This window comes from Nonomuraea sp. NPDC049480, assembly GCF_044465905.1.
Lineage (GTDB): Bacteria > Actinomycetota > Actinomycetes > Streptosporangiales > Streptosporangiaceae > Nonomuraea.
Genome location: NZ_JBITMD010000015.1, coordinates 1 through 55,228 on the forward strand (window position 1 = coordinate 1; position 55,228 = coordinate 55,228).

Below are 55,228 nucleotides of genomic sequence, written 5' to 3' on the forward strand. Positions count from 1 at the left end.
CCTCTTTCGCCCACGTCCACGCGGTCTGATAGTGCACGCCATTGCGCGCCGCCCACTCGGAAAGCTTCACCCGATCAAGATAGACCATGAGAGAACCTGAGATTCACTGATCATGTGACAGGCTGTCGACCCCCTGCCCCGCGACAGAACATGGGTCATGGACCCACGTACCCGGACGGCCATCGACTGGCTGCTGACCAGCGACGAGCCGGGCGTCCGCGGGCAGACGCGCCGCGATCTGCTCGGGGAGCCCGCGGGCGAGGACGTCATGAAAGGCCCCAAGGTCAACGCCCTGCTCTCGGGCGGGCTCGGCGGCGACCCGTACCAGAAGTGGACCGGCGCCCACTGGCGGCTCGTCTCGCTGGCCGAGCTGGGCGTCCCGCCGGGCGAGCCGCGCGCGCTCGCCGTCGCCGATCACGTCCTGTCCTGGGTGACCGCCCAGCGCCAGGTACGCACGGTCAACGGGCTGCCGCTCCGGCACGCCTCCATCGACGGCAACGCCCTGGCCGCCTCCTGCCGTCTCGGCCTGGCCACCGACCCCCGCGCCCGCCGGCTCGCCGAGTGGCTGATCTCCTGGCAGTGGCCCGACGGCGGCTGGAACTGCGACGAGCGGGCCAGCGGCCGCCGCTCCTCCTTCCATGAGACGCTGCCGCCGATGTGGGCGCTGCACGAGTACGCCCAGGCCACCGGCGACGAGTCGGCGGCGCTGGCCGCGGCGCGGGCGGCAGAGCTGCTCCTGGAGCACCGGCTCTTCCGCCGGATGGGCACCGGCGAGGTGATCAACCGCGCCTGGCTGGTCCTGCACTACCCGCCGTACTGGCACTACGACATCCTTCAGGCGCTGCTGGTGCTGTCGCGGATGGGCCTGGCCTCCGACCCCCGGGCCGCGGACGCACTGGACGTGGTGGAGCGCCGCCGCCTGCAGGACGGCCGCTGGCGTACGGGCGGCCGGTGGTGGAACCCGCCCGACCGGCCGTACGCCCACGACCCCGTCGACTGGGGCGGCTCCGGACCGAACGAGATGGCCACACTCAACGCGCTCCGCGTCCTGCGGGCCGCCGGCCGCCTATGACGGTTCTGCCGGTGGGCTGGTTCTGCCGGCGGGCTGGTTCTGTCGGCGGGCTTTGCTTGACTCGGGGGCATGGCTCAGCATGCTCAGCAAGAGATTCTCGTTCTCGGCGCGACCGGCTCCACCGGCCGGCGCGTGGCCGCGCTGCTGCGTGCCACCGGGCACGCCGTGCGTGCGGCCTCCAGAACCAGCGAGACCAGGTTCGACTGGTCCGTGCCCGGCACGTGGGAGCCGGCGGTGGCTGGCGTGTCCGGCATCTACGTCATGGCGCCCGACGGCACGCCGATCGACCCGGCGTTCGTGTCGCTGGCGGTGGAGCGGGGAGTCCGGCGCCTCGTGCTGCTGTCCAGCGGGGGCATCGAGACCATGGGCGACGAGCGGCTCATGGCCGCCGAGCGCACGGTGCGCGACTCGGGCGCGGAGTGGACGATCCTGCGGCCGAGCTGGTTCGACCAGAACTTCGACGAGGGATTCTTCCAGCCCGCGATCATGGCGGGCGAGGTGGTGGTGCCGCTGGGTGAGGCGCGGCAGGCGTTCGTGGACGCCGGCGACATCGCGGCCGTCGCCGCCGCGGCCCTCACCCGGGACGGCCACGCGGGGCAGGTCTACGAGGTCACGGGACCGCGCTCGCTGACGTTCGGCGAGGCCGTGGACATCATCGGACGGGCGGCCGGCCACGAGGTCCGCTATCGCGGGAACGACGAGGACTACCTCACGGCGATGGGTTTCTCGGAGCAGGCGATGGCCGAGGCCAAGGCGTTCGCCGCGCTCCGTGACCTCGGCGATGAGCAGGTCTCGGACGTCGTCCACCGGGTGACGGGCCGCCCCCCGAAGCCTTTCGAGACCTACGCCGAGGAGGCCGCCGCCCGAGGCGCCTGGCGGGCGTAGATCCCCGCGCCGGGCGGACGACACCCCGAGGTCTAGCCGGTCCTCAGCTCCCGGATCAGGCTCACCGCCGCGTCGAGGAACCCCACCTCGCGAGCGGTGAGCCCCTGATCCGCGCCCCTCCTGGCGCTGGCCTGGTCGAGCCCGTCCCCGAAGTCCATGGCGTCACCGAGCCCGTCGAGCAACGCCACGAGCACCTCCCGTGCCACCGTCGTGAAGGGGCTCTCCTCGTCCACCGCCACCTGCCCGACGATCACCGCCGACATGGCGCAGTCCAGCCCCGGCGGCCCCTCCTGTGTGTTGCACCAGTCGATCACGTACGGCCCGTGGGGCGTCAGCATCACGTTGTCCGGATGCAGATCGAGATGGAGCACCCGATCCCGGGGATCACCGGAGACCCGGGCCGGGATCGCGTGCAACTGCCGGAGCAGCCCCGCCGTGACCCGGCCCACCTCCTCGGCGGAGATCTCCCCGTCGATCAGCGCCCGCAACATCGTCGGCCCGGACAACCGCCGCATCACCAGATCGGTGGACAGCTCGCCGCCGGCATCGGGGTAGACGTCGGGGTAGACGTCGGGCACCGGAAACCCGTGCGCGGCCACGTACGCCATGACGGCCGCCTCCCGCCTGACGTTGAGCGGAGTCCGGTAGCGGCGCAGCACCCGATCACCGTCGATCGCGTACACGGCCGCGCTGCGCCCCCACCCCACCAGCTCACCGATCTCCATGCACCCCAACCTACGGGAGGGCAGATGAGCTGCCGCAGGCGCGCCACGACCCGCACCAGGTTGGTCTGCGCTGCCATCACGGACTCCATGTCTTTTACACGCCCGGGGTCGAATCCCCAATCTACGGATTGAGCGAAGCGTTGATCATACGGCCCCAGGCTATGGTGACCTGCGTCCGCGCACCATTGACGATCAAGGAGCTAGGTAAGCGTTCCGCGCATATTCCGGATCTTGAGATGTGCATACCCGTGCACTGCTCCGCCCGGGTCTTCCATCGTCGCCCTGGCCACGACGGAAGGGAACTAGATCCTTCTGAGACTCGTTTTCTTGCCGTGCGGGGTTTGGGCGACTTATTGGACGATTTTTTCGATCGGCGCCCGGGTTTGGGGTTGATAGGGGCTGCCCTGATGCTCGGCGTGCTTCCTATGGTCCTTCTGGAGGAGGCTTTCGGACAGCCGTGGCTTTGGCCGCGAGTGGCGTGGGGTGCCGCGATCGGCACGGCCATAGCGGGTATTCCCTGCGCCCTAGCCCTTGTCCGCAAGGCGCGCCGCACAGCCGGGAACATGCTGGCGCTGCTCGTTGTGGTCGCGATTTTCGCTACCGCGGCCTTGAAGTTTCCCCATCGCAGAGAGCCCATTCCACTGGTAGGCGTCGGCCAGGCCGAATGGGCTGCCGTCGTTGCGACGATCATCATCTGGGGGGCAATCGGCATCGCTGTGTTCACCGTAAACGGCATGGCGCGACAGGCACGCGGCCGTGATCATTGTGGTCGAGTAGAGGAATTGGGCCAAGACGTGGGCTATGTAGCGGCATGCGACTGTGGATGGCGAGGCGAGGCCCGGCAGGATGCCTCGACTGCCTTCGTTGATGCGGGTAACCACGCGAACAGGATTCAACTCACGATACGGAGTGCCGATGGTGGCACTTGAGCCCGGTTCTCCGTGCGGCCGCACACTCCTCAGCCGGCCACCTCAGCCATTGACTGCCTGACTCTCGTCGCGATCATCTCGGCGCCTGAGGCTCCCGCCGGAGGCAGGTCGAACTACAACCCCACGTATCGGTGAGCGGCGCGGCCGACGGCATGCCATAGGCACCCGCAGGGCGGGCGAAGCGAGTGCGACCCACGGCGGCGCATCTGGCTCTGTGCGGCGGCGCGCCGAGCTGCGCCCCGACCCAACCAGCTCACCGATCTCCATGCACCCCAACCTACGGGAGGCTCAGTCCTTGATGCAGATGAGCTGCCGCAGGCGTGCCACGACCTGCACCAGGTCCGTCTGCGCGGCCATCACGGACTCCAGGTCCTTTACGCGCCCGGAATCTCGTCGATCACCCCGGCGTCCTTGCGGCCCTCCACGCCGAACGTCTGCTCCTGCAGGTCCTTGAGCGTGAAGGTCTTTTGGCCTTGTTCCTGCTCATCTTCCGCCCGGCCCCGTGCGAGGCCGGATTGAACGCCTGGCTGTTGCCCAGGCCCTTGACGATGTAGGTGCCGGTGGCCATCGAGCCCGGGATGATCCCCAGCTCGCCGCTTCCCACCCGGATGGCGCCCTTGCGGGTGACGAGCACGTCCACGCCGTCGTACCGCTCCTCCACCACGTAGTTGTGGTGCTACTGCTTGCAATCAGGCATGCGGTTCTAGTGAGCGTCGGGCGCATGGATCTCATCCCGGTGGTGAGCTACGAGCGGGCCGGCGCGGATAAGGCTAAGGACGAGCAGACTATAGAAGACCAGATCAAGGTCAATCTCAGTACAGATGGGACGGCTCGGGTGGCGGGGGCGCCGCGGCCCCACACAGGACCGCCATGCCGGTCCTCTGTCGTCAAGGAGGTCGGGCCAGGACCGCGTACAGCCCTTTGCCGACCGAATCCTCCTCTCCACCAACCCCAGACATTCACGTAGTTGTACCGTTACTCTGTGTTGACTTCCTATCCGGAGATCCGGGATCGGATCTACAAGCTGGCGCGTGAGCGAGACTTGCGGGTCGATTGGGGCGAGACGACGCCACTGGTTCGCCTACTCTTGCTCTACGACCACCATCAGGTTGTGGTGGCTCGTACGGTTGTGCCGGTGAGGGGCATCAGCGTTCGGGCCCTGGACGACCTGCAGGCGGATCTTGAGCATGTCTTCGGGAAGGACTGGTTGCAGTGACCTCTTCCGTTCACCGTCTGACGTTCCGAGTGACCCGGGAACACGCCCTCGATCTTGACGCCGATGTCTGGTACGCCGCCCCCGTTGGTCTCCCCATGCGCTCCGGCGTGTCCGCCGAGACGCTTGCGGAGCTGCGAGTGGCGGTCGAGTCGGTCAAACACTTCGTCCTGGGAGTCTCCCAGGACACGGCGGTCACCGTCGAGTATGTCTACGATCTTCCCGGTATACCGGCCGAGGTGTGGCAGGCGCACCGAGAGTTGCTATCCCGACTGTACGAGGCCGGATTGTCGGAGGACGACCGGGCCGAACTACTGCTGTCAGCGTGAATCCCTGCTCCTGCGTTACGACGATCAGGGATGCTGGTAAGCGCTGAGCCGGACCGCCTTTGACGGCCGCCCCGCCCCCAACCGGGACGAGCACGCGGGGCGACGTACGAGGTGGCTCTCCCACGTACGCCATGACCGCCGCCTCCCGCCGCGCATCGAGGGGAGCCGGTAGCGGCGCAGCACCCGCTCGCCGTCGATCGCGTACACGGCCGCGCTGCGCCCCACCCCGAGCAGCTCACCGATCTCCATACGCCCAACCTACGGGAGGCTCACCCCGTGGGTGCATGCTGGCCGACTCTGGACGAACGGCGATCCGTTTCTCGGTGTCGACGCTTCCCTGCGCGGCGCGTGGCATGGGTTCAGCGACAACCAATACGACGACATTGTGGATCTTGGCCCGGAGCGCACCAGCATCCCGGTCGGAGCCGGCTGGGCAGCCCTCGTCGGCGCGGACGGAGTCGTCCGCGATGACAGCTGGATGGAGGTCTTTCAAGCAGAAGACGGCGGGATCGCCATCGTGCAGGCATCCGGTCCCGACTACCCACGTGTGCTGCCTGAGGCCCTCCGCTACCCGGACACCGATGATGAAGACGGCGCCTCGCTCATCGTGCACAGTGGCGAGATCGCCTTGTTCAGCGCCGCGTGCGACGGCAGCGGACCACATTCGCAACCCCTGATGCCTGCCCGACCAGGATCGGTGCCGCCGGTGCACGGACGACCATCGCACGAGGACGATCCGGGCCTTCTGATAACGACGACGTTCACAACGTTCGCGTTCAAGGTGCGCTGGTACACCCAGCTAGACGAAGAGAGCTGTTTCGCCCGGTGGCTGCTGACGCCTGCATCAACCTTGTGATCAGTAGGTACCCGAGTGATCGCCACCATCGTCGCCGAGACAGCCGTCGGCTACAGAAGGGACAACAGATGATCACTTTTGACGGGACCTTCTATCGCATCGCAGATCCGGAGTTCGAGATGACGATCCCGGCATGGGAGGGATACGAGCCGGACACCGCCGACGAGGCAGACGCGACGATCACTTTCCGCGACGGCTCCCGCCGATATGCGACCTTCATGACCCTGGATGTGGTCCAGCGCAACATGGACAAGAATGCGCGCACCGGCGAGTGTCTCGGCGGCAGGTACTTCTGGTGCTCGGACTTAATCATCGTTCGAGACGCCGGGTTCGAGGGTATGGCGGCCGCGATTCGTGATCTGATCTCGTCTGGAGACATCGAGGGAGCATGCGGCCTGCTCGATCCTCTTGACGATAGCGAGGAGAAATGAACACCCCGGCCCCAGGGGGACCGGAGCGAGTGAGGAGTCGAACCCGCGCTGTCAGCTTGGGAATTGCAGCTATCACGGGGACTGGACCTCGGATCGCCTGGCCAGCGGGGTCGCTGGAGCAGTCGTGAGTGACCGTGATTGCCCCCTCATCACCGGGGCTAATGGCACGACGATCAAGCCGCGAGTTGCGGCCCTACCACTCCTTGCCCTCTGCCAAGCACTGGTCCTTCATCAGGCTGATGGAGTTGTTGATGGCGCGCAGGACAGCACGAGCATGGTCACGCTCAACGCCCATGCGCGTCTGGAAGTCCCGGTCGTCGAGGTGGATCCCGTTGCAGACCTCGTTGAGAGCGTTGTTAATAGCGAGAGCGTCATCCGGGCTAAGGTCCACTGTGATCACATCAGCGGTGATTCGGGTTACGTCCACGTACGACATTGTTCCGGCTGGAGCGCACCGCGCGCACCCCGCCCTGCCCGACGATCATCCCGTCTGCCGTCGTCCCGCCCGAAGTGGAAGCGGGCCATGGTCTGCTCGGCTTGTCCCGGGTCGATGGCGGACGGGCGTCAGGCTTCCGACTTAACCAGCCAGGAACCTCAGGATCACGCGGCGATCATCCCCGGAGCTGGAAGCCCCCGCCGGAGGCGTCTGTTTCACGAGCTTGTGATGTACGGGCGCTGCCAGCGTGATGCTTGTAGTCGTAGTACCTCGGATGCCCGCAGTAGCAGACGCTGGTCCACATGCGGTCTGGGTCGGTGGACTGCTCCGGTCCGGCTCCGCATGCGGGGCAGGCGGAAGGCTCTTCGTCTGTGACGTGAGGTGGCCTGTCCATGACGGCACTGTACGGTGTGGCGGCGTGCCGGCGGTCGGCGCGTTGGTTGGGTGCGGCGCAGAGGCCGTGCGGCGATGCCCCGCGCGACGCCTGCGCCGTGACCGGCCCCCAGGCCGCAGCGCGGCGCAGGGACGTCGGCGCGGCGCGCCGCCGCTTGATATTCACAATGGCAATTCGGCAAGATCTGATTGCGTGGCGCATCACTCCCGTGCGGCGCCCTGTTGAATCGGAAGCGTCCGGTCTTTGGCGCTCATGCAGAGCACCAGAATGGCCCCGAAGCGGTGAGAGCAGCAGCCACGGCTGTGAGCCGCTACACCTCCATGAGGACGTAGAGCAGAGCGTTCATGCTGGTTCCGCTGACGATGTCGCGCTTGTCGATCAGGCGGCGGATGTCCGTCAGGGGGACCCACTCGATGCGCTCGGCCTCCCACCCTTCCGTCGGCGGACCGATGTACTGGGCGCTGTCGGTTCGGAAAATGTGGTGCTCGGAATCGGAAATGCCGCTGGTCGGCTGGGTGTAGAGCAGCGGACGCAAGGGGCCGGGCCGCCAGCCGGTCTCCTCCTCGACCTCTCGGGCGGCGGCTGCGATAGGTTCCTCTCCCTCGTCGATCTTGCCGATCGGGATCTCCCAGCCCCAGGTGTCGGTGATGAAGCGGTGCCGCCAGATGAGCAGCACGCGGCTATGTTCGTCGGTGACGACGGCGCCCGCACCGGGCGCGGTGCGGATGAGCCGATGATCGAGATGCCTTCCGTCCGGAAGCTCCACATCGGCCACCCGGACGTCGAGCCAGGGGTCGGTGTAGAGCGGTTCTTCCGAGTGGACCTGCCAGCGCATTCGGGTGCTCCCAGCGTGGACGCCTGAATCGGCACCAACGCTACAAGGGGATGCCTGCCTGCTGCCTGGCGCGAGCGACAAACTCCTTGACCGGTCGCGTGTCGTAGGCGCTCAGCGCAGTCGTCACCGACTCGATGCGCTCGGCAAGGCGCTCGGATTCCATGCCCTCGGTGCAGTCCAGCATGCATTCCGCGGTGGAGGCGGCCTGTTCGAGTTCACCGCGTTCAGCAAGGATCAGAGCGAGTGTGGCCAGCCTGTGAGCCTGCCCTCGCAGGTGGCAGGTGTCAGCCAGACACAGGGCCTCTTCGGCGTACGCCTGCGCGGACGTCAGATCCCCCAGCCGCCGCAGCGCCTCTGCGTGCTGGCACTCAAGGAGCCCTGGCTGTACGTAGCCGGTCTCCGGAGGTTCCTCTCCCCGCCGGATCTGGGCCGCCGTGGCCTCGGAGAGCCGCATGTGGGCGTGGCAGCTCGCCCGATCGCCGATGCGTGCATAGGCCTTGGCGTGGAGGATGTGAAGATCCATAGCGAGGGCGGGGCTCAGGTGGCCTCGCGCTCCTCGTAGCGCGGTCTCGCAATACTGGATGACGCGCCGGTACTTCGCCTGCGCCATCGCCTGGTTCGCCAGCAACGCGATCACATAGCCGCCGAACGCGAGGTTGCTGGACGCCTTGGCCATCCGCAGCGCGTGGAACAAGTAGCGCTGGGACAGCGCCTGCCTGTCGGAGTCGTACGCGCATATGCCCGCGAGCGCAGCCAGCCCACCGGCCGCTCGGAACAGTTCCCTGCCGAGGCGGTCGTCGTGACTGCCTTTGAGCAGCGGCGTCACGCTGGTGTTGAGAAAGGCGACGAGGCGCGGCCGTACAGGGACACCTCCCACCCTGCGGTACATCTGCTCGTATCGGATCCGCGCGTCCTTGAGCACTTGCACGTCAGCCATCGACACCGGACGCGGCCCTTGGCGGGAAACGTCGATCTCGTGCGGCGGATTCTCCCACTCGAAGACGGGAGCGATGGCGGCCGGGCCATCGATCATCGCTGCGCCAACCGGTAGGACCTTGTTGCCGAGATCTCCTCGCCACAGAGCCACCGCTTGATCGACGGCCTTCGGCAGCTCCATCCCGACGTCGTCGCCTGCGGCTCTCGCCATCCCGATATCGGCCAGTTGAAGGACGCGCCCCACCCTGGGCCCGATGATCTCGCAGATGATCTCTGGGACGTCTCCTCTTGGGGTGGCGTTGTCTCTTATCCAGCGGGCTACTGCCGTGTGGTCGTACCGGGTTGGACGACGAGCCGTCACAGTGGCCCTGTTGATGCGTGCGGCCAGTCCCGCGTGAGAGATCCCCGCCTCTGCGAGTAGCGAGTCCAGCAGGATGTTCAGCTCACTCACCGTCGGCCCCTCCGTCCAGCGAAGCCCTACCCGGAGTGTAAGCAGTGCGTCACATCGTGAACAGGCGAGTTGGTGGAAGACCAGGTCATAGGTGAATCGCATTCACACGGGGTGTGAACCGGTTCCCACGGCCACCTCCGATCACGCGCTTATGGCGGCGCCCCTTGGCCAAGTGCACTGGCTCCATGACCCGGAACCACCCCAAGATCATTATCCTGCCGTCCCCGCCAGAAGCCGCACGCGACATGGGCAAGGCTCTGGAGGCACTCGGTGTCCCCGCCGATGTCCACGACGCATACGGGCTGGCGCTGGTGTCCGTCTGGGTGGGCCTGGTGGTCTGGTGCGACGGGGACCGTTACTGGTGGCGGACCGGCTGGGACCCACAACGTGAGCGGGTCATCTATGCCTGCCATTCGGCACTCGAACCCGAGAGAGCCGCCCACCGCGTCGCCTTCCGCTACGCGGAACTCCGCAGAAGCCATCCTTTGACCGGACCCACCAGCGAGGTCACGGCAGCTTCCTCGGAATCAGCCAGTTGACCTCCAAAGCCCCGCTGGTAGGGAGCCGCGTAACAATCGTGAGTCTCCTGCACAGCAATGCGAGAACCTGCGCCTACGGTGCCGCTCTCGTGGGGCGTCAAGGCGTAGTGATCAGCATCTTCATGTACGGGGCCAACGCCCTCGTTCAAATCGACGGCGACCAATACGATCTTCCTGCCGGCATTCGTCGCTGGCCGGTTCATTGGGATGACCTCGCCGTCGAGCCCGTGGCCGTCGCGGAGGAGCCTTCAGCGTCCGAGTGGCGAGCGGGATCTCCGGAACCGGCCGCGAAGCCGTCCTCACGCCGTACTCCCTGGAACCTCAACCGGCCTGTGCGCAGAGCCGGTCAGACCTCTGCCAATCTGCGACTGGTCTCTGCCGTTCGTTCCGGCCTCTCCACGCGGCCGTTCGTTCCGGCCTCTCCACGCGCCTGCGTCCGATGCGCCGTACTTGTAGGCAGCTCACCTTGAGCACCGCATGCGGCCCTGCCTCTGGCTGCTGGTCCAGCCACGGCCGCTCTTCCCCCGCCTCGAACGTGATCTATCAGGCCGGAGATCGCCCACCCGCTGCAACCGAATCAGCTGCCGTACTGCTTCGTCTCGGGTCGCTCCACCAGCAGGACGTGCGCGGGCTCGTCGGCCACCGGCCGGTGCCGCAGCCCTCGCGGTACGACGAAGACATCACCCGCGACCATGGTGACCGGTTCGCGTCCTTCGAGCTCGATCCTGAATGTGCCGTCCCAGCACAGGAACAGCTCGTCCTCGTCGTGGTAGTGCCAGGGGAACTCGCCGTGGAGCTGAGCCAGCCGTACGACGGCGTCGTTCACCCGGGCCAGCTCGCGCTGCTGGAAGGGGCCGGGAAGCGTGCCGATGACCTGCGGAATCGACACCGCGACACCAGATTCGACCTTCATGACGTCCTCCTCGTCGTCGGATGCCCATTCAACCGCCGCCAATGGCCCCTTCACAGATCCAATCAAGCTAAATTGGCTCTTCTCTCGAACCAATCAGCTTCAGCGTGAGCCGGTGCAGTCGCTCGGCCGGCCGCCGGTCGAAGGACGGCAGGTCCAGGCCGATCCGGCGGTCCCGTACGAAGGCGGTGAGCGGCTCCACGGGCGGGTCGTCGATGCGTGCGACGATCGGCTTGATCCCCTCCTCGACCGGCATTCCGTACCGCTTGAGCGCCTCGGCGTGCGGCGCGGTCGTCGCGTCGTACTGGCCGGCGACGCTCGTCGCCACGCCCCCGGGATGGATCAGGACGTAGCGAGTACGACCTTCCCTGCCCGCGAAGGCCACCCCCAAGAGGTCGTTCGCTTTCCCGGCCTGGAACTGGGCCGTCATGCCGTCATACCCGCGCTCCAGCATGAGATCGTCCCAATGAATCCGCCCGTCCGGCTGGCCGGGCCCCGACACGTTGACGATGAGCCCGGGCTCGCGAAGGCCGTGGCTGAGCAGGAAGCGGCTCAGGTAGTCCAGCGCGAACGTCCCCTCCAGTCCCTCGGCGGTCACGTACCGGCTCGTGCGGAAATACCGCGCGCACAGCACGAGCGCGTCCACAGCGTCGAACCGGCCGTTGATCTCCTCGATCACCCGCCTGTTCTCGCTGATCAGGCTCAGGTCCGCCGGGATGGACACGGCCCCGGGCGGCGCCTTGCGCGCGTCCCGGCCGACGACCACTACTGTGTCCCCGCGGTCGAGGTAGGTGCGGGCGAGCGCCCGCCCCATGCCGTCCGTGCCGCCGGTGATCACCAATGTTTTCACGAGGTCCTCGCCATCTGATCAGGTACGTACTGCTCGGCCGGGGCCTGCGGCCTGCCGGGCAGGAGCGGGATCGCGGCCAGGACGATCACGATCACGGCGAAGGAGAACCAGGCGACGCCGTGGAAGCCGGCGACGGGACCCTCCGCGGTCTGCAGGATGAGCGTGACGAGGGCGACGCCGAGGGCCGCCCCGAGCTGGTTGAGCATGTAGAGCACCGAGCTTCCCTGCGCGACCATCGGTCCGGGCAGGGTCCGGTAGAGGGAGCCCATCGTCGGCGCGCTGAAGCAGCCGCTGCCCAGCCCGAGAGCGAACGCCGCCAGCGCCGGCCACATCTCGGGAGTGTCCGGGCCGACCCGGGTGAGGGCCAGCGTGCTCAGCGCCGCCACGATCGCGCCGCCGGTGGCGAGCCCGCGGGCGCCGATCCGGTCCGACATGCGCCCGGCCAGCGGCATGGCGACCGCGCCGCCGAGTCCGATCGGGGCCATGAGCAGCCCGGCGGCGAACACGCCGTGGCCGTGGACCTGCTGGTAGTACAGGGGCAGGGCGAACAGGGCGGCGAAGAGCGACAGCCCGCCGAGCCCCATGATCGTGACGCTCGCGCTGAATCCCCGGTTGGCGAACAGCCTCAGGTCGATCAAGGGCTCAGCCCGCCGACGCGCGTGGATCCCGTAGCCGAGCAGCAGCGCGGCGCCCACGCCCAGGGGGAGCAGCGGCTGCCAGGCGGCGACCGTACCGTGCTCGGCCGTCTGCGACAGCGCCAGCACGACGGCCCCGAACCCGGGACCGAGCAGCGCCAGCCCCAGGACGTCGAGCCCCGCCTCCTGCGGCTCGCCGCGCCCGTCGGCCGGGATCACGCGCCGGGCCAGCAGGTACGCCACCGCGCCGAAGGGCACGCTGAGCAGGAACATCCACCGCCACGGCAGGCTGGCCAGCACGGCCCCGCCCGCGATCGGCCCCAGCACCGGCCCGAGGGACAGCACCACGCCCATCAGCCCCATCACCCGCCCGGCACGACGCGGACCGGCGGCACGGGCCAGCAGGATCAGTACGAGCGGATCGAGCAGCCCCGCCCCGATCCCCTGCAGGACGCGGAAGGCGATCAGGCTGCCGACGTTCCAGGCCATCCCGGCGCCGAACGAGCCGGCGATGAACAGCAGCAGGCCGGCCAGCCACAGCCGCTTGCCGCCGAACCGGTCCACGGCCCACGTGGTGAACGGGATGGTGGCGGTGACGGCCAGCAGGAACCCGGTGGACGTCCAGCCGATCGTGCTCAACGAGGTGTCGAAGTCCCGGGCCAGGGTGCCGGCGGCGACGGCGGCCATCGTGCTGTTGAGGATCCCCAGTAACCCGCCGAACAGCACTACGGCGATCACTCCGAGCAGCCGGGGACCCAAGCTGTCTTTTGAACTCATGAGTTCAACGTAGTTGTCTCCTTTGTCCGCATGCAACCTATGCGTATACGAAGTTGAACCCGTGAGTACAATGAGGGCATGAGCACGAGCACCGCCTCGCGTGGCCGGATCGACAAGCGGCAGGCGATCTTGGAGGGCGCGTTCACGGTGTTCGCCCGACAGGGCTATGCCCAGGCCTGCGTGCAGGAGATCGCCGACGAGGCGGGCGTGGCCAAGCCGACGGTCTACAACCACCTGACCGACAAGGCGACCCTGTTCAAGCACGCGATCGAGGCCACCGCGCGGGCAGCGCTCGACGATCGCCTGGCCGTCCTGGAGCCGCTGGCGAGTCCCGGCGACGACCTGCACGCCACACTGGAGGACGTCGCCCACGCGCTGCTGCGCCTGCACACCAACGAGCGCTCATGCGCGCTGCGCCGCCTCCTCTACTCCGAAGTCACTAGATTTCCAGACATTCTGGAGATCGCGGTGGCGAACGGGCCCCATCGGCTCAACCGGGCACTGGCCGACCGGCTGGCGAGGCTCACGCTCGCGGGCCGCCTGCGCGCCGCCGACCCCGACCTGGCGGCCGAGCAACTCATGGCCCTGCTCCTCGGCCCTCTGGAGGCCCGCACCAACCTCGGCACCCGCCCGATCGAGGACGCCGAGCTACGGCAGTTGGCGGCGGCGGCCGTACGGACCTTCCTGAGCGCCTGGGGTCCGGACGAAAGCAACACACCTTAGGCAATCATGGCGACAAGACCCATTGTCGATGGTAGGCAAGGGATATAGTCTGCCGCGTGTGGTGGAACGAGACGACTACGCGGCCATCCGCGATCGGATCATCGGGCTCTCCCACCTCCATGGCTTGCGCTGCGACTGGGCGGAAACGACGAAGCGGCAGCGATTCCTCTTGCTATGGGATGCCGAGGGCCGTGTGGCGGCCCGGGCGAGCGTCCCGCTGTACCCTCGGGAGACCCCGCAGCTGGTGGACTCCCTCGAGCAGGGGCTCGCGCACCTGTTCGGCGACGACTGGCTAGAGGACTGACGACCTGGTTGGAGAACCGATGACTCCCGCAGACCGCGTTGACGTCCATGTCACCATGGCCGGCAACCTGTGGCTGGCCGAGGTGGACGGCGTGGCGGGCGGTATGTCGGCCCGTACGCTGAAGGAGCTCCACGGGGACGTCGCCGAGGGTCTGCCGTATCTGTTCGCCGACCGCGCCCGGCCCCCCACGCCCGTCTTCCACTACACGCTGCCCGGCCTGTCGGAGCAGGACCTCGACGACTTCGCCGCCCTCCAGCGCCAGGCCGCCGCGATCGCCGAGGACTACACGCGTACGCTCAAGAAACGCGTCAAGCACATGCACGAGCTGGGTCTGTCGGACGGAGACATCGGCGAGCTGCTGGGCCTCACCAAGCAGCGCATCCAGCAGATCCGCACCAACGCCAACGACGAGGCCCGCCAGACCGGGTGAGTCCGGCGGGCCTGCGGTCAGATCAGGGCTTGTCGTCGGTCCAGCCGGTCTCCAGCACGGCCGTCGAGTGCCAGACCGTGCCCGGCTCGAAGCCCGCCTGCAAGCCGCCGGGCTTCACCACGACGTTCTCGTTGGCGAGGGCCTGGCCGGTCGACTCGTCGAAGATCAGCCGGTTCTCCAGAACGGCGCCTCCCTTGACGCGCTCCTCGGTGGAGACGGCCGCACCCTGGCGGCCCTCGGCGTCGGTGACGTTCTCGGCGACCTTGACGGTGTCGAGCTCGGCCAGCATGCGGAACGCCGCACCCCGTACCTGCGGCGTCACCGGCATGTCCGTGATCAGGCCCGTGCTGACCCTGAACAGCCAGGCGTCGGAGCCCATCGGGACGCTGGAGGACTCCGTGTCATGGCCCTTGTACGAACGCAGCAGCCACTTCTTGAGCTCGTCCGGGTCGCTCGGCAGGCCGCGCAGGTCCTTCATCGTGACGTTGCGGCCCAGCCAGAACACCTTGTCGCCGTCCACCAGCGGACTGTGACTCGTCCGGACCTTCCCGGGAGCGATCGGCATCCTCAGCCCTCCCTTGCCCGGCACCCTGATCTCGACCTCGGCCGGGGATCCGGCCGCCTCCCACGCCTGGCGGTCCTCCTCGGTGACGGGCCGGGCCCCGAGCGACTGGCTGCGGCTCCACTGCTCGCCGCCGGTCGCGCTGGGCGTCCACATCTCGGATCGGTCCTGCATCATCAACCGGTAGCCGCCCTTGGCCACGCTCATCAGGCTCCGGGTCACCGTCGTGGTGTGCCAGTAGTCCCCGGTGGTCTCGGCCTGCCGGTCCGCGTTCTCGGCGGCGGCCAGCAGGACGTCCCGCGCCGACAACTTCACCTTCGGCGCGGCCGTGGACCCGGCGGTGGCCGGTACGCCATCGGGCGCCCGTGGCGTCGGCACGGCCCCGTTCCCCGCCATGACGACCACCACGGCGGTCGCGGCGGCAGCGGCCCCGGCGAGCCCCAGCCCCCACACGGGCCGTACGATCTTGCGTCGCCGCCGGAGCTGACGCGGCTGGGACATGGCGTGGGAAAGCTCGGCGGCCCTGGTGCGCTCGTCCACCGGCCGGTCGCCGAGGTGCGCGGGCCGGGCGGCCCGAAGCTCGTCGATAGGGTTCATGACCACTCCTCACTGAGGTTCCGAACGTGGGACAGGGGCGGCTGGCCCGCCTGACCGCGGCCTTGCGCATGAGGCCCTCGGGCCGGCCCGGGAGCCGGCTCCGCGACGTCCTCCATCGCCTGTTTGAGCCGCTTGCGGGCCCGATGCAGGCGGACGCGGAAGGCCGCGGACGAGCAGCCGACCACCTTGGCCGCCTGGTTCGGCGACAGGTCGTGCCACGCGACCAGCATGAGGATCTCCCTGTCGTCCTCCGCCAGCGCGGCCAGCGCCCGCAGGACTCCCATCCGCTCGGCCACCTGATCGGCCACGTCGCCCTCGGTCCAGGCCCGCAGCTCCGCGGCCAGCGCCTCCCTGCGCGCATCGGCCCGTACGTTGTCGCGCAGGATGTTCCTGGCCACACCGAGCAGCCACGGCAGAGCCGGCTCCGGCACGTCGTCCAGCCGCCGCCAGGCGATCGCGAACGTCTCGCTCACCACCTCGTCCGCGACCTGCCGCCCCGCGCGACTGACCACGTAAGCCCACACACGTTGCCGGCACTCGTCGTACATGCCGGTGAACCGGTGCGAATCATCCGTCACGCCCAGCCCCTTCGTTCGGGATGCGTTCTTCTGATACCAGGAAGTGGTCCGAATCCCTCACTTGTTACGCCCTGGGACCGCCGACTTGACCTCAGCCCGCGCAGGACCCCTGTCATGAAGCGCCAGGCACGACCACCGGATCACCGGAACCCAGCAGGGCAGATAGGTCGACCAACAGAACATCTCCCCTGCGGCGCGCCGTACCGACGAGATCCTCTTGGAAGCCCTCCATCGCGAACAGGGCGAGGACCGCCGACGAGGTGTCGTGCCCGTGCTCCGCCAGAAGCCGCTTGAGCCGGTCCAGCCGGTCGAGATCCGCCACGCTCCTCCGAGTCACCGTCGCCTTCGCCTCTCCGATGAGGCTGATCTCCGCCCTCCCCGACCGCTTGTCCAGGGCAACGACGTCGATCTCGTGCTTGGCCTGCCCCTTCCGGTCGTTGACCACGGTCGCCGACACGAGGCCGGCGTTTCCCCGCAGAGCCGGATCAGCCTGGGCCCGAAGCCAGTCCCTTGCGCATGCTTCGAAGTGAGGCCCGAGGATGCGAGCGACAAAGGTCGCTCGTGAGCGCTGCCACGCCTCCGCCGACTGCCCTGTCTCGACGAGATCGCGCTGCGGCACGGTGATCAGGTTGTGGAATCTGATGATGGGATCGGCAACAGTGATCACTGGACGCCTCTCCCACAACGGGTCGGTGTCGTACCGCAGATATCCCGCGCCCGTCAGCGCGTCGACGGGCCGGGTCAGCGACGAGCGCGGCTGCTCCAGCAACCCACCGATCTTGACCGGACTGGTGGCGCCGTTCGCGACCGCATTGATGATCGCGTAATGCAAGGCGCTCCCGGTGAACTTGGGGTCCTCCCTCAGCAGATACTCTGCTTCGCTTCCGGAGAAGAGCGCCTGACGCGGGTCCAGCACAGTAGCTGGAGCCCACATGTCCAGTTCGTCGATGGTTTGCGGTGGATCCACACTGGCGAGATTGTGATAGCCGGGAGCGCCACCGAGGATCGCATGCACCCGAAGGGCTGTCGCCGGGTCACCGATCCCCCAGTGCCGCGCCATGGTAGCCAGGTCGAACGGATGCAGACGGAGATCGATCGCCGCGCGCCCCCGGAGCGCCTTCGTACCAGAGAGCAGTTCGTTCATCACTGACATAGCCGACCCGCAGACGATCACCCGCCCACCAGCAGTCCCCTTACCGGCCTGGGACTCGTCATACAGCAGCTGGAGTAGACCGGGCAGCTCCGGAGAATGCGCCATCCAGTACGGCAGCTCGTCAATGACGAACACACCCCGACGTTGAGCTGTCAGCTCGATCGCGGTGGAGAGGAGCGACTCCCAGCTCGCCTCGCCCATCATCTCCGGGCCGATCCCCGCATAACGCGCGATCTCAGCTGCCAACCGCCGCCGCGCCGCGACCACGCCCTCCTCCGCCACAGCCGAGACATAGAGGCCGCCGGCGGCTTCCGCCAGTGCGCGAAGAAGGAAACTCTTTCCGATCCTCCGCCGCCCGGACACGACGCCGAGTCGGAGGCGGGGGTCCCGGTGTTGTACGAACTGGACAAGGGCCGTCCACTCGGCATCGCGAGACAGTACTCGTGGAGGCTTGAGTATGGGTGTCACCTAAATAGTATGGCTGATGACATACAAATTAGTTAGCATGTGACGATAAACAACGGACCTCATGCTTCCCAGGGCTTCACAAGCCATCCGCAAGAGCGGACCCGTAGAACAGCACACGTGAATCTTCGAATGGTGAGCCCCAAGTCCTGGGGTGTTGTCGTCCTGGGCGTCCTCGCCCTGGTCATACGGCTCGATGAGCGGCACATCGTGTCGATCAACGATGCGACGCAGTGCACCTACGTGAACTACGCCGGGATCGGCCTGGGGGCGATCGCCCTGCTGGTGGGTGTGGTCGCGGCATGGGAGGCGGCGACCGGCCTGATCGCCTACCACGGGGTCGCCAAGCGCGTCCCCACCTTCGCCGTCATCGGCATCGGCGCGACACTCGGCCTGTTCGGGCTACTCAAGGGCTTCGCGATCGTCATGAGCCCGTGTTCCGGGATCGGCTGATTCGATAGCGGTCCAGCGGGGTGGCGCGGACGGCATCCTGAAGGGGCGGCCTTCGTCCCCCTCGTCGCCGAGCACCTCGTCGCCGGCGGCCGGTTCAGGGTGAGCGCCGACACCCCGGAACTGGTGGAGCTTTTCCAGAGGGTCGCCCCGGGGGGTGGGTGACACGCTCGGGCGGCCTGTGGTCAGCTACGCCAACGGGAGATACATGGTGATCACCTTCGGCGAGGTGGCGTCCGGCGTCACCGGCCAGGGCGGCCGCTCAGCGCTGGGTTGATCGCCAGGCGTACTCGAGCTCGTCAGCGGTCTGCCTCTTGCCCGAAACTCCCCACCAGAGCCTCCACCCGATCGCGCTTGGCGTACAGGTCCCAGAAGTTCTCCGCGAAGACGTCCGGGTGGATCACCTCCGGCTCGAACTCGAGCGGCGACCCGGACGACGTGATCGCCCGATGCGGCACGCTGCCCTCGATGAGCGCGCCGACGTTGACGGCTCCGACGTAGACGCCCTTGCCGGCGAGCACGGCGTTGAGGGTGTGGAAGTAGTTGCGCAGCGCGGCCTGGGCCATGCCGGCGTTGCCGAGGAACGGGGTCGGGTGGATGCCGGACTGCCCCGCCGTGAAGAGGATGGCGCCGTGGCCGCGGGCCACCATGTCGGGGAGGACCTGCCGCACCAGGGCGATCCCCGACAGCAGGTACCGGTCCATGATCAGGCGCGTGTTCTCGACGTCGACGTCGAGGGTCGACACGATCTCCTCTCCCATGGTGCCGCCGCCCGGGCTGTGTTCCGCGACGTCGATCCGGCCGTACCGCTCCTTGATGGCCGCGACGGCGCCCGCGAGCTGGGCGCCGTCGTAGACGTCGGCGGTGAAGCCGGCCGCCTCGATGCCGTCGCGCGCCAGCTCGGCGACGAGGTGGTCGAGGGTCTTCCCGGTACGGGCGACGAGCGCGACGCGGAAGCCCTCACGCCCGAAGCGGCGGGCGAGGGACAGGCCGAGGACGGGGCCGGCGCCGAAGATCGCGAGTGTTTTCGACATGACGTCTCCTTAATTGATTCAGCTAAGTTGACTGTGTTCCCAACTTTCCTGCTCGAGCAGCGTACCCACAAGTTGGGACTGTTCTCAAGTTCGGTACGATGGTCCGCATGCCGACGCAAGCGAAGCCGCTACGCAGGGACGCGCAGCGAAACCGGGACCTACTGGTGGCGGCCGCCCGCGAGCTGTTCGCCGTGCGCGGGCTCGACGTCGCCCTCGACGAGATCGCCCGTACGGCGGGGGTGAGCAGCGGCACCCTCTACAACCACTTCCCGAACCGCGCCGACATCGTCGACGCCGTCTTCGCCGACCGGACGGCCACCGTGGTGCGGATCGCGGAGCACGCTCTGTCGCTGGCGGATCCGTGGGCCGGGCTGGTGCACTTCCTGGAGCGGGTCTGCGAGCTGCAGGCCGCCGACCGCGGCTACAACGATCTCGTCTCGCGGCGGCTGCCGCAGACGGCGCCGACGGAGGACCACGCGCGGGGGTATGAGCTGATGCAGCGCATCGTGACGCGGGCGCGGGAGGCCGGCGCGCTGCGGGAGGACTGCACGCTCGAAGACATGGCGTTCGTGACCTGGGGCATCGCGCGTACGGTCGAGGCCACGGCAGCCGTGCGGCCGCAGGCTTGGCGGCGGCATCTGGCCCTGATGCTGGACGGGTTCCGGGCCTCGGCGGCTCACCCGCTGCCGGAGCCCCCCATGCGTCCCGAGGAACTGGTCCGCATCATGCGGGAATGTTCATGATCGGCCGGCTCGGCCCAGCCGGCCGGCATCTTCAACTGATACGCGACCGGCCCGAACGGTAGCGAGGTCCGCTCGGGCCGGCCGCAGCGCGGGCTACTTGGCGTTCGCCTTCAGGTAGTCGCCGTTCATGCGGGCGATCGTGTCCAGCGGGATGCCCTTCGGGCACACCGCCGTGCACTCTCCCGTGTTCGTGCAGCCGCCGAAGCCCTCCGCGTCCATCTGGTCCACCATGGCCTTCGCCCGGGACACTCGCTCCGGCTGGCCCTGCGGAAGGAGGCTCAGGTGGGTGATCTTGGCGGCGGTGAAGAGCGAGGCGGAGCCGTTCGGGCAGGCGGCCACGCAGGCGCCGCAGCCGATGCACGTGGCCGCGTCGAAGGCGGCGTCCGCGTCCTCCTTGCGTACCGGGATGCTGTGGGCGTCCGGGGCCGAGCCGGCCGGGACCGAGACGAAGCCGCCGGCCTGGATGATGCGGTCGAACGCGCTCCGGTCCACGACCAGGTCCTTGACGACCGGGAACGGGGCCGCGCGCCACGGTTCGATGGTGATCGTGGCGCCGTCCTCGAAGTGGCGCATGTGGAGCTGGCAGGTCGTCGTGGCGACCTGCTCGCCGTGGGCGACGCCGTTGATGACCATGCCGCACATGCCGCAGATGCCCTCGCGGCAGTCGTGGTCGAAGGCGATCGGGTCGTCGCCCTCGATGATGAGGCGCTCGTTCAGTACGTCCAGCATCTCCAGGAAGGACATGTCCGGGGAGACGTCCTCCACCCTGTACGTCACCATCCGGCCCGAGTCGTCCGGGCCGCTCTGACGCCAGACCTTCAGGGTCACGTTCACTTGTAGCTCCGCTGGGTCATCTTGACGTACTCGTACTCGAGCGTTTCCTTGTGCAGGACGGGCCCGTCCGGCGTGCGCTCCCACGCCGAGACGTGCGCGAAGTTCTCGTCGTCGCGCAGGGCCTCGCCGTCGGCGTCCTGGGACTCGGCGCGGAAGTGGCCGCCGCAGGACTCGCTGCGGACCAGGGCGTCCAGGCACATGAGCTCGGCCAGGTCGAAGAAGTCCGCCACGCGGCCGGCCCGCTCCAGAACCTGGTTGAGCTCCTCGGCGGTGCCGGACACCTTGACGTTCTGCCAGAACTCCTCGCGCAGCTCGGGGATGCGCTCCAGGGCCTTGCGCAGCGACTCCTCGGTGCGCTCCATGCCGCAGTAGTCCCACATGAGCTTGCCCAGCTCACGGTGGAAGGAGTCGGGGGTGCGGGTGCCGTTCACTGCCAGGAGCCGGTCGATCTTCGACCGGACCCTGATCTCGGCCTCGGCGACGGCCTCCTCGTCGACCTCGCCGAACGGGCCGGCGGCCAGGTAGTCGCCGATGGTGGTGGGAAGCACGAAATATCCGTCGGCGAGGCCCTGCATCAGCGCGGAGGCGCCGAGGCGGTTGGCGCCGTGGTCGGAGAAGTTCGCCTCACCGATCACGAACAGGCCCGGGATCGTCGACTGCAGGTCGTAGTCCACCCACAGGCCGCCCATCGTGTAGTGGACGGCCGGGTAGATGCGCATCGGCGTCTCGTACGGGTTCTCGCCGGTGATGCGCTCGTACATCTCGAAGAGGTTGCCGTACTTCTTCTCCACGGCGTCGCGGCCGAGCCGGTTGATCGCGTCGCGGAAGTCCAGGTAGACGCCCAGGCCGCCGGGACCGACGCCGCGGCCCTCGTCGCAGACGTTCTTGGCGGCCCGTGAGGCGATGTCCCGGGGGACGAGGTTGCCGAAGGCCGGGTAGATGCGCTCCAGGTAGTAGTCGCGCTCGTCATCCGGGATGTCCCCGGGGGCGCGGGTGTCGTTCTTGCGCAGCGGCACCCACACGCGGCCGTCGTTGCGCAGCGACTCCGACATCAGCGTCAGCTTCGACTGGTACTCGCCCGACACCGGGATACAGGTCGGGTGGATCTGCGTGTAGCAGGGGTTGGCGAAGTACGCGCCGCGCTCGTGCGCCCGCCAGATCGCCGTCGTGTTGCAGCCCTTGGCGTTCGTGGACAGGAAGAAGACGTTGCCGTAGCCGCCGGTGGCCAGCACCACGGCGTCGGCCAGGTGACGCTCGATCTCGCCGGTGACCATGTCGCGCACGATGACGCCGCGCGCCCGCCCGTCGGCGACGATCAGGTCGAGCATCTCGTGCCGGGTGTGCATGGTCACGGTCCCGGCCGCGATCTGCCGCTCCAGCGCCTGGTACGCGCCCAGCAGCAGTTGCTGGCCCGTCTGGCCGCGGGCGTAGAACGTACGGGAGACCTGGGCGCCGCCGAAGGAGCGGGTGTCGAGCAGGCCGCCGTACTCGCGGGCGAACGGCACGCCCTGCGCGACCGCCTGGTCGATGATGTTCACCGAGACCTGGGCGAGGCGGTAGACGTTCGACTCGCGGGCGCGGAAGTCGCCGCCCTTGACCGTGTCGTAGAAGAGCCGGTAGATGCTGTCGCCGTCGCCGCGGTAGTTCTTGGCGGCGTTGATGCCGCCCTGGGCGGCGATGGAGTGGGCGCGGCGCGGCGAGTCCTGGTAGCAGAACGACGTGACGTTGTAGCCCAGCTCGCCCAGCGTCGCCGCGGCCGAGCCGCCCGCGAGGCCGGTGCCGACCACGATCACGTTGAGCTTGCGCTTGTTGGCCGGGTTGACCAGCTTGGCGCTGAACTTCCGCTTCTCCCACCGCTCCTCGATGGGTCCGGCGGGAGCCTTGGCGTCGCGGATCTCCGGACCTTCGATGTACTTCACTTCACAACTCCGAACGTGATCGCGAGAGGCGGGGCCAGGAAGCCGACGACCAGCACGGCCGCGATCAGCCCCGCCGAGAGCCGCAGCACGCGGTACCGGTTGCGATTGGCCCAGCCGAGCGTCTGCACGGCGCTCCAGATGCCGTGCCGCAGGTGCAGGCCGACCATGACGACGGCCACGAAGTAGATCAGCGTCACCCACCACCGGGACGCGTCGAAGCCGGCGATCATCCGGTCGGCCGGGGAGGAGTCGAAGCCCTTCGGGTTGACGACGCCGAAGGTCAGGTCGAGCAGGTGCCACACCACGAAGAGCGCGATCGTCAGGCCGCCCCACCGCATGATGTGCGTGGCGTAGCCGCCCGCCCGCGACTTCTTGGCGACGTACTTGACCGGCCTGGCCTTGCCCGCGCGGCGGGACAGCGAGATCGCGGCCCACATGTGCAGGACGACCGAGACGACGAGGACGATCTCCACGACCGTCAGCAGCGTCCGGTACGGCAGCAGCGGATCGCCCAGCGTGCGCAGCGCGGACGCGTAGTCGTTGAACGAGTCCTTGCCGAGGAAGATCTTGAGGTTGCCCAGCATGTGGCCGACGAGGAAGAGCACCATCACGGCGCCCGTGACCGCCATGACGACCTTCTTGCCGTTCGACGAGTTCAGGAACCCGCCCTTCGGCCTGGGCGTTGGAGTGGACTTGGGAGGTGTCACAGGTGCGGTCGCGGCACCGCGCTCAATCGTCGCAGTCACGTCTTCAGACGCTAGGTACGCAGCAATGATCCGTCCAAGTCATCAATGGTCTGGTTTCCATAGCCGGAAGCTATGATGCTGGTGTAAGCGGCTTTTCCCGGGCAATTCGGCAGGGCCGATGCGAGGAAAATCACATGCAGCTGCAACAGCTCGCCTACTTCGTCGCCGTCGCGGAGACCAGGCACTTCACCCAGGCCGCCGAGCGCATGCGGGTCGCCCAGCCGTCGCTGAGCAAGCAGGTCAAGGCGCTGGAGACCGACCTCGGCGCCCCGTTGTTCTCACGGGCGCGCGGCAACGTCACGCTGACCCCGGCCGGGGAGGCGCTGCTGCCGCTGGCCCGCCGGATGCTCGCCGACGCCGACACCGCCAGGCAGGAGGTGGCCCAGCTCGCGGGGCTCAGGAGGGGCCGGGTGCGGCTCGGGGCCACGCCGTCGCTCTGCGCGGGGCTGGTGGCGGACGCGCTGGCCCGCTTCCATCGCACGTACCCGGGGATCGAGCTGCTGGTCGAGGAGGGCGGCTCGCGTGACCTGGTCAGGGCGCTGGCGCGGGGGCAGCTCGACCTGTCGTTGATCATCATGCCGCTGCAGAGCGACGACCCGTCGCTGGTGACCGAGGAGATCCTGCGGGAGAACCTTGTGGTGGTCGCGCCCTCCCATGAGAGGCCGAAAGGCCCGTACCTGGAGATCGATGACCTGCGCGGCCGGCCGATGGTGATGTTCCGGCGCGGCTACGACCTGCGGGAGGCGACGCTGGCGGCGTGCCGCCAGGCGGGGTTCGAGCCGCGCTTCGCGGTGCAGGGCGGGGAGATGGACGCGGTGCTGCGGTTCGTGGAGGCGGGACTGGGGGCGGCCGTGGTGCCCTCCATGGTGCTCGACGGGCGCCCCGGGTTGTCCGGCACACCGCTCAGGCCGCCGGGTCTCAGCAGGACGATCGCGCTGGCCCACCGCAAGGATGTCGAGCCGACCACGGCCGCGCAGGCGTTCAGGGAAACCCTTCTGACGTTCGTGGTGGAGGCCGGACATGAGGGCACGCTTCCACAAGGGGTAGACCTCATCGCAGAATGAGCAGAACGTGACCAACGTCCCGGTGAGGCGGTCTGTGACGGCAAATCTCTCAGAAACGCTGACGCTGCTCCTCGTCGAGGACGACGACGGCGACGCCTTCCTCGTCGAGGAGCTGCTCCAGCAGGCCGTGGCGCCGCCAAAGATCTTCCGGGCGCGGAGTCTCCAGGAGGCCAAGGCCAAACTGACCTCCAAGATCCAATGCGTGCTCGTCGACCTCTCGCTGCCCGACGCCTCCCGGCTGGAGGCCCTGGAAGAGATGCTGGCACTGGCGCCGCACGCGGCCGTGCTGGTGCTCACCGGGCTCAGGGACGCGCACGTGGGCGTCGCCGCCGTACAGGCCGGGGCGCAGGACTACCTGGTCAAGCAGGACGTCGACGCGCGGCTGCTGGCCAGGGCCATCAGGTACGCGATGGAGCGCAAACGGGCCGACCACGCGCAGCTCAGGCTCGTCGAGGCGGAGCTGATCGCCAACCAGAACGCCAGGATGCAACGGGACCTGCTGCCCAGCGCGCTCCTGAACACCGACGAGATCGAGCACACGACGCGCTACCTGCCGGGCAGCGGCGGCACGCTGGCCGGGGACTTCCTCGACACGGTGCAGACGCCGGACGGCGCGGTGCACGTCGTGGTGGGCGACGTGTGCGGGCACGGCCCTGACGAGGCCGCGCTCGGCGTGGCGCTGCGCATCGCCTGGCGCGCGCTGGTACTGGCCGGGCAGACCGGCGAAACGCTGCTGCGTACGCTGGACACGCTGCTGCGGGCCGAGCGCAAGGCACCGGAGATCTTCACCACCCTGTGCATGGCGACGATCGCGCCGGACCTGCGGTCCGCGACGATGCGGGTGGTCGGGCATCCGCCGCCGGTGCTGGTGCGTGACGGCGCCGTGGAGGTCGTCGAGGGCGGCCCGTCCGGCCCGCCGCTCGGAATCTTCCCCGACGCCGAATGGTCGGTGCTCGACGTGCCGCTGGGCGAGAAATGGTCGATGATGCTCTACACCGACGGCCTGATCGAGGCGGCCGTGGGCGAGCGCAACGAGTTGCTGGGTGTGGAGGGGCTGGTCGGGCTGGTGCGCGAGCACGGCGCCGTCGACCTCGACCGGCTCATCCGGCACGTCGGCACGCTCAGCGACGACCTGGCCGTGGTCCTGGTGAGCAGGAGGAGAGAATGAGCATTCACCCGCTGCCGCCGCCCAAGGAGCCGACCGGGCTCGGCAGGCTGCCGATCGCCCGCTGGTTCATGTTCATCGGCGCGGTGGCGGGCGTGGCGTTCGTGGCCGGGGTCGTGATCACCATGCTGATGCTCGCCCAGGCCCAGGCGCTCAATCCGAAGCCCGAGGTGGCCGCGCAGATCGGGCGGCTCAACGCGGCGCTGATCGTCCTGTTCGCGGTGCTGTTCGCCTGCGGCGTCGGGCTCGGGATCATGGTGCGGTACGCCGTGCTCAAACCCATCGACCAACTCACCCAGCAGGTACGCACGGTCGCCGCCGGCGACTTCGACCACACCCTGCACGTGGACCGCCCGGCGGAGCTGGCGGAGCTGTCCAGCCACCTCGACTCCATGCGCGGCCGCATCGTGTCGGCCTGGCGCGTGGCCGCCGACCAGGCCGAGGAGCTGCGCAGGTCCAACGGGGAGCTGGAGCAGTTCGCGTACGTGGCCAGTCACGACCTGCAGGAGCCGCTGCGCAAGGTCGCCAGCTTCTCCCAGATGCTGGAGCAGCGCTACAGCACGCAGCTCGACGAGCGGGCCAAGCAGTACATCCACTATGCCGTCGACGGCGCGAAGCGCATGCAACTGCTGATCAACGACCTGCTGGACTTCTCCAGGGTCGGCCGCGTCACCGGCGAGCGCACGGTGATCGACGCCGGCGAGGCGCTGAACCAGGCGCTGGAGAACCTGTCGGCCACGATCGAGGACACCGGGACCACGGTCACCAGGGACGACCTGCCCAAGGTGAAGGGCAACCGGCTGCAGCTCACCCAGCTGTTCCAGAACCTGATCGAGAACGCCGTCAAGTTCCGTTCCGAGGAGCCCCCGCGCATCCACATAGGGGCGAAGCGGTCCGGCGACATGTGGGAGTTCAGCTGCTCGGACAACGGCATCGGCGTCGAGCCGAAGTACGCCGACCGCATCTTCCTCATCTTCCAGCGTCTCCACGCCCGCGACGTGTATCCGGGGACTGGCATCGGCCTGGCACTGTGCCGCAAGATCGTCGAGTACCACGGCGGACAGCTGTGGCTCGACAGTAGTGTGGAGGACCAGGGCGCGACGTTCCGCTGGACGCTGCCCGCGGCTGGAGACGACGATGAATGAGTGGCGCCCGATCGAGGTGCTTCTGGTGGAGGACGACCAGGGTGACATCCTGCTCACGAAGGAGGCGTTCGACTTCAACAAAGTACGCAACCGCCTCAACGTGGTGAACGACGGCGAGCAGGCCATGGCGTTCCTGCGCCGCGAGGGCGGCTACGCCGACGCGCCGCGCCCGGACCTCATCCTGCTCGACCTCAACCTGCCGCGGATGAGCGGCATGGAGGTGCTGCGCGAGGTCAAGGCCGACAACGTGCTGAGAACGATCCCCGTGGTGATCCTGACGACATCGGAGGCGGAGGAGGACATCCTCCACAGCTACCGGCTCCACGCCAACGCTTATGTCTCCAAACCGGTGGATTTTGAGCAGTTTATCCGGGTTGTCCGGCAGATCGATGATTTTTTCGTGACTGTGGTTAAGTTGCCGACCCAGGGGCAGCGCCTCTGACGGGCCTACGTGACAGGAATCACAGCCGACCATCGAAAAAGTGAGTGACCCCGCTCACAAATCGAGATGCGGTCGTCGTAACGTATCCCCCACCAACGTGCGCTTGAGCGGGATTCGGCCCGTACGCGCGCCCAGCAAAACGAAACCACGGACCCCCTGCGCGATAAGGGTCCGCGGGAGGTGGAGAGGTCCCTGATGACCCAGACGACGCCCGAAGCACCGGGGAGAAGGCAACGCGCACAGGTCAAGGTGCGCACATTGCGGACGGACCGATGGTGGCTGACCCCGCTGCTGACCTTCCTGGGGCTCAGCGCCTTCCTGATCTACGGCGTGTGGGCGATTTTCGATGCCAGCTACTACGTGGCGGCATCGGAGTACATCGCCCCGTTCTCGTCGCCGTGCCTGGCGACCTCATGCCCCGAGGGGGCAAGATTCCTTGGCCTGGCCCCCTTTGGTGACTGGTACACACTGCCGCCGGGACTGCTGATCCTCGGCCTGCCCGGCGGTTTCCGGCTGACTTGCTACTACTACCGCAAGTCGTATTACCGGTCGTTCTGGCTGGCGCCGGCCGCCTGCGCCGTGCAGGAGCCGCACGGGAAGTACACCGGTGAGACCCGCTTCCCGCTGATCTTCCAGAACATCCACCGCTACTTCTTCTACGCCGCCCTGCTCATCGGCTCCGTCCTCACCTACGACGCGATCCTGGCGCTCGTCCACACGCCGCTCGGGCTGGGCACCTGGATCCTGGTGCTGAACGTCGTGCTCATCTGGGGCTACACGCTGGGCTGCCACTCCTGCCGGCACATCACCGCGGGCCGGCTCAACCACTTCTCCCGTCACCCGCTGCGCTACCGGGCCTGGACGTTCGTCTCCAAGCTCAACGCCAAGCACCAACCCCTCGCGTGGGCCTCGATGTTCTCCGTCATGGGCGCCGACCTGTACGTCCGCCTGGTGGCCAAGGGCATCATCGCCTTCCCGTACGCGTAAGGATCAACAGTGGAAATCGAACGTCACGAATACGACGTCGTCGTCATCGGCGCGGGTGGCGCCGGTCTGCGAGCCGCGATCGAGGCCCGGCAGCAGGGCAAGAAGACGGCGATCGTCTGCAAGTCGCTGTTCGGCAAGGCGCACACGGTCATGGCCGAGGGCGGCGCGGCCGCCGCGATGGGCAACGTCAACTCCGACGACAACTGGATGGTGCACTTCCGTGACACCATGCGGGGCGGCAAGTTCCTCAACAACTGGCGGATGGCCGAGCTGCACGCCAAGGAGGCGCCCGACCGGGTGTGGGAGCTGGAGGCCTGGGGCGCGCTGTTCGACCGCACCAAGGACGGCAAGATCAGCCAGCGGAACTTCGGCGGGCACGAGTACCCACGGCTCGCACACGTGGGCGACCGTACCGGCCTGGAGCTGATCCGCACGCTGCAGCAGCGCGTGGTGGCGCTGCAGCAGGAGGACTACGAGAACCACGGCGACTACGAGGCCTACATCAAGGTCTTCGCCGAGTGCACGGTCACGCGGCTGCTCAAGGACGGCGACCGGATCTCGGGCGCGTTCGGCTACTGGCGCGAGACCGGCAACCTCATCCTCTTCGACGCCCCGGCCGTGGTGCTGGCCACCGGCGGCATCGGCAAGTCGTACGTCGTCACCTCCAACTCCTGGGAGTACACCGGTGACGGCCACGCCCTGGCCCTCCTGGCCGGCGCGAAGCTGATCAACATGGAGTTCATCCAGTTCCACCCCACCGGGATGGTCTGGCCGCCCTCCGTACGCGGCATCCTCGTCACCGAGTCCGTCCGGGGCGACGGCGGCGTGCTGCGCAACTCCGAGGGCAAGCGCTTCATGTTCGACTACATCCCCGAGGTGTTCAAGGACAAGTACGCCACCACCGAGGAGGAGGCCGACCGCTGGTACACCGACCAGGCCAACAACCGGCGCCCGCCGGAGCTGCTGCCGCGTGACGAGGTGGCCCGCGCGATCAACGCCGAGGTCAAGGCCGGGCGCGGATCACCGCAGGGCGGCGTGTTCCTGGACGTGTCGACCCGGCTCCCGGCCGAGGAGATCAAGAGGCGGCTGCCGTCGATGCACCACCAGTTCAAAGAACTGGCCGACGTCGACATCACCGCCGAGCCCATGCAGGTGGGCCCGACCTGCCACTACATCATGGGCGGCGTCGAGGTGGACGCCGACACCGGCGCGGCGGCGGTGCCCGGGCTGTTCGCGGCGGGCGAGGTGTCCGGCGGCATGCACGGCTCCAACCGGCTCGGCGGCAACTCGCTGTCCGACCTGCTGGTGTTCGGGCGCCGGGCGGGCGCGGGCGCGGCGGAGTACGTGGACGGGCTCCCGGAGCGGCCCAAGGTCGCGCCGGAGCTCGTGGACGAGGCCCGCGAGGAGGCGCTGGCGCCGCTGGGCCGCAGCGGCGAGAACCCCTACGAGGTCCACCACGAGCTGCAGCGCACGATGAACGAGCTGGTCGGCATCATCCGCAAGGCCGAGGAGGTCTCCGAGGCGCTGCAGGTCGTGGAGAAGCTCAAGGAGCGCGTACGCCTGGTCGGGGCCGCCGGGTCCCGCATCTACAACCCCGGCTGGCACCTCGCGATCGACCTGCGCAACATGGTGCTGGTGTCGGAGTGCGTGGCCAAGGCGGCGCTGCTGCGCGAGGAGAGCCGCGGCGGGCACACCCGTGACGACTTCCCCGGCATGAACCCGGAGTGGCGCCGCAAGTTGCTCGTCTGCTCCACCGAGGACGGCTCGGCCATCGAGGTCCAGGAGAAGGTCCAGCGGCCCATGCGTGACGACCTGATCACCCTGTTCGACGGGGACGAGCTGAAGAAATACCTCACCGACGAAGAGATGGCCGAGTTCGACGGGATAGCGAAGTCATGAGCTACAAGGCAAAGTTCAAGGTCTGGCGCGGTGAGGGCGGCGAAGGCAGTCTCGAGGACTTCACCGTGGAGGTCAACGAGGGCGAGGTGGTCCTCGACATCATCCACCGGCTGCAGGCCACGCAGGCGCCCGACCTGGCGGTGCGGTGGAACTGCAAGGCGGGCAAGTGCGGCTCGTGCAGCATGGAGATCAACGGCAAGCCGCGGCTCGGCTGCATGACCCGGATGTCCACCTTCGAGGAGGACGAGACCATCACGGTCACGCCGATGCGGACCTTCCCGGTCATCAAGGACCTGGTCACCGACGTCTCGTACAACTACCAGAAGGCCAGGGAAGTCCCATCCTTCACACCGCCGGAGGGCGTGCGGCCCGGCGAATACCGCATGAAGCAGGTCGATGTCGAGCGCTCCCAGGAGTTCCGCAAGTGCATCGAGTGCTTCATGTGCAACAACGTCTGCCACGTGATCCGCGACCACGAGGAGAACAAGACCAACTTCTCCGGTCCGCGTTTCCTCATGCGGATCGCCGAGCTGGACATGCATCCGTATGACGTGGCGGACCGGCAGGAGGCTGCTCAGGAGGAGCACGGGCTCGGCTACTGCAACATCACCAAGTGCTGCACCGAGGTCTGCCCCGAGCACATCAAGATCACCGACAACGCGCTGATCCCGATGAAGGAGCGCGTGGTGGACCGGAAGTACGACCCGCTGGTGTGGCTGGGCAGCAAGATCTTCAAGCGCGCCAAGTAGGTCCACGGCAAAAGGGAGGGGGCTGGAATCATCCAGCCCCCTCCCTTTTTGTTCGCCTACTTGCCGCGGCGGAAGCGCTTGCGCTTGGAGTCCGGCATCTCCTTGGTCGGCTCCTGCGGCTGCTGCGGCGGAAGCGGCTGCACGGCCGTCACGTCGCCGTCGGCGGGCAGCTCCGGCGGCAGGTACGGAGGCGGCTCGTACTCGGAGGGCCGCTGCGCCGGCTCGAACAGGGACCCACCTTGCTGCCACGGCTCGGAGTCGCCCGTCTCCGCCGCCGAGGCAGAGCCGAGCGGATGCTCGTGCCCGTCTTCGTACGGCGTGGCGCCGCCCGGTGGGATGTCCGCCGGCGGAACCAGCGGCTCGAACGGGTCGCGGTACTCCTTGGGCTTCGGCGGCTCGTGGTTGTAGGAGTCGAACTCGTCCGGGTGCAGCACGACGGGAGGCGGCTCGGCCGGCGCCGCGGGCGGGGGCTCCTGCGCGTAGCCCTGCGGCGGGTACGGGTGCCCCGGATCCTGGTAGACATGACCGCTCGGGTAGGTCTGCACCGGGACGAAGCTGATGATCGGCGCGTACGCCGTACCGCCCGGGTAGGCCGGGCCGCCCGGGAAGCCCGCTGCGTACCCGGGACCGGCCGGGTAACCCCCAGGACCGGCCGGGTAACCCCCAGGACCGGCCGGGTAGCCGCCCGGCGGCAGGTCGGGACGCCCGCCGAGCTGCGGCCCCGCCTTGCGCACGGCCGCCGCGTGGGCCATGCGGCGCAGCCGCCCCTCGAAGATCAGCACCGCGAAGAGCGCGAGCAGGACCAGCACCAGCGCCGGGATGCTGAGCTTCTGCGTCAGCGTCTTCTGGTCGAACTCCGGCGCCGCGTTACGCAGCTCCAGCGGCACCTCCTCCTCGGAGGCGGGCTGCGTGTCGGTCGGCGCCACGGTCGGGGCCGTATCGGTCGGCGCCACGGATGGCAGCTCGACGGCCGTCTCGGGGCTGGTGGACACGGTGGCGGACGGCACAGGGACGGTTTGCGAGGGCAGCGGCTGGGGGTTCTGTTCCTGGGCGGGCGGGGTCGGCGCCGGGTTGCTCGGCGGAGGCGTGGTGCTCTTCTTCGGCGTCGGGCTCTTGGTCTTCTTCGTCGGGCTCGCGGTGACGGTCTTGGTGATCGTCGTCTCGGCCGGTTCCGTCGGCGTCGGCGTCGGCAAGGTCGTGGTGACCGTGACCGTGGTCTGCGGGTCGGACTCGCACGAGGGGTCGTCGACGTCGCAGGGCTCGACAGGGGGGTCGAACGCCACGGAGGCGCTCGCGCTCTGCACGATGAACGGCGTCGCGCCGGCGCCGGCCAGTCCCAGCGCCAGGACGATCGCGGACACGGCTGTCGCTCGAGTGCGTGCCACCGTCGCCCTCCGCGTAGTCCCGGAACCATGGTCAAGGGAATACTAGTCCGGTCAAAGTAACAGTAAAGACCGAATTACAGCACCATTCTATGCTTCCGGTGTTTTTGCACCGTGACAATGACCCACAGAGCTCCGAGCAGCGCGGCAATGGCCCCGATCGCGAGCGAATGTCCCAGGGCTCCTTTGAGCGGGCTGACCCATCCGGCGGGCTGGGCCCGCTTGGTGGCGGCGGCCATCTCCCACGGCAACGGCGCCGCTCCCGTCTCCGGCTCCGTACCGGGCAATGCGGCGATCTGAGGGGACGGGACGACGCCGGGCGAAGGGGACACGGTGATCCCGGGCACACCGCCGAGCGCGGTTTGAGGCACGCCTGGAAGGGCGCTGGGGACGGCTGCAGCTGATCCGAGAGGAAGCACCTCCGCGGACGCCGCGGACGCCGCGGGGAAGGCCTGCTGCGGCGTGGCCGGCGGCAGTGTCAGCCCGGGGTCGAGCACCGTCCCGCCCGCCCGGCGCGTCGGCGCGTCGCCCCCGCTCTGCTCGCCCTCCACCGCTGCGACGCCGCCGGACTCCGGCTCCACCGTCGCCGCGCCACGCGTGCCGCGCCCCACGGCGGCGCCTCCGTCCGCCTCGGCGCCGCCGTCCGCCTCGGCGCCGCCGTTCCCCACCGGCCCGGCAGCGGTGGCGGACAGGTCGGCGCCTGCCTCGGCCGCCCCGGCGGTGGGCGACCCGGTGGGGGTGGTGAGCTTGGTGGCCCGGCCGCTGATCGTCGGGACCACGTCCGTGACCCGTGTGGCGACCGTTCTGCGCATGATCGTCAGGTCTTCCTCCGAGCCGGCCCGCGTCCTGGCCACCGCCGCCAGCACCACCTTCCTGACCCCCTCCGGGGCCGTCAGGGTCACGTCCACGGAGCGTTCGCCGGTGATCCCCCCGAGCCTGCACACCCAGGTCCCGGCAGGGAGCGAAGACGAGGCCCCCGCGACGGCCAGCGCACGCGCGGCCAGCGCCCGGGCGGCGGTCCTCGGCCGAACAGCCTCCGCCTCAGGAATGACGACGGAAGGCGGGACCGCGGCGCCGACGGCCGAAGGCCGGGCGTCCGGCGGGACGGACCGCCCCGCCGACGGTACGCAGGCCACCTCCGACAACGCCCCCACAGGACTGGCGGCCACCGCCACCCTGGTCTCCTCGGCCATCCCGTTCAGCCGCACCCGGAACCGCTGCACGTCCCCGGTCCTGATCCACTTCCCGACCTCATCGTCGTCGGACCCGCTCACCCGTTCCAGGACCAGCGACACCCCGGCCGCGGCCACGGGCACGGAGGGCGCCGCCACCGCGATCACCACTCCGGCAAGGATCCAGCCACGACGCATCACTCCCACTCCCCCGCTGCGACAGATCGCCCTCAACTACGCTGAGTAGCCATTCTGTCACAGAGTGGAATCGGTCAATCAGGCGGGATCAAACCCTCCACGGTCTTCATGATCGGCAGATCGGCCCCCAGCCACTTGACGTCGTAGTACTCGCCGGGCCCAAGCCACCGCAGCGCCAGGTGCTCCCTCGGCTCGGGCGTCCCCGAGGCGAGCGTGGCCAGCCAGACGCGCAGCACGTACCCCTCGGACAGCGGCCAGTCACCGCCCACGCGCTCGCCCACCGCGATCTCCACGCCGAGCTCCTCGCGGCACTCCCGGATCAGCGCCGCCACCTCGCTCTCGCCTGGATCCACCTTGCCGCCGGGGAACTCCCAGCCGCCGGCGTGCGCCGCGGGCGCGGCGCGCTGGGCGGCCAGCACCCGGCCGCCCGGGCCGACGATCACCGCGGCCACCACCACGATCGTGCTCATGTGTTGTGATTCCTCATAGGCCTCATAGAGCTGGATTCTGCAGCTTCTTGAGCTGTTCGAGCACATCCGGGTTCTGCAGGGGGCGGGTGAAGCCGACGCGGCTGGCCCGGCCCGAGTAGCTGGTCACCTTGATCGGCCCGCACAACCGGCACCGGGCCTCCAGCATCTTGCCCTTGGACACCACCAGCCCGACGTGTCCGGGACTGTTCGCCGAGGTGCCCGGGCCGGCGTTGAAGAACACCAGGTCACCGGGCTGCTCCTGGCCCTCTAACACCTTCACCCCGAACGGCCACTGCCCGAACGTCGTACGCGGGATCAACAGCCCGGCCTCCTTGTAGGCCGCGTAGATCACGCCCGAGCAGTCGAACGCGTCCGGTCCCGTGCCACCCCACAGGTACGGCTTGCCGCGCTGCTCCAGCGCGTACTTCAGGATCTTGGACACGACGTCGCTCGGCGCGGCCTCGATCAGCGGGTCGTCGCACTCCTCCTCGGCCTGCGGCGGCACCTTGACCTCGCCGGACTTGGCGTACTTCCTGGCGATCCCCTCGACCTGGTCCACGTACCACCAGGCGCGGTTGTACACGAACAGCGCCTGCCGAACGTCCTCGGGCGCCCCGTTGCGCTTGAGCATCTTCGCGGCGCCGAGGATGGCGTCGGCCGGGTTGTACACGTCGCCGACGCCGTCACCGTCACCGTCGGAGGCGTACCCGTTGAACTGCGACGACATCGAAATCCTGGCCTTGCCGCCCCACGTGGAGATCAGGAACTGCATCGGCCCGGCCGCGCCCGCGTGGTTGGTGCCGCTCTTGACGCCCGGCAGCGTCGAGCGGCCGTGGTCGGTCTCGCGCTTGCCCACGGCGGCCAGGATGCTCCACTGGACGCCGATCTTCTCGCCGTTCTTCTTGTACAGCTCCAGGTAGTCGGTGGGGATGTCGGCGGCGGCCGAGTCGGAGGCCTCCTCCACCTGTGCGGTGTCCTCGCAGTCGATGGTGGTGCGGCCCTCGCTGAGGAACGACGGCATCGAGATCAGGAGCATCGGCGACACGATGACCAGGACGAGCAGGAGCCCTCCGGCCAGGCCGATGATCAGGGCGAGGCGCGTGCGGGAGACGTTCACCCCGGGTCTCCTTCCTGGCCCTCCGTCGCCGGCAGGATGTCGAAGATCCGCCAGTCCGTCCCGAGCTGGCTTACCGTGACCGCGTAGTCCTCGGTGAGCAGCTTGTCACCGCTCTTCGCGGCGACCTGCCTGGTTCCGGCGACGACGAAGACGATCGAGTTCTTCTCGATCTGCCTGATCTCCTTCAGCCTGGCCGTGGCCGTGGAGACGATCTCGTCATTGCGGTTCTGCTCGACGGTGCCCGCCGACGTCATCGTGCGGGCCAGGACGTTGCCGAGCTCGGGAGTGGTGTACGCCTTCAGCCGCTCGGCGTAGGCCGCCGGGTCCTCGTCGTACCTGAACGTGCCGTACACGGCGGTGAACCGCTGGGCCAGGTCCGCCGCCGCGGCGAGCTGCTCCTCCTTCATCGGCAGGTAGTTGTAGACGTCGAACGGCGCCTTGCTGGCGGTCGCCAGCGGTGTGCTGGACGCGACGGCCACACTGGTGGGGCGGTTCGCCTCGCCCCCTGCGGGCTCGGCCGGGTCGCCGGAGTCCGGCCACAGGGTGATGTAGATGCCGACCGCGGCGATGACCACGACGATGGCGGCGAAGGCCAGCCCCCGCCTGTCGCCTGGCTGGGCCATGTTCAGTCCTTGTCCGGGTTGTTCGGCTTGAGCCAGAAGGGCACGGACGGCCGGTCCTCGGACCCCCCGCTACGGGGACTCCACAGCGGCGGCGCCTCTGACGCGCGGGACGTGGGCTCGTCCGCGCCGAAGATGCGCGGGCCACCCGACCCGCCACCGCCGCGGGCCGCGCCACCGGTGGGCCTGGCTCCGCCGTTACGCGACCCACCGCCGGAGCCCCCGCCCAGGAGACCGCCGCCGTTACGCGAGCCGCCACCCGACCCGCCGGACAAGCCGCCGCGCGAGCCCCCGGAGCCACTGAACCGCGACCCTCGGGAGGAGCCTGAACGCGAGCCGCCCGACGAGCCGCCGCGTGAGGCCCAGCCGCCGCCCGACCGGCCGCCGAACCAGCCGCCGCCGGAGGAGGCTCCGTTGGAGCCCGTCGAGCCGCCGGTCCCGGCACCCCTGGAACCGTTCGAGCCACCGGTTCCGGCACCCCGGGCGCCGCCCGGGCCGCCCACCCTGGGTCCGCCGGCGCCCCGCGTACGGGCCGCGCCGCCCAGGTTGAGCGGCGGCGCGGTGCCCTTGCGCGGCTCCATCGGCGCCCTGGCGCCCGCCCTGCCGCCCTGCGGGTCGGTGTCGAGCGGGGCCGCCGTGGCCGGGATCCGGGTGCCGGAGGAAGCGCCGTCGCCCTCCTCGGCGCGTACCCGGGCCTGTCCGGTGGTCGCGGCCGCGGTCGCCGCCGCACCGGCCGGGTTGGCCATGCTCGCCGCCCTGATGAGGGGCTCGGCCTTGCGCAGGCCCCAGCGGCCGATCCGGGCCGAGGCGACCGGCGGCAGCGCGCCCGCCGACCGTTCGAGCACGGACGAGCTCGCGGCGTCGCCGAGCATGCGGGTGGCGACCGTGTGGCCGTTCATCGAGGCGAACAGGTGCTGGAACGGGCGCCGGTAGAAGAACACCGCGATCGTCAGCAGGGCCATGAACAGCACCTGCATGCCCCACGGCATGGCCGTGGAGATGATCAGGGCGTAGCCGTACACGAGGACGCTCAGCACGAGCGTCAGCACCGCCTGTCTCAGCAGCGTGCCGATCAGCATCTCCACCCAGCGCATGGCGATGATGCGGCCGCTGCCCGGATGGACGCCGATGAGCAGGAACACCGGCCCCAATATCAGCAACAACAGGAAGCCCACCTTCAGCACCAGCAGCGAGACCGCCACCAGGAAGATGAGCAGTCCGGCCACGACCGCGGCGATCAACGCGCCGACGGCCACGCCGAGCCGGTTGGACCAGTCGCGGCCGGAGAAGACCGTGTAGCGGGGGTCGTTCCTGAGCTTGTCGGCCAGCGAGGCGAACTCCTGCTGACGGGCCTCTCGATCAGGGGTCGGTTGACCGGCCACGGCGGGCGGGATCGACTGCATCTCCAGCACCTTGCGGCCCCAGTCGCGCACGATGGGCTGCTGTGGGTCGGCGGTGCCGAACAGGCCCACCAGCCACGGCTTGCAGACCAGAGTGGACCACAGCGCGTCGGCGTTCTGGTCGACCCCCGGCGTGCCGGTCTGGGCGTAGCCGCCGGCCTTGACCTCCGCGCCGGTGGCGCCGGGCGGCGGCAGGCAGGAAGCCCCGCCCGCGCCGGGCAGGCCCGAGAAGGCCGAGTTGACGACCTCGCCGGTCTTGTCCGTGACGACCTTGCCCAGGCCGGTGAAATCGCCGGGACGGCTGAGGAACCAGGTCGCCACGGTGACGGCCAGCACCATCCAGATCACGCCTTCGGCGGTCGTGGTGGCCCGCTTGCGGATCAGCCCGTACCAGGCCAGCCAGATCGCGCCGAGGATGACGATCGGCTGCAGGAACGGCCAGTACATGGCCCTGGAGAGGCTCTGGACGATGTCGTCGACGACATCCTTGATCGACTGGAGCGGTCCCTCGGTGGCCGCCGCCTGGTACGTGGTGATCGTCAGCCGGTCGATGGCCTTGGCCGCGGTGAAGATGCCGTTGGCCCACATGTTGCCGAGCACGGCGACGTAGTCGGCGCAGCCCAGCTCGTGGGTGTGCCAGAACTGGCCGCTCATGCCGAACTGGGCGTAGTTGGTGGTCGCCGCCCCGGTCGAGGGGTTCGGCGCCTGGATCAGGCCGTCGGTGCCACCGCCGACCATCTCGGGGTTGAGCGGGCCCGACAGGTCACAAGGGGCCGCGGCGGCCGGCGCGGACACGCCCCCGATGACCAGTGGAACCACCAGGATGGCTGTGACCAGCGCAAGAGCCAGCGCGAGTCGTCGGGATAGCCGGATCTTCATGACCGTACCTCCTGCGCCCTGCCCACGCCCCCTTGAAGATCATCATGCCCGTTGCCGTCGGGTTTGTCGTGTGTCGGGTTCGTGTCGAGCCAACGGAGAAGTTCCTCGGAGATCAGGTCTACTCCGATACGGCCTGCCCTGCCATCCAGATCGCGGAATACGCATTCGCCGTTTCCGAGCGAGCGCAGCACGGCCTTGTGCTCTTCCGACGCCTCCACCCCGAGCAGGGACATGACGTGGTCCACCTCCACCCGTTCGGTGGACCGGAACGCGAAGACGGACGACAGGCAGTTGGTCACCTGCTCGTTCAGCAGGTCGCCCGCGTTCTGCGAGACCAGCACCAGCGCGGTGTTGCGGGAGCGGCCCATCCGGCTGACCTCAGGCACCAGCTTGGCGCCCTCGGGCGTGGAGGTGATCGCCCATGCCTCGTCCAGGAAGATCGCCTTGGGCGCGCGCCGGTCCAGCCCGTTCATGAGCCGGCGGGCGAACTGGGACACCAGGTAGAGCAGGGCCACCGACAGCCGCTGCTCGTACGAGTAGTCGTCCCTGGTCGTGGCCACGTCGGGCAGTGTCAGCCCGCCCAGTGTGAACACTGTCGTCCACCCCTCGGTGTCGATCTGGTCGCCGCCCGACGGGTCGAAGCAGAGCCTGGCCAGGTGCATCTCCGACATCGAGCGCAGCACCGCGCCCAGGTTCTTCGACGCCGGGTCGTCGGCCTGCTCCAGGTGCTCCACGACCTTGCCGAGCGACGGGTCGGGCGCGTTGGAGACCGCGGCCACCGCCTGGATCATCGCCGACTCGCGCTCCTCCGACATGCGCGGCAGCAGCAGCCGCAGCGTCTCGGTGGCCATGGTCTTCTTCGCCGCGATGTCGTCGCCGAACGAGAACGGGTCCAGCAGGCCCGGCGCCGCCGAGCCCAGCGGGATGATCCGCGCCTTGCGCCCGCGCTTGTCCAGCAGCCGCACGAGCGACTCGGCGTCGCCCTTCGGGTCGATGACCGCCACCGTCACGCCGCGCAGCGCCATCTGGTAGATCATCAGCAGCGCCAGCGTCGTCTTGCCTCCGCCGGGCTCGCCGGTGATCGCGATCGCCGTCGGCCGGTTGCGGGTGGCCGCCACCAGCGGGTCGAAGTGCACGATGCTGCGGGCGCGGCCGACGGTCTCGCCGATGTACGGGCCCAGCCAGCCCTCGCTGCCCTGGTCCAGCCGGTCGCCGAGGTCCACCGTGGCCGTGGCCATGCCGCCCGCGATCGTCCGCAGCGGCTGGCGCTGGGCGTAGGCGTTGACGCGCACCTTCTCGCCCGGCAGCGCCTCGCAGAACAGCGAGAACTGGTCGCCGGTCGAGTTGACCACGTCGATGCCCATGTCGCGGAAGTGCTCGACGACCGCCTCCACCCGCTGCACGCAGATCTCCTCGGTCGGCGCCGAGACGATCAGGCGGTGCCAGCCGTACACGAAGGGCAGCCGCTCCTTCGTGATGCCGTGCTCCAGCATCCGGGCCGCGTCGATCTGCTCGGCCAGCGCCAGCGGCGCCTCCGCGCCGGCCTCGCGGATGTGCTGGTCCATGTCGCGGGCGTGCGCGAGCCTGCGCGCCACGTCCTTCGACGCCTTGACCGCCGGGATCAGCCGCATCCGCGACGAGATCTCCACCGGGAACGGCAACTGGTCGGCGAAGTGCATCCACGGCTCGCCGTCGGGGAACGGCATGACATCGGGGAACCGGGCGAACGACAGATGGGCCACGTACGAGTCGCCGTGCGGCTGCACGATCCGCAGCAGCGACCTGCCGTTGTGGATCTCGCCCTCGACCAGCGACTCGATCTCGCCCCTTCCCCAGCGCCGCCGCGGACTGGCCGACGGCGGCGGGTCGCCGAGCGCGCCCGCGGCCGCGTGCTGGAACAACCACGCCACCTCGACGGAGGTGGCGTGACGGGCGTAGAGGGCGCTCGACGCGAGCGCCCGGCCGAGCCGTTCGGACTGTTCGTTCCACCGCCCGATCTCGCTGTCGGGCACGTGGTCGTCCGCCATGCCGAGCGTCTTCTCCGTCTTCTGATAGAAGCCGAAGAGCTGGGACAGCACCCCGCTGCCGAGCTGCTTGCCCCGCGGACCCAGCCGCACGCCGAGATAGACCTCCTTCGTCCAGAAGTCCTTCGCCCAGACGTGCCGGTACATCTCCTCCAGGTAGTCGCGCCAGCCAGGCCCCTCGTCGGACGTGGCGTTCAGCGCCATGGCCCACTCCGCGGCAGGGTACGTGCGGTGCGCGACCCTCAGGTGGACCTCGGCGTCGGGCATCCTGATCGCGGCCAGCGCGATCGTGATGTTGGTGGCCAGAGCCTCGCGCTCCTCCGGCGTGACGAACTCGTAGCTGACCGTCGGGAGGCGGAAATACGCCCATGCGGAGGTGTCTGTGAGCAGGATGCGGTCGTCGAAATAGCGGACCGCGAGGCGCTGGTGCGCTCGGGACGCCCTGCTCATGCCGCCCCCTCGGCGCATGAACGGGCCAGACCTGCTCGCTTGTTCACTTATCGCTCACCGATTCTCGTGCCCGGGGGGTCACTCGCCAACTCCTCTTCGCTCGGTCGTACGGTCTGTGCCGCGAAGCCCGCGACCACGACCCCGGCGAGGGCGAGGTAGGCCCGCCGCCCGGCCGCGCGCAACTGCCCCGGGTCGACGACCTCCGCGCCGCCCGGCGCCAGATCGTCCTCCCAGGGGACCCTGACGATGGCCCGGCACCTGCCCCTGGCCACCGACTCCGCCTGCTCGACGTCGGTCATCGAACGCCTGCTCACGCCGTTGACCACCATCACCGCCCGCCTGCGCAGCTCCGCGCAGCCGTGCCCGTCGAGCCACTCGTACGTCATCGCCACCGCCTCCGGCGCCTCCTCGCTCGCCGGGACCACCAGGACGAGCTGGTCCGCGTACGGCAGCAGCCTTGCCGCCAGCGCGGCCGCCGGGTCGATCACGGCCAGCTTGTAGTGGCGGTCGAGCAGCCGCATGGACTCGCCCAGCCGGTGGTCGGAGAAGAACGACCGATCCGCCAGGCGCTGTTCGGCGCCCGCGTCGGTGTCCGCGCTGATCACTTCGAGCCCGGAGGCGGTCCTCGTGGTGTACCCACGCATGGTGAGATACCCGCTGACGCGGTCCAGCCCGGACAGCAGCGAGGTGAGGGTTTCGGGAGTCTCGGGTTGTATCTTGCTGGTCAGGGTGGCGCCACCGGTGTTGGCGTCGATGGCCACGACCCTGTCGTCGCGGTAGTGGGCGAAGGTGTGGCCGAGCATGAGAGCGGTGGTGCTCTGCCCGGCGCCGCCGGTGCAGCCCAGGACGACGACCCTCCGGCCGCCACTGAACACGCCCCTGGCCCTGGCCTCGTCGATCTCGGAACCGTCGGTCCGTACGCCGTTCCCGCCGACGACCACCTGCGCGATCCGCCGCCACCCGCCGGAGTCCCGGCCGATCACGGACTCGACCCGGCGCACCCGCCCTTCACCCGGCTTGGGCACCGGCACGGGCACCACAAGCTCCCCGGTCCTGACCACGGGCCGGTCGGCGGCGGTGTCCTGCCGCCCGGCCGCCGCAGGCCGTTGGTTGACGGCAGCCGGTCTCTGGTCGTCCTCAGACACCGCCGGGGCGGCTTCGGACGCGCGTCCCTCCGCCCTGCCGGACGCATCGGACGTGGGACCATCCGCTTCGCCGGACGCCTCCGGCACAGGGTCCTGCGTCGCCGCAGCCCGATCATCGGCGTCACCTGGCGACGCGGCGAGGTCGCCTGCGACGCCCCGCACCAACGTGAGGCGCTCACCCGCGGCGCCCGCCGCCGACGCGGTGCCACCGTCCGGTACATCGTCGCCATCGCCAGGCCTTTGCGGAGCACCGCCCTCGTGCGTATCGCCTTCCGGTACATCGCCTTCTGACATACCGACCGCAGCAGCCGGCTCGCTCGGCGCCTCGCCCCCCGTCACAGCCCTCTCGCTGGGGGTCTCGCCCGCGGGCCCCGGCTCGGTCCGCGCATCACTCGCCGCAGACTGCTTCTCAGGGACATCGCGTACCGACTCCGGCCTGCTCGACTCCTCGGCCACCGGGGGCAAGGCCGGTGTGTCGGTGTCTGCGGAGACCGGTGTCGTGCCGTGTGTAGCCGGGCCGGCCGTTGGCCGGCGTTCCGGGCGAGGGGTGCCCGGGTGGGACGAGGGCTTGGCATCCGGGTTGAGCGGTGGCCAGACCCGCTTCGCGCCCGACAGCGTCAGCCCCGGTCCCAGCCTGGGCGGCTGGCCCTTTCTGTGCTGGTCTCGCGCGACCTCTTCCTCGTGCCGCTCGCTCTCCAACCGGCCGGGCGCATCCATGCGCTCAGCGGGATCGGCCGGTACGTCAGCGCTGGCCGCGAGCCTCCTCAGCCGCCGCAGGGCCTCCGTGTCGATGGGCTTGCCCGCGGCGGGCTTGCGGCTCTGCGCCGTCTTGATCGGCACGACCGTCCCACGCGCGGCCTCCGCCTCCGCCTCGCCGGGCGAACCGGACCCACCCCTGCGCTCGGCATCGCCGTGGGCCGCACTCCCCGGAGCCGCGCCCGTCTCGCGGACAGCCCGCTCTTCGGCGGCGATTTCATGGCCCTCGGCACCGTGGGCGGCGATCTCCTCGTCGGCACTCTTGCGCGCGCCGGCGTTCGCTCCGGTGTCCCGGCCCACCACGCTCGCACGGCCGGCGGCTTCCCCACCTACGCTCTCACGATCGCCGGCCTCTTGGCCGACGGCCTCACGACCGATCACTTCACGGCCGGCGGCATCCCGGCCGGCGGCATCCCCGAGTGCCGCCTCACGGATCGCCGCTTCCCTGAGCGCCGTCTCCCGAAGAGCAGCCTGCTGGGCCGCGGCCTCTTTGATCGCGCTCTCTCGGGCGGACAGCCGCCGACCGCCGGTCCTCTTGCCACCGCCCCTTCGGCCGGCGTCCGTCAGACCACCGTCTCTCTGGCCGCTCTCCCTCCGACCGGCATCCGCCCGATCGTGCTCCCTCCGACCGCCGTCCGACCGGCCATCGTCCGCCCGACCGCGCTCCCTCCGGCCACCGTCCGACCGGCCGCCGTCTCTCCGTCCGGGGCCCCTGCGGCTCGCCGGCTCGCGCTCGACAGGTACCGGCGTCGAACCCTGGCCGAACGCGTCGTCGTCCCCGTGGACGACGACCAACGGCACGTCCTGCCGGCGCCCAGAACCCCCTGAGGCCCCCTCCTCGCGCCGTGCCGGCCCTGCCGGGGGTCCGGTTGCCGGGGACAGAACCCCTTGGCGTGCCTGAGCTTTGAGGGCGGGCGCGGCGCCGCGGCGGGAACCCCAGCCGGTGCGGGTGGTCGCCGGCTCAGCGACGGTGGCCTGCCCGGCCGCGGCGGCGGCGGCCGCGACGGCGGGGCGTACCTGGCGGGGACCGGTGATCCGCCGGCCCTCGCGCCGGCGCTGCGGATCGCGGGCCTTACCCGGCCGCATGAACTTGGCCCGCGCGGGAGTGGTACGCCAGACGCGCGCGGAGAAGGTGATCGCCTCTGGCTCGGCCGTGGGCGCGAGGCGGTACCACGCCTTCGGCTCGCCCAAGTAGCGCAGGTGGGATTCGAGGAGCTCGGTGAGCCGCTTGCCCTCGATGACGGGACGGGTCGACAGCCAGGTCACGATCCCGGGCGGCACCAGGAACAGCACGTGCCACGGCATCTCCAGCGGCACGCCCACCAGGACCAGCAGGAGGGACCACGGGACGAACACCCCGACGAAGACGCCGATCCAGACGATGGGAAGCGGCATCGGCAGCCGCAGGTCGTACAGCTTGTAGAGCCGCTTCTCAATGCGCCAAATGTTCGTATATGTGGGCAGGTCCACCCGGTCCTCCTCTCCACCCGCTCCTGTATGACCGCCGCCGGACGGTCTCAACCCTTTACTTGATGCCCAGTGCGCCGGCGATTGCCTTCGCCGTCACCTCGATGATGTTGGGAACGTAGAAGATCACTCCGATGGCCACGGCCAGGATCAGGAATTGCACGAATCTCGTGATCTCGCGGGTGAAGAGGAAGAAGAGCGCGACCACGGAGACGACAACGAGGAACAGCGGGGCGAAGAACGCGCGCAGGAAGTCGGCCAGCCCGCCGGTGTCGATGCCGGTCGACGTCGGCGTCGGCGTCATTTCGATCAAGATGAGCATCATGGTCTTCAAGGTCACTTCTTGTCCTCCCGGGGGGTACCGATCAGCAGTGCGGCCGCGCCTCTAGTCAACGACCCGGCCGGCGCCGCGGATGTCGGCGACGAACCACTTGTCGCCCTGCTTCTCGACGGTGAGCCGGTAGGCCTGCTCCAAGCGTGCGCCGGCCGCGGCGGGGTCGGTGGCGTTCGGTGAGGGCGAGGCCTCGCCGTTCGACACGACCCACACGACGACCGCCTGGATCTCTCGAGTGGCACCCCCCACAGGCACCACGACTTTCTGCAGCTCCGCGAAAGTGAAGACGCCACCGAAGCTGGGCAGGGTCTTGCCCGCGGCGACATAGCGCTGCAGCCCGGCGGGATCACCGGACGCGTATTCCTTGAAGAAGCCCTCCAACTGCGGCTTAAGCTCGGCGGCGGCCGCGTCGTCGGTCTCCGGCGGAGCCACCTGGGGCAGCTCGGCCGGAGCGGGGGCGGGCAGGATCGCCGGGCGGCCGGACACGACGAACCTCTTTCCGGCGTCGTCGCCGGAGTAGTAGATCGGGACCGACAGCATCATCCTGCGCGGGCCTGACTGGAAGGCCACGCTGACCACGGCGTTGTGGGCGTCGGCCGACTCGATGTCGTACGGCTGGATCGCGACGGCGCCCAGCCTGCCGTTGCCGTCCCAGCCGAATTGCGGATTCGACGCGTCGGGCAGGAAAGCCTGCAACTTGCGCTGCCTGCTGGCCGCATCCTCGGGGCTGAAATTCAGATAGACCCCCGCGAACTGGGCAGCGAAAGCCATACCCCGCTCCACGGGGAATCCGTTGTGTGCCGCCACGGCGCCATTGGGCGTTGCGGCCTCTTGCTGGGTAAACCGCTCAAATGGGGCACGAATCCCATTCACCACGATAACCACGATAAGCGCCCAGAGAATGATGCGGCCCGTCCACACCAGCCACCGGCCGCCGCCACCGGACCAGCCGCCACGGCGCGGCCTGCGGGGTGGAGGCGCGTCGAAGTCAGCCGGGTCCAGGGTTGCGGAAAGCCCGGGGCCGTCAGCGATCCGAGGATCGTGGACGGTAGACCTACGAGCCATCACGCCTCCGCTCGCGCCGATCCCCCCGGCTGGCGCGGTGTCGTCCGTTGCCGATCCCCATCATCCGCGGTGAAGTAGTCACCCTATCCGGTCTCCGCCATTGTTCCAGGAAAGCCACGCCCATGCTGCAGGCACGACCGCCCTCACGGCAAACCGGGGCAGGATGACAGGCTCCAGTGCCGATTCCTGTCACTTCCCAGTGGAAACAGCTTTTGACCAGGCCAAACGCCTAAAAGCGCATAGCGCGGCGGCCACGGATTCCTGACCAAAATAGGCATGGACTCTCACGCCCCGCGCAGGGAGCGCGCCGGCCGGAAACCTCCTCGTCAGACTGCCGCCCCGCTGTCGCGACCGGTCGTGACCGCAGCGGCGATCCATGCAGATTTCTCATCGGTGAGGGCGAGCGGAGAGCCCCGTCACGCGGGTTCGGGGTCCTGCGTGGACCGCCCCTGACGCCTGCTCTGCAGGTCCACGACCGTGGTCCGGCTCTGGAGGTCCACGACCGTGGGGCGCACCGCCCGTTCGAGCGAACCGCGTAGGTCGGCCAGCATCTCCGCGGCGTCACGCTCACGCATCCGGCTGGCCATCTCGTTGTGCTCGTCGACCTTCCTGCGCAGATAGGCCTCCCGATTGACACGCAGGCCGTACATGAGCTCGACCCTGATGAGGGCGAGCTCCTCCTCCAGGCTGATGCCCGCCAGCGTGGGCGCGGAGCGTCGTTTCCGGATGATGCGACGGATCATGAGGGCCTCCCGAGTCAGCGTGAACGCCGTGACGATTCGACGCGCGGGGGCCCAAAGTGGTTGACGCATCAGTTGTCCAGGGATCAGAAATCAGAGTCGGCCTGGACATCAGACGCCGTTCGCGAGCGTCGCCGCCATCCATCGTCGGCGACCCAGCGTAGCGAAGACTCACCCAGAGTAATCGGATTGGCGGCGCGCGGCGGATGTCGGCCGGCGCGTCTAGGGTGGTGCACGTGCCAGCAGACGAGAAGACGCCCTCATACGAGCAGGCCCGCGAGGAGTTGACCGAGGTCGTGCGCCGCCTGGAGACGGGCGGGCTCACCCTGGAGCAGTCGATCGAGCTCTGGGAGCGCGGCGAGAAGCTGGCGGCGGTCTGCGAGGAGTGGCTCCAGGGGGCCAGGGTCAAGCTCGCCGCCGCCATGGCCCGCCGCGCCGAGCCCGGGTCGAGCCACGCCGACGACGCGCCCTTCTGAGCCCGCGCGTCAGGCGTCCTGCCGCAGCAGCGCCACCACGGGGATGCGGCGGCTCGTCTTGGCCTCGTACTCCGCGAAGCCCGGCGCCTGTGCCACCATCCTGGCGTAGAGGTCGTCACGCTCCGCGCCCTCGATGAACACGGCCTTGGTCGTGAACTTCTCCGTCCCGACCTCCGCGGTCGCCTCGGGCGTGGCCCGGAGGTTGTGGTACCAGGCCGGGTGGTGGTCGGCGCCCGCGTTGGACGCGATGACGACGTAGCGCTCGCCGTCCGCCAGGTACATCACCGGGGTGGTGACCTGCCTGCCGCTCTTGGCCCCGGTCGTCGTGAGCAGCACCAGCGGTGAGCCCTCGAACATGCCGCCGACCCGCCCCTCGTTGGCGCGGAACTCCTCGATGATCTGCTGGTTGAAGTCGTTGGGCATCCTCAGCTCCCTCGAATCGGAGATTTCTCCGGTTCGGAGACTAACCGGAGAAATCTCCGCTTACAACCGGTATGCTCCAACCGTGCGCGGACGTACATCGCTGCCCGTCATCGGGCAACCGCAGCCGGAGCGAGCCGACGCCGCACGGAACCGGCAGCGGATCATCGAGGTCGCCGCCAGGATGATCGCCGAGCGCGGCGCCGACGAGCTGTCGCTCGACGAGGTGGCCCGCGAGGCGGGCGTCGGCGTGGGCACCGTCTACCGGCGCTTCGGCGACCGGGCCGGGCTGGTCTACGCGCTGCTCGACGAGCAGGAGCGGCGCTTCCAGTGGGCTTTCTTCGCCGGGCCGCCGCCGCTCGGGCCCGGCGCGCCGGGCTGCGACCGGATCGCCGCCTTCCTGCACACGCTGGTCGATCGCGTGGCGGCGCAGCAGGGGCTGTTCCTGCTGCTGGAGAAGGGCAAGACAGGCTCGTTCAGCGGGCCGTACCGGGTGCACCACATCCACCTGGCCACACTGATCGGCGAGGCGTGCCCTCGCGCCAACGCCCCCTACCTGGCCGACGCTCTGCTCGCGCCGATCAACGCCCGCCTGATCGCGTTCCAGCGCGAGGAGCGCGGCATGACGCTCGACGAGATCAAGGCCGGGCTGACGGCGCTCGCCACGGCCGTCACCCGCGCCTAGGAGTCAGGTCATCAGGCAGAGCAGGTTGCCCTCCGTGTCCCTGAACGCGGCCATGCGGATCTCTTTGCCCGGCGTCCCGAACGTGCCGTCGTCAGTGAAGATCAGATGCGGCTCCTCGACGATCGCGACGTCGTGGGCGCGCAACCGCGCGACATCCGCCTCGATGTCGTCGGAAACCAGGTAGAGCACCGCGGAGGGAGCACCCTTCTCGATCAGCAGCCGTACGCCGTCGAGGTCGAAGAACGCCAGCCCGGGCGGGCGATAGGTGGCGATGTGCCGCAGGCCGAGCACGTCGCGGTAGAAAGCAGTGGCCCTGTCGAGGTCGTCGGCGTGCTGGGCGACCTGCGCGAGTCCTCTCATGTGCCGAACGTAGACCTCGGACCCGCTACGCGCCCTCGTTTTCCACCCGAACGGTCAGCCGGTCGTCGGAGAAGCGGATGGTCAGCGGTGAGCCGGGGACGACGTCCTTGGCCAGGCGGACGACCTCGCCCGACGGGAACTGCACGATGGCGTAGCCGCGCTCCAGCGTGGCCGCCGGGGACAGCGCGACCAGGCGGGCCCGCAGGTGGACCAGGTCGTCGACGGCCCGGTCGAGCGAGCCGGACAGCGAGCGCCTGGCGCGGTCGCGCAGCGCCTCCGCCTGCTCGGCCCGGCGTTCGAGCTCGCGTACGGGGTCGGCCAGCGAGGGCCGCGAGCGCACCGACGTCAGCCAGGACATCTCCCGGTCGAGCCAGCCGCTCACCACCCTGCGCCCCCTGTCGCGCAGCTGCCGGATCAGCGTCAGCTGCTCGCCGACGTCGGGCACGACCTTCTTCGCGGCGTCGGTGGGGGTGGACGCGCGTACGTCCGCCACCAGGTCGAGCAGCGGGCTGTCCTGCTCGTGGCCGATCGCGCTCACGACCGGTGTGCGGCAGGCGGCCACCGCGCGGACGAGCGTCTCGTCGGAGAACGGCAGCAGGTCCTCCAGAGAGCCGCCGCCGCGGGCGATGACGATCACCTCGACGTCGGCGTCCGCGTCCAGCTTGCGCAGCGCCTCGGTCACCTCGCCCACCGCGTAGGGCCCCTGGACGGCCACCTCCTCGACCTTGAACCGCACGGCCGGCCAGCGCCGTCGGGAGTTTTCCAGCACGTCGCGCTCGGCCGCGGAGTCGCGGCCGCAGACGAGCCCGATCGTGCCCGGCAGGAACGGCAGCCGCCGCTTCCTGTCGGCGTTGAACAGGCCCTCGGCGGCCAGGAGCTGCCTGAGCCGCTCCAGCCTGGCCAGCAGCTCGCCCACGCCGACCGGGCGGATCTCCAGGGCCGTGAAGGCGAACGAGCCCTTGTTGACCCAGAAGTCCGGCTTCACCTGCATCACGACCCTGGCGCCGTCGGTCGGCCGCGGCACGGCCGCCTCGTAGACGCCGCGCGGAGCGGTGACCCTGGCGGACACGTTGGCGACCGGGTCGCGCAGGGTCAGGAACACCGTGCCGCCACGCGCGCTCAGATCGGTGATCTGGCCCTCGACCCAGACCGTGCCGAGTCTGCCGATCCAGCCGCCGACCATCTGCAGAACCGTGCGGATCGGCAGGGGGGACTCGGGTGAGGTCTTCGTCGCGGTCATGGCCGAAGACTACGGGCTCCGTGCGACTATTCCCCGGCCTCGATCTTGGCGAGGCGGTTCTCGAACATCCGCACGACCTCGGGGCGTGCCTTGGTCGCCCGCTCGTAGGCCAGAAAGTCGCCGATCTGCTCGGCGGTCTTGCCGCGCATCCTGGCGCGCAGGGAGGCGACGGTCATCTCGGAGTAGCCGGGCAGCGGCTCGACCAGATCGGTGGCCTTGGCGGCAGCCGGCTCCGGCGCCGCGGCGGGCTCTTCCACGGGCGCGGCGGCCTTGCGGCGAGGGGCGCGCTTGGCCTTCGGCTTCGGCGCAGGAGTGGCCTCCGGCTCGGCGACCGCAGGCTCCGGCTCGACGTCGGTCTTCGCGGCCGCCGTGGGCTTCGCGACCGGCTTGGCGTCGGTCTTCGCGGCCGCCGTGGGCTTGGCGACCGGCTCTGCGGCTTCCTCGGCGGGGGCGGCGGCCGCCTCCGCGGGAGCGGGCTCGTCCTCGACCTCGGGCTCCGCGACGACGGCCTTCGACTCGGCTTCGGTGACGGCGGCCTCGGGCTCGGCCTCGGTCTTCGTGGCGGCGGCCTTGGGCTCGGCAGGGGCGGCCTCGGGCTCGACGGCGGGCTTGGGGGCCGCCTCCGTCGTGGCGGTCGCCTCGGCAGCGGTGGTGGCCGTGTCGGTGGTGGCCGTGTCGGTCGTGCTCGCCGGCGCGAAGATGACCGGGTCCGACTTGGTCTTGGCGACGCCGTTGGGCTCGGACGCACCCGGCCGCGGCGCGAAGATGACCGGCTCCTTGCGGGCGGGCTTGGCCTCCTCAGCCGCCGGAGCCGCGGTCACCTGGTCGGCGGTGGGGGGACGGGAGTCGTACGTCTCCTCCTCGCGCTCCTGCTTCTTGCCCAGGCCCTTGATCGAGTTCTTCATGCGGTCCACGACGAGCAGCGCCTGCCCGGCGGCGCTCAGCGTGGTCTGGACGACGAGGAGCGGAAGATCCTTGGCCTTCTCCTTCAACTCATCCTTGTTGGTAACTGTTTTAGCGATGTTGCGTATCACGTCGCTGAAGGACATGACGTCTCCCTGGGAGGTCAGTATGGGACGGCCAGTCTGGCAAACCGCGGGCGGCCACGCACGGGCGGGCCTGATGGCCGCTCCACGTAGCATAGAAAGTATGGAGCCCCAGACCCCCACTTCCCGCCGAGTCCTCGTAGCCAAGCCACGGGGCTACTGTGCCGGAGTCGATCGAGCCGTGGTTGCGGTCGAGAAGGCTCTGGAGCAGTACGGCGCGCCGATCTACGTACGCAAGCAGATCGTCCACAACACCCACGTCGTCAAGACGCTCGAGGCCAGGGGCGCCATCTTCGTCGAGGAGACCGAGGAGGTGCCCGAGGGAGCGATCGTGGTGTTCTCCGCCCACGGCGTATCCCCCGCGGTCCACACCGAGGCGAGGCAGCGCGGGTTGCGCACCATTGACGCTACCTGTCCGCTGGTCACCAAGGTGCACAACGAGGCGAAGAGGTTCGCCGGGCAGGACTACGAGATCCTGCTGATCGGGCATGAGGGCCACGAGGAGGTCGAGGGCACCTCCGGCGAAGCCCCGGAGCACATCCAGCTCGTCGACGGGCTCGACTCGGTCGACAAGGTGCAGGTGAAGGACCCTAGCAGGCTGATCTGGCTGTCGCAGACCACGCTGTCGGTCGACGAGACCACCGAGACCGTGACCAAGCTCAAGGAGCGCTTCCCCAACCTGATCGACCCGCCGAGCGACGACATCTGCTACGCCACACAGAACCGCCAGATCGCGGTCAAGGAGATCGCCGCCGAGTCGCAGCTGGTGATCGTGGTCGGCTCGGAAAACTCCTCCAACTCCAAGCGCCTGGTCGAGGTGGCCAAGGACTACGGCGCCGACGCCTCCTACCTGGTCGACAACGCCGGCTTCATCAGGGACGAGTGGCTGGAGGGCGTCACCACGGTCGGCGTGACCAGCGGCGCCTCCGTCCCCGAGGAACTCGTCGAGGAGGTGCTGGCGCACCTGGCGAAGCACGGGTTCGGCGACGTGACCGAGGTCGAGCCGGTGCAGGAGAGCGTGCGCTTCTCGCTGCCCCACGAGCTGCGCAAGAACCTGAGGGTCGTCTCCTAGTCCTCTAGTCCTCGCCGCGCGGCGTCCCGTACACCTTGGGCTCGAAGTAGCCCTCGGGTTCGGGCACGAACGGCTGGCGCGGGCGCGGCACCTCAGCCGCGCCCGCCTTCAGCTCTTCGCGCAGCTCGCGTACGTTGTCCCACAGCCCGCGCCGCCACGCGACGCCCAGCACCACGGCCGAGCCCGCGAACAGCCATGGCGCGCCCTGCGTCAGCGACGAGTAGAGGCCGAGCGCCAGCGACTGGACGATCGACACCGAGCCGAACGCCCGCCCGAGCTCGACGAACAGCGTGGCGCAGAAGAACACCAGCGGCGGCGCCACCACCAGCGACAACAGCTCGCGCCGGTTGACCAGCAGCACGCCCAGCAGGCTCGACGCCACGAAGGCCCCGCCCACCAGTTGCTCGATGTCGAACAGCGCCGTCAGCACGTAGCCCGCCAGAGTGGCCACCAGGGCGAGCGCGATGGCGCCGCGAGCGGTCAACCTGACAGCCGGGCGCCTGCTCTTCTCACCCACCGGACCGCCCCCCATCATTGGCCCCCGTTCACTGCGACCCGTGGGCCAACTTACCGTTCGAGCCGGAGAGCAGAGGCGACGTTTCGAGTAGTTCGGGGGAGGCCAGGGGTCTCGGGAGGTCTTCGAGCATCTCGGGAGAGTCGAGATCGCCGTCGACGACCCCCAGGTCGTGCAGCTTGCGCGCGGTGACCAGGACGCGGCTCTCGAGCGAGCCGACCGACTTGTTGTACGCCTCCACGGCCCGCGTCAGCGCCTTGCCCAGCGACTCGACGTTCCTGCCGAGGGACGACAGCCGCTCGTACAGCTCCTTGCCCAGCTCGAACACCGCCCGCGCGTTCTCGCTCAGCGCGGCCTGCTGCCAGGCGTAGTGCGCGGTGCGCAGCATGGTGATCAGCGTGGTCGGGGTGGCGATGTGCACGCGGCGCGTCATCGCGTATTCCAGCAGCCCCGGATCGCGTTCGAGCGCCGGCGCCAGGAACGCCTCGCCGGGGATGAACAGCACCACGAACTCCGGCGACGGGTTGAACGCCTGCCAGTAGGCCTTGGCGGCCAGCCGGTCGATGTGCTCGCGCACGTGCCTGGCGTGCGCGTCGAGGCGGACCGTGGCCAGCGACTCGTCCGACGCCTCGGCGGCCTCAAGATAGGCCGCCAGCGAGACCTTGGAGTCGACCACGATGTTCTTGCCGCCGGCCAGCCGGACGACCATGTCGGGCCGCATCGAGCCCTCTGTGACCTGCTCGTCGAAGTCGCAGAAGCGCTGCATCCCGGCGATCTCGGCGACCCGGCGCAGCTGAAGCTCCCCCCACCGGCCGCGGGCCTCCGGCCGCTGCAGGGCTCTGACCAGGGCGGTGGTCTGGGAGCGCAGCTGCTCGTGGCTCTGGCGGACGAACTCCATCTGCTTGGCCAGCTCGGCACGGGCGGCCCGCTGGCCGGACTCGGTGTCGCGCAACTGCGCCTCGACCCGCGCCAGAGCGTCCTTCAGCGGCTCGACCAGGTGCTCGACGGCCTGCTTACGCTGCTCGAGATCGCCCGCGGCCTCGGCGCGGCTGGCCGAGAGCCTGGTCTCGGCCAGCTCCAGGAAACGTATGTTGTTGACGTCGAGCGCCCGCGTGGACAGCGCCTGGAAGCGCTCGGCCAGCTGCTCCTCGACGTAGACGAGCTTCTCGGCCGCCGCCTTGGCCCGCGCGTCGGACTCGGCCACCCGCACCGCCGCCCGCGTCCTGGCCACCAGGAACCCGACGAGCAGCCCGACGGCGAGACCGATGAGAAGCGAGACGACGTCCACTTCATCGATGATGGCAGGACTTCGGCACGTCGTTCCCGCCCGACACGCTCGTTACGCCCAGCACGTAGACTTGGGGTCCGTGAGTGAGCGGAGCGAGCGAACCATTAGACACAGCAGTCAAAGACTCATGCGACCGACGGAGTCGGGCGCATGAGTCTCTCCATAGGCATCGTCGGCCTGCCCAACGTCGGTAAGTCCACGCTGTTCAACGCGCTGACCAAGACCGGCAACGCGCTCGCCGCGAACTACCCGTTCGCCACCATCGAGCCCAACGTGGGCATCGTGGGCGTGCCCGACGACCGCCTGCCCGTGCTGGCCGAGATCTTCGGCTCGGCGCGCATCCTGCCTGCCAAGGTCGAGTTCGTCGACATCGCGGGCCTGGTCAAGGGGGCGTCGGAGGGGCAGGGCCGCGGCAACCAGTTCCTGTCCAACATCCGCGACACCGACGCGATCTGCCAGGTCATCCGCGTCTTCACCGACCCCGACGTCACGCACGTGGACGGCGACATCTCTCCCAAGCGCGACATCGAGACCATCAACTTCGAGTTGATCATGGCGGACCTGCAGACGCTCGAGAAGGCCATCCCGCGCCTGCAGAAGGAGGCGCGCAACGTCAAGGACAAGAAGCCCGTGCTGGAGGCGGCCGAGGCCGCGAAGGCGGTCCTGGAGACCGGCAAGACCGTCTTCGAGAGCGGCCTGGACCGCACGGACCTGCGCGACTTCCACCTCCTGACGGCCAAGCCCTTCCTGTACGTGTTCAACCTCGACGCCGACGAGCTGACCGACACCGCGCTCAGGGAGCAGCTGTCGTCGCTGGTCGCCCCGGCCGAAGCGGTCTTCCTCGACGCCAAGATCGAGTCGGAGCTGGTCGAGCTCGACGAGGAGGAGGCCCTCGAGCTCCTGCAGTCGGTCGGCCAGGAGGAGTCGGGGCTGCGCCAGCTGGCCAGGGTCGGCTTCGAGACGCTGGGCCTGCAGACCTACCTGACGGCCGGGCCGAAGGAGACGCGCGCCTGGACGATCCGCAAGGGCGCCACCGCGCCGGAGGCGGCCGGCGTGATCCACACCGACTTCCAGCGCGGCTTCATCAAGGCCGAGGTGATCTCCTTCGACGACCTGGTCGAGGCGGGCTCGATCGCCAACGCCCGCGGGGCCGGCAAGGCCCGCATCGAGGGCAAGGACTACGTGATGCGCGACGGCGACGTGGTGGAGTTCCGCTTCAACGTCTGAGCCGGCTCAGCCCTTGGGGCGCTGCTGCAGCAGCGCAGCCAGCTCGGCCAGCTCCGGCCAGTCGGCCGTGCCGGTGATCACCAGTGTCACCTCGGGCAGGACGCGCACCAGCGAGCGCTGGTTCTTGTCCTCGCGGTAGCGCTGCTCCCACGCCACCCCGCCGACCTGCTGCGTGCCGACGGCCTTGTCGGAGTTGGCCAGGCGGCTGGCGAACCCGGCGGCCGGCTGCTCGTTGCTCTGCGCGAACATCGCGTGCTCCCTCTTGGCCGTGGCGTAGCCGAGATAGAGCACCTGGGCGCCGCTCTCGCCCTTGGCGATCCTGTTGCTGTTGGGGACCCAGCCGGGCGGGTCCTGCCGCGGGGCCCACACGCCGTACGGCACCGAGTGGCCGAAGTTGGCGACGGTGATCGAGTAGTCGCGCCGCGGGATGTGCTCCTGCCCGCCCTGCGGAGCGACCAGCAGGAACAGCCCGGCGCCGGCCAGGCAGAC

57 protein-coding genes and 1 pseudogene (1 of these 58 cut by a window edge) are annotated in these 55,228 nt (G+C 69.2%); 23 read left to right on the forward strand and 35 right to left on the reverse strand.

The genetic code is table 11. The features are described 5' to 3' along the window. Nucleotides 1-157: 157 nt before the first annotated feature. Together ACIBX3_RS35380 and ACIBX3_RS35385 are read left to right on the forward strand one after the other, a co-directional pair. Nucleotides 158-1,072 (forward strand): hypothetical protein, encoded by a 915-nt coding sequence (locus tag ACIBX3_RS35380; protein ID WP_397124796.1) that lies wholly within the window; start codon nt 158-160, stop codon nt 1,070-1,072. A gap of 69 nt (nt 1,073-1,141) precedes the next feature. Then, nucleotides 1,142-1,957, forward strand: a complete 816-nt coding sequence (locus ACIBX3_RS35385) for an SDR family oxidoreductase (RefSeq protein WP_397124798.1) — start codon at nt 1,142-1,144, stop codon at nt 1,955-1,957. A 32-nt stretch (nt 1,958-1,989) separates the two neighbouring features. Here ACIBX3_RS35385 and ACIBX3_RS35390 read toward each other — a convergent pair whose 3' ends face one another. The 3 genes and pseudogenes from ACIBX3_RS35390 to ACIBX3_RS35400 all read right to left on the reverse strand — a co-directional run. Continuing rightward, on the reverse strand, nt 1,990-2,682 hold the full coding sequence (locus ACIBX3_RS35390; RefSeq protein WP_397124800.1) for a phosphotransferase: 693 nt from the start codon (nt 2,680-2,682) through the stop codon (nt 1,990-1,992). Nucleotides 2,683-3,206: 524 nt separating this feature from the next. Next, nucleotides 3,207-3,563: a hypothetical protein gene (locus ACIBX3_RS35395; RefSeq protein WP_397124802.1), complete on the reverse strand. Its 357-nt coding sequence runs from the start codon at nt 3,561-3,563 to the stop codon at nt 3,207-3,209. Nucleotides 3,564-3,899: 336 nt separating this feature from the next. Continuing rightward, nucleotides 3,900-4,287, reverse strand: a pseudogene (locus tag ACIBX3_RS35400) (RtcB family protein); the annotation flags it as partial. A 306-nt stretch (nt 4,288-4,593) separates the two neighbouring features. Between ACIBX3_RS35400 and ACIBX3_RS35405 the strand changes: the two are divergent. Both ACIBX3_RS35405 and ACIBX3_RS35410 read left to right on the forward strand, forming a co-directional pair. Next, nucleotides 4,594-4,827: a hypothetical protein gene (locus tag ACIBX3_RS35405; protein WP_397124804.1), complete on the forward strand. Its 234-nt coding sequence runs from the start codon at nt 4,594-4,596 to the stop codon at nt 4,825-4,827. Then, nucleotides 4,824-5,153, forward strand: coding sequence for a hypothetical protein (locus ACIBX3_RS35410; protein WP_397124806.1), 330 nt, complete (start codon nt 4,824-4,826; stop codon nt 5,151-5,153). The genes ACIBX3_RS35405 and ACIBX3_RS35410 overlap by 4 nt, the downstream gene beginning before the upstream one ends. Nucleotides 5,154-5,177: 24 nt before the next feature. On the opposite strand, the gene ACIBX3_RS35415 is transcribed toward ACIBX3_RS35410, so the two are convergent. After that, nucleotides 5,178-5,402, reverse strand: a complete 225-nt coding sequence (locus ACIBX3_RS35415; protein WP_397124808.1) for a hypothetical protein — start codon at nt 5,400-5,402, stop codon at nt 5,178-5,180. A 31-nt stretch (nt 5,403-5,433) separates the two neighbouring features. Between ACIBX3_RS35415 and ACIBX3_RS35420 the strand changes: the two genes are divergently transcribed. Together ACIBX3_RS35420 and ACIBX3_RS35425 are read left to right on the forward strand one after the other, a co-directional pair. Next, nucleotides 5,434-6,009 carry a hypothetical protein gene (locus ACIBX3_RS35420; RefSeq protein WP_397124810.1) on the forward strand — a complete coding sequence of 192 codons (576 nt, stop codon included), beginning with the start codon at nt 5,434-5,436 and terminating at the stop codon, nt 6,007-6,009. A 68-nt stretch (nt 6,010-6,077) separates the two neighbouring features. Then, nucleotides 6,078-6,440, forward strand: a complete 363-nt coding sequence (locus ACIBX3_RS35425) for a hypothetical protein (RefSeq protein WP_397124812.1) — start codon at nt 6,078-6,080, stop codon at nt 6,438-6,440. 193 nt (nt 6,441-6,633) lie between these two features. On the opposite strand, the gene ACIBX3_RS35430 is transcribed toward ACIBX3_RS35425, so the two are convergent. The 3 genes from ACIBX3_RS35430 to ACIBX3_RS35440 form a co-directional block, all read right to left on the reverse strand. Next, nucleotides 6,634-6,867: a hypothetical protein gene (locus ACIBX3_RS35430; protein WP_397124814.1), complete on the reverse strand. Its 234-nt coding sequence runs from the start codon at nt 6,865-6,867 to the stop codon at nt 6,634-6,636. Between the two features lie 713 nt (nt 6,868-7,580). After that, nucleotides 7,581-8,105 (reverse strand): NUDIX domain-containing protein, encoded by a 525-nt coding sequence (locus tag ACIBX3_RS35435; RefSeq protein ID WP_397124816.1) that lies wholly within the window; start codon nt 8,103-8,105, stop codon nt 7,581-7,583. A gap of 40 nt (nt 8,106-8,145) precedes the next feature. After that, entirely contained in the window at nt 8,146-9,492 is a 1,347-nt protein-coding gene (locus ACIBX3_RS35440) for a transcriptional regulator (protein ID WP_397124818.1), read from the reverse strand. 185 nt (nt 9,493-9,677) lie between these two features. Here ACIBX3_RS35440 and ACIBX3_RS35445 point away from each other — a divergent pair, with 185 nt between their 5' ends. Next, nucleotides 9,678-10,031: a hypothetical protein gene (locus ACIBX3_RS35445; RefSeq protein ID WP_397124820.1), complete on the forward strand. Its 354-nt coding sequence runs from the start codon at nt 9,678-9,680 to the stop codon at nt 10,029-10,031. A 577-nt stretch (nt 10,032-10,608) separates the two neighbouring features. On the opposite strand, the gene ACIBX3_RS35450 is transcribed toward ACIBX3_RS35445, so the two are convergent. The 3 genes from ACIBX3_RS35450 to ACIBX3_RS35460 form a co-directional block, all read right to left on the reverse strand. After that, nucleotides 10,609-10,944, reverse strand: a complete 336-nt coding sequence (locus tag ACIBX3_RS35450; RefSeq protein ID WP_397124822.1) for a cupin domain-containing protein — start codon at nt 10,942-10,944, stop codon at nt 10,609-10,611. A gap of 67 nt (nt 10,945-11,011) precedes the next feature. Next, nucleotides 11,012-11,791 carry an SDR family NAD(P)-dependent oxidoreductase gene (locus ACIBX3_RS35455; protein WP_397124824.1) on the reverse strand — a complete coding sequence of 260 codons (780 nt, stop codon included), beginning with the start codon at nt 11,789-11,791 and terminating at the stop codon, nt 11,012-11,014. Further along, the gene (locus tag ACIBX3_RS35460; protein WP_397124826.1) at nt 11,788-13,203 is read right to left on the reverse strand and encodes a DHA2 family efflux MFS transporter permease subunit; all 1,416 of its coding nucleotides are present in this window, start codon (nt 13,201-13,203) and stop codon (nt 11,788-11,790) included. The genes ACIBX3_RS35455 and ACIBX3_RS35460 overlap by 4 nt, the downstream gene beginning before the upstream one ends. 78 nt (nt 13,204-13,281) lie before the next feature. Between ACIBX3_RS35460 and ACIBX3_RS35465 the strand changes: the two genes are divergently transcribed. The 3 genes from ACIBX3_RS35465 to ACIBX3_RS35475 are packed head-to-tail and all read left to right on the forward strand — an operon-like array spanning nt 13,282 to nt 14,660. Continuing rightward, nucleotides 13,282-13,926, forward strand: a complete 645-nt coding sequence (locus ACIBX3_RS35465; protein ID WP_397124828.1) for a TetR/AcrR family transcriptional regulator — start codon at nt 13,282-13,284, stop codon at nt 13,924-13,926. A gap of 58 nt (nt 13,927-13,984) precedes the next feature. After that, nucleotides 13,985-14,230 (forward strand): hypothetical protein, encoded by a 246-nt coding sequence (locus ACIBX3_RS35470; protein WP_397124830.1) that lies wholly within the window; start codon nt 13,985-13,987, stop codon nt 14,228-14,230. Between the two features lie 19 nt (nt 14,231-14,249). Then, the gene (locus tag ACIBX3_RS35475; protein WP_397124832.1) at nt 14,250-14,660 is read left to right on the forward strand and encodes a hypothetical protein; all 411 of its coding nucleotides are present in this window, start codon (nt 14,250-14,252) and stop codon (nt 14,658-14,660) included. A gap of 22 nt (nt 14,661-14,682) precedes the next feature. On the opposite strand, the gene ACIBX3_RS35480 is transcribed toward ACIBX3_RS35475, so the two are convergent. The 3 genes from ACIBX3_RS35480 to ACIBX3_RS35490 form a co-directional block, all read right to left on the reverse strand. Continuing rightward, nucleotides 14,683-15,819 carry a CU044_5270 family protein gene (locus ACIBX3_RS35480; RefSeq protein WP_397124834.1) on the reverse strand — a complete coding sequence of 379 codons (1,137 nt, stop codon included), beginning with the start codon at nt 15,817-15,819 and terminating at the stop codon, nt 14,683-14,685. After that, nucleotides 15,816-16,397: an RNA polymerase sigma factor gene (locus ACIBX3_RS35485; protein WP_397124836.1), complete on the reverse strand. Its 582-nt coding sequence runs from the start codon at nt 16,395-16,397 to the stop codon at nt 15,816-15,818. The genes ACIBX3_RS35480 and ACIBX3_RS35485 overlap by 4 nt, the downstream gene beginning before the upstream one ends. A gap of 112 nt (nt 16,398-16,509) precedes the next feature. After that, entirely contained in the window at nt 16,510-17,913 is a 1,404-nt protein-coding gene (locus ACIBX3_RS35490; protein WP_397124838.1) for an ATP-binding protein, read from the reverse strand. Nucleotides 17,914-18,135: 222 nt separating this feature from the next. Between ACIBX3_RS35490 and ACIBX3_RS35495 the strand changes: the two genes are divergently transcribed. Then, nucleotides 18,136-18,468, forward strand: coding sequence for a hypothetical protein (locus tag ACIBX3_RS35495; RefSeq protein ID WP_397124840.1), 333 nt, complete (start codon nt 18,136-18,138; stop codon nt 18,466-18,468). A gap of 296 nt (nt 18,469-18,764) precedes the next feature. Here ACIBX3_RS35495 and ACIBX3_RS35500 read toward each other — a convergent pair whose 3' ends face one another. Next, a complete protein-coding gene (locus ACIBX3_RS35500; RefSeq protein ID WP_397124842.1) occupies nt 18,765-19,499 on the reverse strand; it encodes an SDR family NAD(P)-dependent oxidoreductase in 735 nt (244 codons plus the stop codon). A gap of 107 nt (nt 19,500-19,606) precedes the next feature. Between ACIBX3_RS35500 and ACIBX3_RS35505 the strand changes: the two genes are divergently transcribed. After that, nucleotides 19,607-20,242 carry a TetR/AcrR family transcriptional regulator gene (locus ACIBX3_RS35505; protein WP_397124844.1) on the forward strand — a complete coding sequence of 212 codons (636 nt, stop codon included), beginning with the start codon at nt 19,607-19,609 and terminating at the stop codon, nt 20,240-20,242. 93 nt (nt 20,243-20,335) lie between these two features. Here the strand turns inward: ACIBX3_RS35505 and ACIBX3_RS35510 are convergent, their stop codons facing one another. Genes ACIBX3_RS35510 through ACIBX3_RS35520 form a run of 3 tightly spaced genes read right to left on the reverse strand, consistent with a single transcriptional unit; the run spans nt 20,336 to nt 23,741 of the window. Continuing rightward, nucleotides 20,336-21,076: a succinate dehydrogenase/fumarate reductase iron-sulfur subunit gene (locus tag ACIBX3_RS35510; RefSeq protein WP_397124846.1), complete on the reverse strand. Its 741-nt coding sequence runs from the start codon at nt 21,074-21,076 to the stop codon at nt 20,336-20,338. Continuing rightward, nucleotides 21,073-22,995: a fumarate reductase/succinate dehydrogenase flavoprotein subunit gene (locus ACIBX3_RS35515; protein WP_397124848.1), complete on the reverse strand. Its 1,923-nt coding sequence runs from the start codon at nt 22,993-22,995 to the stop codon at nt 21,073-21,075. The genes ACIBX3_RS35510 and ACIBX3_RS35515 overlap by 4 nt, the downstream gene beginning before the upstream one ends. Continuing rightward, nucleotides 22,992-23,741, reverse strand: coding sequence for a succinate dehydrogenase cytochrome b subunit (locus tag ACIBX3_RS35520; protein WP_397124850.1), 750 nt, complete (start codon nt 23,739-23,741; stop codon nt 22,992-22,994). Before ACIBX3_RS35520 ends, ACIBX3_RS35515 begins: the two co-directional genes overlap by 4 nt. A 134-nt stretch (nt 23,742-23,875) precedes the next feature. Here ACIBX3_RS35520 and ACIBX3_RS35525 point away from each other — a divergent pair, with 134 nt between their 5' ends. The 7 genes from ACIBX3_RS35525 (at nt 23,876) to ACIBX3_RS35555 (ending at nt 31,192) form a co-directional block, all read left to right on the forward strand. Continuing rightward, nucleotides 23,876-24,805, forward strand: a complete 930-nt coding sequence (locus ACIBX3_RS35525) for a LysR family transcriptional regulator (RefSeq protein WP_397124852.1) — start codon at nt 23,876-23,878, stop codon at nt 24,803-24,805. A gap of 34 nt (nt 24,806-24,839) precedes the next feature. Beyond that, nucleotides 24,840-25,973, forward strand: a complete 1,134-nt coding sequence (locus ACIBX3_RS35530; protein ID WP_397124854.1) for a PP2C family protein-serine/threonine phosphatase — start codon at nt 24,840-24,842, stop codon at nt 25,971-25,973. After that, nucleotides 25,970-27,115 (forward strand): ATP-binding protein, encoded by a 1,146-nt coding sequence (locus tag ACIBX3_RS35535; protein WP_397124856.1) that lies wholly within the window; start codon nt 25,970-25,972, stop codon nt 27,113-27,115. Before ACIBX3_RS35530 ends, ACIBX3_RS35535 begins: the two co-directional genes overlap by 4 nt. Continuing rightward, nucleotides 27,108-27,557, forward strand: a complete 450-nt coding sequence (locus ACIBX3_RS35540; protein WP_397124858.1) for a response regulator — start codon at nt 27,108-27,110, stop codon at nt 27,555-27,557. The genes ACIBX3_RS35535 and ACIBX3_RS35540 overlap by 8 nt, the downstream gene beginning before the upstream one ends. Nucleotides 27,558-27,752: 195 nt before the next feature. Beyond that, entirely contained in the window at nt 27,753-28,544 is a 792-nt protein-coding gene (locus ACIBX3_RS35545; RefSeq protein ID WP_397124860.1) for a hypothetical protein, read from the forward strand. A 9-nt stretch (nt 28,545-28,553) separates the two neighbouring features. Then, nucleotides 28,554-30,443, forward strand: coding sequence for a fumarate reductase/succinate dehydrogenase flavoprotein subunit (locus ACIBX3_RS35550; protein WP_397124862.1), 1,890 nt, complete (start codon nt 28,554-28,556; stop codon nt 30,441-30,443). Then, on the forward strand, nt 30,440-31,192 hold the full coding sequence (locus ACIBX3_RS35555; RefSeq protein ID WP_397124864.1) for a succinate dehydrogenase/fumarate reductase iron-sulfur subunit: 753 nt from the start codon (nt 30,440-30,442) through the stop codon (nt 31,190-31,192). The genes ACIBX3_RS35550 and ACIBX3_RS35555 overlap by 4 nt, the downstream gene beginning before the upstream one ends. Nucleotides 31,193-31,248: 56 nt before the next feature. Here the strand turns inward: ACIBX3_RS35555 and ACIBX3_RS35560 are convergent, their stop codons facing one another. The 11 genes from ACIBX3_RS35560 to ACIBX3_RS35610 form a co-directional block, all read right to left on the reverse strand. Then, nucleotides 31,249-32,577: a hypothetical protein gene (locus ACIBX3_RS35560; protein WP_397124866.1), complete on the reverse strand. Its 1,329-nt coding sequence runs from the start codon at nt 32,575-32,577 to the stop codon at nt 31,249-31,251. A 74-nt stretch (nt 32,578-32,651) separates the two neighbouring features. Beyond that, a complete protein-coding gene (locus ACIBX3_RS35565) occupies nt 32,652-33,944 on the reverse strand; it encodes a hypothetical protein (RefSeq protein WP_397124868.1) in 1,293 nt (430 codons plus the stop codon). A gap of 74 nt (nt 33,945-34,018) precedes the next feature. Further along, a complete protein-coding gene (locus tag ACIBX3_RS35570; protein ID WP_397124870.1) occupies nt 34,019-34,414 on the reverse strand; it encodes a (deoxy)nucleoside triphosphate pyrophosphohydrolase in 396 nt (131 codons plus the stop codon). Nucleotides 34,415-34,436: 22 nt separating this feature from the next. Continuing rightward, complete coding sequence (locus ACIBX3_RS35575; protein ID WP_397124872.1) at nt 34,437-35,531, reverse strand: NlpC/P60 family protein; 1,095 nt, start codon at nt 35,529-35,531, stop codon at nt 34,437-34,439. After that, a complete protein-coding gene (locus tag ACIBX3_RS35580) occupies nt 35,528-36,154 on the reverse strand; it encodes a hypothetical protein (protein ID WP_397124874.1) in 627 nt (208 codons plus the stop codon). Before ACIBX3_RS35580 ends, ACIBX3_RS35575 begins: the two co-directional genes overlap by 4 nt. Nucleotides 36,155-36,156: 2 nt before the next feature. After that, nucleotides 36,157-38,430 carry a type IV secretion system protein gene (locus tag ACIBX3_RS35585; RefSeq protein ID WP_397124876.1) on the reverse strand — a complete coding sequence of 758 codons (2,274 nt, stop codon included), beginning with the start codon at nt 38,428-38,430 and terminating at the stop codon, nt 36,157-36,159. Further along, nucleotides 38,427-40,904, reverse strand: a complete 2,478-nt coding sequence (locus ACIBX3_RS35590; protein ID WP_397124878.1) for an ATP-binding protein — start codon at nt 40,902-40,904, stop codon at nt 38,427-38,429. Before ACIBX3_RS35590 ends, ACIBX3_RS35585 begins: the two co-directional genes overlap by 4 nt. Before the next feature lie 47 nt (nt 40,905-40,951). Next, complete coding sequence (locus tag ACIBX3_RS35595) at nt 40,952-44,275, reverse strand: TcpE family conjugal transfer membrane protein (protein WP_397124880.1); 3,324 nt, start codon at nt 44,273-44,275, stop codon at nt 40,952-40,954. A 55-nt stretch (nt 44,276-44,330) separates the two neighbouring features. Beyond that, nucleotides 44,331-44,594 (reverse strand): hypothetical protein, encoded by a 264-nt coding sequence (locus ACIBX3_RS35600; protein WP_397125141.1) that lies wholly within the window; start codon nt 44,592-44,594, stop codon nt 44,331-44,333. A gap of 63 nt (nt 44,595-44,657) precedes the next feature. Next, on the reverse strand, nt 44,658-45,377 hold the full coding sequence (locus tag ACIBX3_RS35605) for a conjugal transfer protein (RefSeq protein ID WP_397124882.1): 720 nt from the start codon (nt 45,375-45,377) through the stop codon (nt 44,658-44,660). A gap of 710 nt (nt 45,378-46,087) precedes the next feature. After that, nucleotides 46,088-46,414, reverse strand: coding sequence for a hypothetical protein (locus tag ACIBX3_RS35610; protein ID WP_397124884.1), 327 nt, complete (start codon nt 46,412-46,414; stop codon nt 46,088-46,090). Nucleotides 46,415-46,617: 203 nt separating this feature from the next. Between ACIBX3_RS35610 and ACIBX3_RS35615 the strand changes: the two genes are divergently transcribed. After that, complete coding sequence (locus tag ACIBX3_RS35615) at nt 46,618-46,887, forward strand: exodeoxyribonuclease VII small subunit (protein WP_397124886.1); 270 nt, start codon at nt 46,618-46,620, stop codon at nt 46,885-46,887. Between the two features lie 9 nt (nt 46,888-46,896). Here ACIBX3_RS35615 and ACIBX3_RS35620 read toward each other — a convergent pair whose 3' ends face one another. After that, nucleotides 46,897-47,310, reverse strand: coding sequence for a nitroreductase family deazaflavin-dependent oxidoreductase (locus ACIBX3_RS35620; RefSeq protein WP_397124888.1), 414 nt, complete (start codon nt 47,308-47,310; stop codon nt 46,897-46,899). An 82-nt stretch (nt 47,311-47,392) separates the two neighbouring features. Between ACIBX3_RS35620 and ACIBX3_RS35625 the strand changes: the two genes are divergently transcribed. Further along, on the forward strand, nt 47,393-47,992 hold the full coding sequence (locus tag ACIBX3_RS35625) for a TetR/AcrR family transcriptional regulator (protein WP_397124890.1): 600 nt from the start codon (nt 47,393-47,395) through the stop codon (nt 47,990-47,992). A 3-nt stretch (nt 47,993-47,995) separates the two neighbouring features. Here ACIBX3_RS35625 and ACIBX3_RS35630 read toward each other — a convergent pair whose 3' ends face one another. From ACIBX3_RS35630 to ACIBX3_RS35640, 3 genes are read right to left on the reverse strand one after another with little or no spacing between them, the layout of a single operon-like run. Next, nucleotides 47,996-48,352: a VOC family protein gene (locus tag ACIBX3_RS35630; RefSeq protein WP_397124891.1), complete on the reverse strand. Its 357-nt coding sequence runs from the start codon at nt 48,350-48,352 to the stop codon at nt 47,996-47,998. A gap of 25 nt (nt 48,353-48,377) precedes the next feature. Continuing rightward, nucleotides 48,378-49,592: an exodeoxyribonuclease VII large subunit gene (xseA, locus tag ACIBX3_RS35635; RefSeq protein WP_397124893.1), complete on the reverse strand. Its 1,215-nt coding sequence runs from the start codon at nt 49,590-49,592 to the stop codon at nt 48,378-48,380. 26 nt (nt 49,593-49,618) lie between these two features. Then, nucleotides 49,619-50,641 carry a hypothetical protein gene (locus ACIBX3_RS35640; protein ID WP_397124894.1) on the reverse strand — a complete coding sequence of 341 codons (1,023 nt, stop codon included), beginning with the start codon at nt 50,639-50,641 and terminating at the stop codon, nt 49,619-49,621. A 100-nt stretch (nt 50,642-50,741) separates the two neighbouring features. Between ACIBX3_RS35640 and ACIBX3_RS35645 the strand changes: the two genes are divergently transcribed. After that, nucleotides 50,742-51,710, forward strand: coding sequence for a 4-hydroxy-3-methylbut-2-enyl diphosphate reductase (locus tag ACIBX3_RS35645; RefSeq protein ID WP_397124896.1), 969 nt, complete (start codon nt 50,742-50,744; stop codon nt 51,708-51,710). 4 nt (nt 51,711-51,714) lie between these two features. On the opposite strand, the gene ACIBX3_RS35650 is transcribed toward ACIBX3_RS35645, so the two are convergent. Then, nucleotides 51,715-52,194, reverse strand: a complete 480-nt coding sequence (locus ACIBX3_RS35650; RefSeq protein WP_397124898.1) for a DUF6542 domain-containing protein — start codon at nt 52,192-52,194, stop codon at nt 51,715-51,717. A gap of 61 nt (nt 52,195-52,255) precedes the next feature. Further along, a complete protein-coding gene (gene rmuC / locus ACIBX3_RS35655; protein WP_397124900.1) occupies nt 52,256-53,512 on the reverse strand; it encodes a DNA recombination protein RmuC in 1,257 nt (418 codons plus the stop codon). A 150-nt stretch (nt 53,513-53,662) separates the two neighbouring features. On the opposite strand from rmuC, the gene ychF reads away from it, so the two are divergent. Beyond that, a complete protein-coding gene (gene ychF / locus ACIBX3_RS35660; RefSeq protein WP_397124902.1) occupies nt 53,663-54,739 on the forward strand; it encodes a redox-regulated ATPase YchF in 1,077 nt (358 codons plus the stop codon). Between the two features lie 6 nt (nt 54,740-54,745). Here ychF and ACIBX3_RS35665 read toward each other — a convergent pair whose 3' ends face one another. Further along, nucleotides 54,746-55,228, reverse strand: the 3' portion of a protein-coding gene (locus ACIBX3_RS35665) for a DUF4245 domain-containing protein (RefSeq protein WP_397124904.1). Its footprint extends 48 nt past the window's final position; only the last 483 of its 531 coding nucleotides appear in the window; the start codon falls outside the window, past its right edge — the gene reads right to left on this strand; the stop codon is at nt 54,746-54,748.

Excerpts from the sequence above, each read along its gene's own strand:
- ACIBX3_RS35465 (WP_397124828.1), top strand. The coding sequence starts at position 13,282 with ATGAGCACGAGCACCGCCTCGCGTGGCCGGATCGACAAGCGGCAGGCG.
- ACIBX3_RS35445 (WP_397124820.1), top strand. The coding sequence starts at position 9,678 with ATGACCCGGAACCACCCCAAGATCATTATCCTGCCGTCCCCGCCAGAA.
- ACIBX3_RS35630 (WP_397124891.1), bottom strand. The coding sequence starts at position 48,352 with ATGAGAGGACTCGCGCAGGTCGCCCAGCACGCCGACGACCTCGACAGG.
- ACIBX3_RS35565 (WP_397124868.1), bottom strand. The coding sequence starts at position 33,944 with ATGCGTCGTGGCTGGATCCTTGCCGGAGTGGTGATCGCGGTGGCGGCG.
- ACIBX3_RS35590 (WP_397124878.1), bottom strand. The coding sequence starts at position 40,904 with ATGAGCAGGGCGTCCCGAGCGCACCAGCGCCTCGCGGTCCGCTATTTC.
- ACIBX3_RS35390 (WP_397124800.1), bottom strand. The coding sequence starts at position 2,682 with ATGGAGATCGGTGAGCTGGTGGGGTGGGGGCGCAGCGCGGCCGTGTAC.
- ACIBX3_RS35475 (WP_397124832.1), top strand. The coding sequence starts at position 14,250 with ATGACTCCCGCAGACCGCGTTGACGTCCATGTCACCATGGCCGGCAAC.
- ACIBX3_RS35460 (WP_397124826.1), bottom strand. The coding sequence starts at position 13,203 with ATGAGTTCAAAAGACAGCTTGGGTCCCCGGCTGCTCGGAGTGATCGCC.
- ACIBX3_RS35450 (WP_397124822.1), bottom strand. The coding sequence starts at position 10,944 with ATGAAGGTCGAATCTGGTGTCGCGGTGTCGATTCCGCAGGTCATCGGC.
- ACIBX3_RS35585 (WP_397124876.1), bottom strand. The coding sequence starts at position 38,430 with ATGAAGATCCGGCTATCCCGACGACTCGCGCTGGCTCTTGCGCTGGTC.
- ACIBX3_RS35545 (WP_397124860.1), top strand. The coding sequence starts at position 27,753 with ATGACCCAGACGACGCCCGAAGCACCGGGGAGAAGGCAACGCGCACAG.
- ACIBX3_RS35425 (WP_397124812.1), top strand. The coding sequence starts at position 6,078 with ATGATCACTTTTGACGGGACCTTCTATCGCATCGCAGATCCGGAGTTC.
- ACIBX3_RS35380 (WP_397124796.1), top strand. The coding sequence starts at position 158 with ATGGACCCACGTACCCGGACGGCCATCGACTGGCTGCTGACCAGCGAC.
- ACIBX3_RS35435 (WP_397124816.1), bottom strand. The coding sequence starts at position 8,105 with ATGCGCTGGCAGGTCCACTCGGAAGAACCGCTCTACACCGACCCCTGG.
- ACIBX3_RS35640 (WP_397124894.1), bottom strand. The coding sequence starts at position 50,641 with ATGTCCTTCAGCGACGTGATACGCAACATCGCTAAAACAGTTACCAAC.
- ACIBX3_RS35610 (WP_397124884.1), bottom strand. The coding sequence starts at position 46,414 with ATGATCCGTCGCATCATCCGGAAACGACGCTCCGCGCCCACGCTGGCG.
- ACIBX3_RS35525 (WP_397124852.1), top strand. The coding sequence starts at position 23,876 with ATGCAGCTGCAACAGCTCGCCTACTTCGTCGCCGTCGCGGAGACCAGG.
- ACIBX3_RS35480 (WP_397124834.1), bottom strand. The coding sequence starts at position 15,819 with ATGAACCCTATCGACGAGCTTCGGGCCGCCCGGCCCGCGCACCTCGGC.
- ACIBX3_RS35615 (WP_397124886.1), top strand. The coding sequence starts at position 46,618 with ATGTCGGCCGGCGCGTCTAGGGTGGTGCACGTGCCAGCAGACGAGAAG.
- ACIBX3_RS35555 (WP_397124864.1), top strand. The coding sequence starts at position 30,440 with ATGAGCTACAAGGCAAAGTTCAAGGTCTGGCGCGGTGAGGGCGGCGAA.
- ACIBX3_RS35385 (WP_397124798.1), top strand. The coding sequence starts at position 1,142 with ATGGCTCAGCATGCTCAGCAAGAGATTCTCGTTCTCGGCGCGACCGGC.
- ACIBX3_RS35620 (WP_397124888.1), bottom strand. The coding sequence starts at position 47,310 with ATGCCCAACGACTTCAACCAGCAGATCATCGAGGAGTTCCGCGCCAAC.
- xseA (WP_397124893.1), bottom strand. The coding sequence starts at position 49,592 with ATGACCGCGACGAAGACCTCACCCGAGTCCCCCCTGCCGATCCGCACG.
- ACIBX3_RS35580 (WP_397124874.1), bottom strand. The coding sequence starts at position 36,154 with ATGGCCCAGCCAGGCGACAGGCGGGGGCTGGCCTTCGCCGCCATCGTC.
- ACIBX3_RS35570 (WP_397124870.1), bottom strand. The coding sequence starts at position 34,414 with ATGAGCACGATCGTGGTGGTGGCCGCGGTGATCGTCGGCCCGGGCGGC.
- ACIBX3_RS35415 (WP_397124808.1), bottom strand. The coding sequence starts at position 5,402 with ATGGAGATCGGTGAGCTGCTCGGGGTGGGGCGCAGCGCGGCCGTGTAC.
- ACIBX3_RS35505 (WP_397124844.1), top strand. The coding sequence starts at position 19,607 with ATGCCGACGCAAGCGAAGCCGCTACGCAGGGACGCGCAGCGAAACCGG.
- ACIBX3_RS35500 (WP_397124842.1), bottom strand. The coding sequence starts at position 19,499 with ATGTCGAAAACACTCGCGATCTTCGGCGCCGGCCCCGTCCTCGGCCTG.
- ACIBX3_RS35605 (WP_397124882.1), bottom strand. The coding sequence starts at position 45,377 with ATGGCTTTCGCTGCCCAGTTCGCGGGGGTCTATCTGAATTTCAGCCCC.
- ychF (WP_397124902.1), top strand. The coding sequence starts at position 53,663 with ATGAGTCTCTCCATAGGCATCGTCGGCCTGCCCAACGTCGGTAAGTCC.
- ACIBX3_RS35600 (WP_397125141.1), bottom strand. The coding sequence starts at position 44,594 with ATGCTCATCTTGATCGAAATGACGCCGACGCCGACGTCGACCGGCATC.
- ACIBX3_RS35645 (WP_397124896.1), top strand. The coding sequence starts at position 50,742 with ATGGAGCCCCAGACCCCCACTTCCCGCCGAGTCCTCGTAGCCAAGCCA.
- ACIBX3_RS35540 (WP_397124858.1), top strand. The coding sequence starts at position 27,108 with ATGAATGAGTGGCGCCCGATCGAGGTGCTTCTGGTGGAGGACGACCAG.
- ACIBX3_RS35535 (WP_397124856.1), top strand. The coding sequence starts at position 25,970 with ATGAGCATTCACCCGCTGCCGCCGCCCAAGGAGCCGACCGGGCTCGGC.